Consider the following 57,671-nt stretch of genomic DNA (forward strand, 5'->3'; position numbering starts at 1 on the left):
CTCTGGGGCTGCTGAATCCGGGGGGCTTTGCCCTCCGCGGGGCGCTACAACTGCTGAAGCCGCAGTTGGCTAAGGCGGCCCGCAAAGAGGTACAGACCTACGTTGAGACCGGCTCGCTGGAGGCCGCGGCGGCGACGCAGCCGGAGCGGGCGGTGAAGGTGTCGATGCTGGGCATGGCCAGCAAAGTGGTGAGCGCCGACAGCAAATTCAAGGACGTGAAATACGTGAACGAGCAGGGAGACCAGGCGCTGGTCGGCATCGAATTCACGCAGCCCAAATATGACACTACCCTGGTGGTGGAGCTGAAGATGCGCGACCGGGGCGACCATTGGCAAGTAACGGAAATCACTAATACCGGGGAGTTGATAAAGCACGTGGCGCGCCTGGAGAAGAAGCGCCGGTTCGGCAATTAAAACTGATTCCGCGCTTACGCCCGGCTTGAAAACAGGAAGGCCCGTCGCTGTCCAGCGACGGGCCTTCCTGTTTTCAAGCCGGGAGCAGTCTAGACGCTGGCCTTGCCGCGACCGGCAAACAGGTAATAGATGATCAGACCGCCGAGGGGGAAGAAGAAAATGATGGCAGCCCAGAGGATTTTCTTACCAATAGTCCATTGCTGACGGAAGACATCGAACAGGGCCAGCACATCGAGTACAAGGATGATGATGCCCCACATGGAGGTGCTACCGTTGGCATTGTAGCGGCTGCACGAGGAAATGGCAGCGGTCAGGGTGAGCAGCAGGGCCGCGAGGGGCAGACGGTTGGTGAGGGAAGCTAGCTTAGTCATGGGAGTCGGTTGTTGGAGTGGAAAGGGAGTGTGCCGCTCTTTACGCATGACGTTGGAATATAGATATAATTGTTGATGTTTTTCATATATAATATATTGGTAATCAAGTCATTAAAATAGATAAGTCTGGATTTGCTGCCAGAAATATGTGGCGGCTTCCGGATAGAAGGCCAGGGTGAGAATAACGCCATAGAGGGCCCCGTAGAAGTGGGCATCGTGGTTGATGTTATCGCCGGAGCGGCGGCCCTGGTAGTAGGAATAGGCTAGATAGAGGAAGCCGAAGATGAAGGGCTGAATGGGGAAAGGTATCGGGAAGATGATAATACCCTGGCCCTTAGGCGCTACCGGATTGAACATAATGCCCGCGAAGATGACGGCCGCTACGCCACCCGAAGCGCCGAGGCTGCGGTAGTCGGGGTCGTTGCGGTGGCGGAAGTACGTGGGCAGGTCGGAAAAGACGATGCCGCCGAGATAGAGCGCTAGGAATTGCAGCAAACCCACCGTGACACCGCCCAGCTCCACAAAAATATTCTGCACGGCTTTGCCAAAGGAGTAGAAAGCCAGCATGTTGAAAATCAGGTGCATCCAGTTGGCGTGCAGGAAGCCGGACGTGAGCAGGCGATACCATTCGTTCTGTCGGCGCATCACGTAGGGCCGCATAATCCAGCTTTCCAGCAGCTCGTGGTTGGACCAGGCATAGATTGAGATGCCGGCGGTGAGGACCAGCAGAACTAGGGTGGCATCGAGGGTGAGCATAGGCAGAGGAAAGGAGAGTGAAATTTGGTGGCTTCTGGCGCTTTAAAGCACTGGAAAGCGGCGAGGACTCGCGAAAAAAATGATAAGCCGGCAGTGGGCCCGAAACGTGGTAAAAACGGGCGCTGCAGAACAAAAGCCTACGAGCTGCGGTAGAACGCGCCCCGCTCCTACTTCTGGCGTTCCAGCAGCTCCAGAGCCAGTTGACGTAGCGGCTCTCTACGGTCGGCGGGGGCCGCCACGCGCTCCAGGTGATGCAGGGCATCCTGGAAGTAGTCGTTGATGCGGGCTTCGGTCTGGGGGCGAATATTCAGCTCGTCGTAGATGGCGCGCACGGCCTGCACTTTGGCCTCGGCATCGGGCACGGGCTGACCAATGTGGCGGGCCAGCACAGCCTGCTGGGCAGGGCTGGCCTGGGCCTGGGCGGTGAGCAGCAGGAAGGTTTTCTTGTCGCTCACGATGTCGCCGCCGACGCGCTTGCCGAAGGTGGCCGCGTCGCCGAATACGTCGAGCAGGTCGTCGCGGAGCTGGAAGGCCAGGCCGATGTCGGTGCCGAACTGGCGCAGGTGGTCGGCATCCTGGGCGCTGGCGCCGCCGAGCAGCGCGCCCAGCTCTAGCGCGAAGCCTAGCAGCACGGCGGTTTTGAGCCGGATCATATCCAGGTATTGGGCAATGCTGACCTGGGTTTCGGTTTCAAAGTTCATGTCCCATTGCTGGCCCTCGCACACCTCGGCGGCGGTCTGGCTAAAGCGGCGCAGCACGGTGGGCAGCAGCGGGGCCGGCACGTCGAAAAACAGTTCGTAGGCCCGCACCAGCATCACGTCGCCGCTGAGAATGGCCACGTTGGCGTTCCACTTTTCGTGCACCGTGGGCTGGCCGCGCCGGAGCGGCGCCTGGTCCATGATGTCGTCGTGGAGCAGGGTGAAGTTGTGGAACACTTCCACGCCCAGCGCGGGCCGCAGCACGGGGTCCAGCTCGTCGGTGAAGACGTGGGCGCCGAGCAGCGTGAGCAGCGGCCGGATGCGCTTGCCGCCCAGGGCCATGATGTAGCGGATGGGCTCGTAGAGGGCCTGCGGCTGCTCGCCGTAGTTGAGCTGGGCCAGGCCGGCGGTGATTTTAGCGGAGAAGAAACTGAGGTCCACGGAGTAGATTGGAGTTGCGGCGGAAAGGTACGGCGGCGGCGGTTGTGGTGGTTGTGGCGGCTGTCATTGCGAGGACGAAAGACGAAGCAATCCGTCCTCTGAAATGTGCGAAGCTACTTTTCAGCAGAAAGCCCCGACGTAGTGCATACGTCAGGGCTTTGTGGGTTAACAGGGCTTTTTACATTTCAGAGGACGGATTGCTTCGTCGTGCCTCCTCGCAATGACAGCTTACCTGCGCCGACTTCCGCCGCCGCTGCTTTTGCCGCCTTTGCCGCCGGGGCGGCCGCCGCTGCGCTCGGGGCGATAGCCGCGGGGCGGGCGGTTTTCGCGGCGCTCCTGCTGCTCGCGCTGCTTCACGTGGTCGGGGCGGTTGTCTACCAGCTCGAAGTCGATAGTGCGGTCGAGCAGGTTGGCGGCTTTCACGATAACCTGCAGCTCGTCGCCGAACTGGATGATGCGCTTCGAGCCGCGGCCCACGATGCGGTAGTTGTCCTTGTCCAACTCGAACGTGTCGCCGGGAATGTCGCTCAGGCGCACCATGCCTTCGCACTTGTTCTCCTCGATTTCGACGTAGAGGCCGCGCTCCGTGAGGCCCGACACCACGCCGGTGAACGTCTGGCCAATGACCTCCGACATGAACTCGACCTGCTTGTATTTAATGCTGGCCCGCTCGGCCGAAGCCGCCACTTTCTCGCGGCCCGACGAGTGCTTGCACTCCTCCTCCACCGGGGCCACTTCCACGTTGCTGCCGCCTTCGAGGTAGTGCTCCAGCAGGCGGTGCGCCATCATATCGGGGTAGCGGCGGATGGGCGAGGTGAAGTGCGAATAATGCTCAAAAGCCAGACCGAAGTGGCCCAGCGGCTCGGTGGTATACACAGCCTTGCTCATGGTGCGCACAGCCAGCGTCTGAATCACGTTCTGCTCGGGCCTTCCAATTACCTGGGTCGAAAGGTCGTTCAGCTCGGTGCTGAGCTTTTTGGGGTTGGTCAGGTCCAGGCTGTGGCCGAACTTCTGGGCGAAGAGGGCGAAGTTCTGCAGGCGGTCCGGGTCGGGCGCTTCGTGCACGCGGTACACCATCGTCATGCGCGGCTTGCGGCTTTTGAGCTTGAACACGAACTCGGCCACCTTGCGGTTGGCCAGCAGCATAAACTCCTCAATCATCTTGTGCGCATCCTTGCGCTCCTTCACGTACACGCCCAGCGGCTTGCCATTCTCGTCGAGCTTGAACTTCACTTCCTGGGTTTCGAAGCTGATGGCGCCGCTCTTGAAGCGGGCCGTGCAGAGCTTTTTGGCAATGCTGTTCATCAGCACGATTTCGTCGGCGAAGTCGCCGAAGCCGGTTTCAATACGCTCCTGGGCTTCTTCGTAGGCAAAGCGGCGGTCGGAGTGAATGATGGTTTTGCCGAACCACGAATCATAGAGCTTGCCCTTCTCATCCAGCTCAAACACGGCCGAAAACGTGAGCTTGTCCTCGTTGGGCCGCAACGAGCACACGCCATTGGAGAGGCGTTCGGGCAGCATCGGAATCACGCGGTCCACGAGATACACGGAGGTGGCGCGGTGCTTGGCTTCGCGCTCCAGCTCGGTGCCGGGGCGCACGTAGTGGGTTACGTCGGCAATGTGCACCCCGATTTCCCAGTGGCCGTTTTCCAGCTTCTGAATGCTCAAGGCATCGTCGAAGTCCTTGGCATCGGCGGGGTCGATGGTGAAGGTAGTGACGGCGCGGAAGTCGCGGCGGCGCTTGATTTCGTCGGGCGAAATCCGGTCCGGAATTCCTTCCGACTCGGCCTCCACTTCGGGCGAAAACTCAAACGGCAGGTCGAACTCAGCCATGATGGCATTGATTTCGGCCTCGTTGCCGCCGGCCTGCCCGAAGCTGCGCAGCACCTCGCCGGTGGGCGAGCGTTGGGCATCCTCCGGAAACTCAGTGATGCGCACCAGCACTTTCTCGCCGTTGTTGGCCCCTTTCAGGTTCTCGTAGGGCACGAACACGTCGAAATACAGCTTGCGGTTGTCAGGCTTCACGAAGCCGATACCGCCCTGAATCTGGAGGCGGCCCACCACTTCGGGGCGCACTCGCTTGAGCACTTCCACCACGTCGCCCACCGGGCGGCCGTCGCGGGTGCCGCGCAGGCGCAGGCGCACCGTGTCGCCGTGCATGGCAAACTTGAGGCGGTCGGTAAACACGCGCACGTCGGTTTCGCTCTCCTCCGAGATGATGAAGGCGAAGTTGCTGGTGGCCAGCGAAACGGTGCCAATGATGGTGTCGGCGGTTTCGCGGGCGGCGGGGCGGCGGGCTACTTCGGGTTCATCAGTATCGGGAAAGTCGAAGCCGGCCCCGCGGCGGCGATGCACCACGGGGTCCTGACCAAACTCCGTTTCGATAGGCCGGCCGCCGCGGCGGGCGGGCACCGGAATATTGTCCGGATTGCGCGGCTGCCGGCTGCTGGCGGGCATGGTGGCCGAGAAGGCCGCCGATGGATCGGTGAGACGGTACTCGTCGTTCTGGAGCAGCGTGAGCTGGCCCAAATTCTTGAGCGCTTTCAAGTGGGCAAACACCTCTTCGCGCTGCTCCTTGGTGGTCACACCGAGGCGGCGGGAGAGCTGGCGGTAGGCGAATACTTTGCCGGGGTTGTCGCGGAAGATGCGAAACACGAGGTCTTTGGTGATGGGGGCCGCGGCCTGGTCGGCGCGGGCCGCCTTCGCGCGCGAGGCGCGGGGGGCAGCGGAATCGTCTTTTTCTTTCATCAGAAAATGAGGGCCGCCAGTGGTTGTCTTTTTCGCAGGCGGCTTGGGTTGAATGGAAGCAGGCCGGTTGGGTTCAGGCTTGCCTAAATGAATGTTTTGGAGCCCAAAAACGGGCCGCGCCGGCCAATTGCCGGGCTTCGGGAAGATAATACGGAATATATCGGCGAATAACTATTGGGGAGGGGGAAAGTGGGGGTATTCTACTGCAATGGTACTGTCATGCTGAGCTTGCGAAGGACCTTATGCCAGTTGAACGATAGGCATAACAACGACTTGTTTTTGCCTGATAATGTCCTTCGCAAGCTCAGGATGACAGGCCGTTTTTTCGTCTTCACTCCTGCTACGCTCTACTCGCTACCGCCGCCCGAATATCAGCAGGTTCGTCTTTGGGGATGGCGGCCAATAGCTGGCGGGTGTACTCGTGCTGCGGGTTGGCGTAGACTTCAGCCGCCGGGCCGCTTTCCACAATCTGGCCCTGGCGCATCACCAATAACCGGTCCGACATGAAGCGGGCCACCGACAGATCGTGGGTGATGAACAGGTAGGTGATACCGAAGTCGCGCTTGAGCTGGTTGAGCAGGTTGAGCACCTGCGCCTGCACCGACACGTCGAGGGCCGACACCGACTCGTCGCAGATGATGCACTTGGGCCGCAGGGCCAGGGCGCGGGCAATGCAGATGCGCTGGCGCTGCCCGCCCGAAAACTCGTGCGGATAGCGCAGGTAGTGCTCTTCCTTCAGGCCCACGGTGCGCAGCAGTTCCAGCACGCGGGCCTTCTGCTCAGCTTTGGTGCCACCCACGCTGTGCACGCGCATCGGCTCCAGAATGGCCTCGCCCACGGTCATCATGGGGTTCAGGGCCGCGTAGGGGTCCTGAAACACCATCTGGAAGTCCTTGCGCCGTTTGCGCAGGGCGCCGGCGGGCAGGGCGGCCAGATCGGTGCCTTCGAACAGGATGCGGCCGGCCGTTGGTTCCACCAGCCGCAGCAGGGCCCGGCCCAGCGTGGTTTTGCCGCAGCCCGACTCGCCCACCAGCCCCACGGTTTCGCCGGGGAATATGGTGAAGCTCACGCCATCCACGGCCCGCACGAACTCGGGGTGGCGGTTGAAGAAGCCCTTGCGAATGGGAAAATGCACGTTCAGGTTATCGACTTGGAGGAGGACCTCACCCCCCGGTCCCCTCTCCAAAAGAGAGGGGGAGCCTGACGGTTCAGCTTTTCCATTGGGCACTTCTGTGCTGGCTACTCCCCCACTTTCATCGGCCAAAACCGCCTCATTTTGTTCCACGGGGAACGTTTTGGTGGTTTCAAAGGAAATGTTATCGGAGGTAGCAATTACGGCCAGCGGTGAGCTTGCCGGCTCGGGATGGATGATTTTTTCTACCAGATTGCCGGCGGCGTCCTCGCTCATGAAATCGGCGACGACTGGCAGCCACTTTTTGCCCACCGAGAGCTTGGGGCGGCAGGCCAGCAGGCCCTTCGTGTAAGGGTGCTGGGGGTTGGTGAATATATCTAGGACGGGGCCTTGCTCCACTACCCGGCCGCGGTACATGACCAGGATGCGGTCGGCTATTTCGGCCACTACGCCTAGGTCGTGGGTGATAAAGAGTACGGCGGTGTTGTGCTGGCGGCGCAGCTCATCGATGAGCTGGAGCATGCGGGCCTGCACGGTCACGTCGAGGGCGGTGGTGGGCTCGTCGGCAATGAGGATGGCGGGGTTGCAGGCCATGGCCATGGCAATCATCACGCGCTGCTTCTGGCCCCCGCTGATTTCGTGGGGGTAGGCTTTAAGAATCTTCTCCGGGCGGGGCAGCTGGGCCATCGTGAACAGCTCCACGGTGCGGGCCTCGGCTTCCTTTTGGCTTAGATTGGTATGCAGGCGCAGGGCTTCCACCACCTGGCTGCCGCAGGTATACACGGGGTTCAGCGAGGTCATGGGCTCCTGAAAAATCATCCCAATGTCGTTGCCGCGCACTTTCTGCAGTTCCTTATCCGTCAGGCGCAGCAGATCCACTTCGCCCAGGGCTTCGGAGTGAAACCGGGCCTCCCCGCTCACCAGCTGGCCGGGCGGCATCGGAATCAGGCCCATCAAAGCCAGCGAGGTCACCGATTTGCCCGAGCCCGACTCGCCCACAATGGCCAGCGTTTCGCCGCGGTGCAGCTGAAACGAGACGTCATTTACAGCCCGCACGTCGCCGCGGTGGCTGCGGAAGTCGATGGTGAGGTTGTTGATGGTGAGAATAGGCTGAGGCACGGAGAATGGGTTGGAGTGGGCACTAAGGTAAAGATAGGCCTGTAGAGACGCATACTTGCGTCTGTCGGGCGTGACGTTCGGGCAGGTTATCGTTCAACGACGAGACGCAAGTATGCGTCTCTACATCGTTCAACTAAACGCAAACGGCCGGCTGAAATGCTTCAGCCGGCCGTCATTGCTTCAAAATAAGCTTTTAAGACGCTACTTCCGTCGTTTCGGCGTCGTGGCGGGCCTGGGCGGCGGCGCGGTCTTCGGCGGCTACGAGGTGGGCTGATTCCTGCTCGAAAAAGCGGTTCTGGTTGAATAGAATCAGCATTACGCCGATGAAGATGGCCGAATCGGCGATGTTGAAAATGGGCCAGAGCGAAACGTGCGCGCCGCCCACCAGCGGCCAAGTGGAGGGCAGAATGCCTTCGTAGAGGTCCAGATACAGCATGTCAATCACTTGGCCGTGGAACCAGGGCGTGGGGGCGCCAAAGGGGGCATTGTCGTAGATGATGCCGTAGAAAATGGAGTCAATCAGGTTGCCGACGGCTCCGCCCAGAATGAGGGCCACGCAGAAAATGAAGCCCGTGGCGGCCCGGCGCTGCCAGAGCTTGCGGATGTAGTAGATGCCGCCGAACATAGCCAGCAAGCGGAAGCTGGTGAGCAAAACCTTGCCGTAGGGCGGCGGCAGCTCTACCCCGAAGGCCATACCGGGATTCAGCGTGTAGTGCAGCTTGGCCCAGTCGCCGATGAGCGGGATTTCGCCGGGCATACCGGGCAGCATGTACGTGTGCGTAGCCCACTTCGAGAGCTGGTCAATGGCAATGACCAGCAGGGCGACCAGGTAGTATTTCCAGTACTTCATTTTCACAGAAAGGAGAGGTAAGCGGTGAGAAGTGAGGCGGCGGCCTGACGGGTTGTCAGCAGCGGAACCTCTCCCCTCTCTCAGCACAAAGGGACGCAGAATTTTAGACTTCCCCACGCCGGAGCCCAAATGAGGCTCCGGGCTGCCGGTATGTTTTTTTCGGGCGTTTTATGCCCTTTTGAGCCGGATTCGGGGCCCGGCGAAACGCTTTGTGCGCCGGTGTGCCAACCGACCCATTTGCAGAATCGGTTGGCACTTCAGCCTCAGCCGTTTGCGACTTCCAGCTGCACGGGCACCGAGTAGTCGTCGAATTCAAGCACAGAACCGCCGTTGACATCGGCCGCGAAATCCAGGGCCAGGGCCTGCACTTCCTCGCGGATGTAGCTGCCGAAGCTCTGCACGGCGGCCTGCAGCTCAGGCTGCTCGCCCAGAGTCACACGGATTTTGTCCTGCACTTCCAGGCCGCTGTCTTTGCGCAGGTTCTGCAGGCGGTTCACCAGCTCGCGGGCCACGCCTTCCTGGCGCAGCTCGTCGGTCAGGGTCACGTCGAGGGCCACGGTGAGGGGGCCGTCGGTGGCTACGAGCCAGCCGGGCAGGTCGTCGGTGCGGATTTCCACGTCGTCGGGGGCCAGGGTGTAGGCTTCACCGTCGATGTTCACGGCCAGCTGGCAGGTTTTTTCGAGGGTGCTAATTTCCTCGGCGCTCATCTGCTGGATGCGGGCGCCCACGGCCTTCAGCTTGGCACCGTACTGCTGGCCCAGGCGCTTGAAGTTGGGCTTCACCGACTTCACCAGCACGCCGCTGGTGTCGTCGAGAAACTCGACGTGCTTCACGTTCACCTCGGCGCAGATCAGGTCCTCTACCAGGCCGACCTGCTCGCGGGTGGTGTCATTCAGCACTGGCACCAGAATGCGCTGCAGCGGCTGGCGCACCTTCAGCACCGACTTTTTGCGCAGCGAGTGGGTGAGTGAGGAAATGCGCTGGGCCAGCTCCATCCGCTCCTCCAAGGCCTTGTCGATGCGAGTTTCATCGGCTTCTACGAGCAACGTGAGATGCACCGATTCGGCGGCGAGGGGCGTGCTGCGCTCGATGGCTTCGGCGCGCATGCCGCCGGTCATGTTCTGGTAGAGCCACTCGGCGAAGAAGGGCGCAATCGGGGCCATGAGCTGCGCAGTCACCACGAGGCACTCCTGTAGGGTTTCGTAGGCGGCCTTCTTGTCCGGGGTCAGCTCGCCCTTCCAGAAGCGGCGGCGCGAGAGGCGCACGTGCCAGTTGGAGAGCTGGTCGGTGACAAAATCCTGGATGGCGCGGGCCGCTTTGGTGGGGTCGTAGGAGTCGTAGTGGCCGCGCACTTCGAGGATCAGCGACTGGAGCTTGCTCAGAATCCAGCGGTCCAGCTCGCTCAGCTCGGCGTGCGGCACCCGGTCAAATTCGCGGGCCTGGAAGCCATCGAGGTTGGCGTAGAGGGCGTAAAACGAGTAGGTGTTGAACAGCGTGCCGAAGAAGCGGCGCTGCACCTCCGTGATGCCCGCCACGTCGAATTTGAGGTTGTCCCAGGGCTGGGCGTTGGCAATCATGTACCAGCGGGTGGCGTCGGGGCCGAACTGGCTGATTGTGGCAAACGGGTCCACGGCGTTGCCGAGGCGCTTGCTCATCTTGTTGCCGTTTTTGTCGAGCACCAAGCCGTTGGCCATCACGTTTTTGAAGGCCACGGAGTCTTCCAGCATCACGGCCAGCGCGTGCAGGGTGAAGAACCAACCGCGGGTCTGGTCCACGCCTTCGGCAATGAAATCGGCGGGGAAATTCTTCTGGAATTTCTCGCCGTTTTCAATCGGATAGTGCCACTGGGCGTAGGGCATGGCGCCGCTGTCGAACCACACGTCGATGAGGTCGGTTTCGCGGTACATGGGCTCCCCGCTGGGGCTCACCAGGAAAATATCGTCCACATACGGACGGTGGAGGTCAACCTTTTCGCCGTTAGCGTAGGGGTTGTGGGTCATGATTTCGGCGGCTACGGCCTTGTCAATCTCCTGCTTCATCTGCTCAATGGAGCCGATGCAGATTTCCTCGGTGCCGTCCTGGGTGCGCCAGATGGGCAGCGGCGTGCCCCAGTAGCGGGAGCGGCTCAGGTTCCAGTCCACCAGGTTTTCCAGCCAGTTGCCGAAGCGGCCGGTGCCGGTGCTTTCGGGCTTCCAGTTGATGGTTTTGTTCAACTCGATAAGCCGGTCCTTCACCGCCGTGGTTTTGATAAACCAAGAATCGAGCGGGTAGTAGAGCACGGGCTTATCGGTGCGCCAGCAGTGAGGGTAAGTGTGCTCGTACTTCTCCACTTTGAAGGCCGTACCGTCGCCCTTCATCTTGATGACGATGCTCTCGTCGAGGGTTTTGTAATCGGCTCCGGTTTCGTCGTGGCCGTCGTAGTTTTTCACCCAGCGGCCGCCAAATTCGCCCATCTGGGGCACGTAGCGGCCGGTGCGGTCTACGATGGGGCCGAGCTTGCCTTCCTCATCCGGCACCATCAGCGCCGGGATGTCGTTGAGCTGAGCTACGCGGAAGTCATCCGCACCAAAGGTGGGGGAAATGTGCACGATGCCGGTGCCGTCCTCGGTGGTCACGAAGTCGCCGGGAATGACGCGGAAGGCCCGGTCCTCCCCTTCAAACGGGGTGAAGTTGAACAGCCGCTCGTACTTGATGCCGACTAAGTCGGAGCCTTTGAAACTAGCTTCCACGTGCCAGGGCAGCACTTTGTCGCCGGGCTTGAAGTCCTCAAACGAAGCCTCTTTGCCTTTCTCCGAAAAATAGCGGCTCACCAATGCCTCGGCCAGCACCACCCGGATGGGGGCGTAGGTGTAGGGGTTGAAGGTGCGCACCAGCACGTAGGGAATCTTGGGGCCCACCGCCAGGGCCGTGTTGGCGGGCAGCGTCCAGGGCGTGGTCGTCCAGGCCAGAATGAACACCTCGGGCTGGGCGTTATCGTCGCCGTAGAGCGTGGCCAGCGGCACTTCGTCCAGGGTCATGTTGGCGAACAGCGGCTCCGACTTCTCGTCGCGCTTCACCTTGAACTGCGCCACCACGGTCGTGTCCTTCACGTCCCGATACGTGCCGGGCTGGTTTAGCTCGTGCGAAGACAAGCCGGTGCCGGCGGCCGGCGAGTAGGGCTGAATGGTGTAGCCCTTGTAAAGCAGGCCCTTGTCGTAGAGCTTTTTGAGCAGGGCCCAGCAGCTCTCGATATACTCGGGCTCGAAGGTGATGTAGGGGTCGTCGAGGTCCACCCAGTAGCCCATCTTCTCGGTGAGGTCGTCCCACTGGGCCTTGAAGCGCATCACGGTTTCGCGGCAGCGCTGGTTGTACTCCTCGATGCTGATTTTCTTGCCGATATCCTCCTTCGTGATGCCCAGCTCCTTTTCCACCTGCAGCTCGATGGGCAGGCCGTGGGTATCCCAGCCGCCTTTGCGGTGCACCTGCTTGCCCAGCAGCGTCTGGTAGCGGCAAAAAATGTCCTTCACGGTGCGCGCCATCACGTGGTGGATGCCGGGGGCGCCGTTGGCCGAAGGCGGACCTTCGTAAAACACGAACGTGGGCTGCCCTTCGCGGGTGCTCACGCTCTTCTCAAAGATGCCGTTCTGCTTCCACCACGCCAGGATATCGGTGCCAACCTGGCCGTAGTTGAGCGGCTGCTTGAATTCGGGGTAGTTCATTGTTGTGCTGGTGAAACCCCACCCCCTAGCCCCCTCCCCAAAGGGAGAGGGGGAACTAGTTTTTAGAACTAGTGCGCTAGGGCCGGTGGAGTTAGAATGTATAGGTAAAAGCTAGTTCTCCCTCTCCCTTTGGGGAGGGGGCTAGGGGGTGGGGTTACGCGGTAAGGCCTTTTTTCATCCGACTCAGGTTCAGCTCCAGGTCATCGTCTTCCTCGTGGTACTGCTCGTCGTAGTGCCGGATGCTGGTCTGGTTGATGTTTTCATCCTTGCCGTGCTCGAAGGTGACCAGCAGGGAAGGCAGCAGAATCAGGTTGGAGAAGTTGGTAATCAGCAGGCTGGCCGACATGAGCAGGCCCAAAGCCTTGGTGCCGCCGAACTCGGAGAAGGCAAACACCGAAAAGCCCAGAAACAGCACGATGCTGGTGTAAATCATGCTGGTGCCGGCCTCCGAAAGTGTGGTGCTGATGGCGGCCCGCACGCGCTGCCCGTTCACGACCATTTCCTGCCGGAACTTAGCCAGCAGATGGATGGAGTTGTCGCCATCGATGCCCAGCGCAATGCTGAAGATGAGTGCCGTGCTGGGCTTGAGCGGAATGCCGAAAAAGCCCATCAGCCCGCCGGTGAGCAGCAGCGTCACGAAGTTGGGCAGCAGGGTGAAAAACACGGCCCGGAAGCTGCGGAACAGAATCAGCACCACCAGCCCGACCAGCACGAAGGCGATAATCAGGCTTTCCTTGAGCGTGCCGATAAGGTATTCGTTGCCCTTGGTGAAGAGAATGGTGGTGCCGGTGAGCTTCACCGTCATGCCCGTGCCATTGAAGATTTCCTTGATCTGGGGCTGAATCTTGTAGTTGAGCAGCGTGTCGAGGTTGTGGCTGCCGATGTCGGCGATTTTCAGCGAGATGCGGGCCCGCTGGCCGGTGCTGTCGGTGAAGGAGCGCAGCAGCTTGTCCACCATCAGGCCGCCGGCGGCCGGTGCGCCGGCCGCAGCCTCGGCCGGGGCACTGGCCTTGCCCCGCGAGTGGCTCAGGTAGCTCAGAATGAAGTTTTTTTCCGAGTTGTCGGGCAGGCGGTAGTAGGCCGGGTCGTCGTTGTAGAAAGCCTGGGTGGAAGCTTTCAGGAATGTGACGATGCTGACCGGCGTGGTGAGCACCGGCTGGGTGCGCAGAAACTTCTCGAACCGGTCAATCCGCTCCAGGTTTTTCAGCTTCAGAATGCCCTGCTTCTTGCCCGTATCAATGACGATTTCCAGCGGCATCACGCCGTTGAAATGCTGCTCAAAGAACTTCAAATCACTGTTGACGGAGCTTTCCTTGGGCAAATCATCGACCATGTACGACACCGACTTGATCTGGCGGATGCCCAGCACCGACACGGCCGCCAGCGCCACCGCCACCACATACACGGTGCCGCGGCGCTCCAATACGAGGTGGTCGAAAAACTCCAGCAGCTTGGTCAGCGGCTTGGCCTCCAGGTGCTCCAGCTGCTTGGGCGTGGGCGGCGGCAGGTAGGTGAATACGGCCGGAATCAGGATAAACGAGATGATGAAGGCCACGAAGATATTGACCGTGGCCACCAGCCCGAACTGGTAGAGAATGGCAATATCGGTGAAGCAGAACACGAAAAAGCCGATGGCCGTGGTCGTGTTATTCATCAGCGTTACGAGCCCGATCTTGCGGATTACCCGCGTCATGGCCAGCATCTGGTTGCCGGATTTGCGGTAGTCGTAGTGGTAGCGCGAGAGTAGGTAGGTGCAGTTTGGAATGCCGATGACGATGAGAATGCTCGGAATCAGGCCCGTGAGCAGGTTGATCTTGTAGCCCAGCAGCACCATGCTGCCCACGCACCAAATCACGACCACCAGCACCACCAGAATGGGGAACACCACGGCGGCCCAGGTGCGGAAAAACATGAACAGCGTGACGGCCATCATCAGCACCGTGAGCATCACAAAGAGCTTCATTTCGGAAGCCACCTTCGAGGTCATGGTGGAGCGCACGTAGGGCAGGCCGGCGTAGTGCAGGCGGATGCCGGTTTTCTGGGTGAACTGGTCGGCGTGGGCCAGAATCTGGTTCATCACGGCCTGCCGCTTCGAGGAGTTCAGAAACTTGGGGTCCATGGTGAGGGCCAGCAGCGTGGCCCCGGTGCGTGGGCTAATGAGCTGACCCTTATAGAATTCCTGCTGGTTCACCACCCGCATCAGCGAGTCCAGCTCGCGCTGGGTCTGGGGGAAGTTGCGGAAGATGGGTGTGGCCCGGAAGCTCTGCGTGGCCGTGTCCTTGGCCAGCTTAGGCAGCTTTGTGACCGAGAGCACGCCGCTCACGCCGGGCACTTTGGCCAACGTATCGGTGAGGGTGCGCAGCTCGTTGAAGTTGCCGAACCGGTAGATGCTGCTGTCCTGCATGCCCAGTACCAACACGTTGCCATCTTCGCCAAAGGTTTTTTTGAACCGCTGGAAATAGACCATGTCCGGGTCGTCGGGACTCACTACCTGGGCAAAGTCGTAGGTCATTTCGACCTTGCGGGCTTCCCAGGCCATGAAAACCGTGATAACGGCCAGCAACCCGATGAGCAGTCGGCGGTTTTTAATAACGAAAAGCGCGAGTTTACTCCACATTAGGCCGCTAAAATGCAGCAAAGGTACGCAATGAACCGCTGGGAGAAACCCGCGTTCAAGTTGCCTTCGTCCCGGATTTAATTTGACTCTGCCTCGATTTGAATTTAAATCCCGTGGGTTTTATTAAATATATGAAACTCAAATCGTTAGTCCATCCGTACAGCCATACCCGGTCTACCCAGCCGGTTGTTCTACCCCGCGCCTTACAGTGCCCCGCGCACTTGCTTCATGACCCTCTACCAATCACCCGACGCATCCCTGACGTACCACCCCGACTCCGATACGCTGCACCTGAGCTACAATGCCACCCGCCTGGACGTTTCCTTTGGCCAGGCCTACCAGGTGGCCCTGCAGGAAATGCTGCACCAGAATGTGGGCAAGCTCCTGCTCGACCTCAAGCGCAACGCTCCGCCCGTAGACGACACCGACGAATGGGTGCTGGAGCCCCTGGCCCGCCACCTGCCCGCCGAGCTTACCCACCCGATTTTCATTGCCGCCGTGCTGTCCGAAGGCCAGTATCAGTACCAGATTGGCAGCTATCTGCCCAGCATCGGCTCCACGCTGGCCTCCGAGCAAATCGAGTTCAACTACTTCACCTCCCGCCGCGAAGCCTCCGCTTGGCTGCAGGCCAACTGATGGTTCACCAAATCGGCTGTCATCCTCCATCTGTCATCCTGAGCCACGCGAAGGACCTTCCTCTTTCAGCCCCGAAAAACGTCATTTAACTCACAAAGCCCTTTACCGCCGCAACGGTAAAGGGCTTTGCTCATTTTATAAGGCTTTCTGCTGACGAAGAGGAAGGTCCTTCGCGTGGCTCAGGATGACAGCCGATTTCCTTACAGCTTCTCAAAAATGCGCGAGAAGCTCACGGCCTCGCCGATGTAGCCGCGCAGCGCGGAAATCGGCATGCGAGTCTGCTCGCGGGAGTCGCGGTGGCGGACCGTTACGGTTTCGTCTTCCAGCGTCTGATGATCTACGGCAATGCAGAAGGGCGTGCCGATAAGGTCCTGGCGGGTGTAGCGCGTGCCGATGCTGTCCTTTTCCTCTACTACCAGGCGGAAGTCGTGGCGCAGGCTGTTGTAGATTTCATTGGCCTTCTCGGGCAGGCCGTCCTTTTTCACCAGCGGGAAAATGGCGGCTTTCACCGGCGCCACGGCCGGGTGCAGGCGCAGCAGCTTGCGGGTTTTGGTTTTCTGCTCCTCCCCTTCGCCTTCCACAATGGTTTCTTCCTGAAACGCCTGGCAGAGCGTGGCCAGAAACAGCCGGTCGGCCCCAACGGAGGTTTCCACCACGTAGGGCACGTAGTTGCCGTAAGGCTTGCCGGTTTCGGGGTTAATATCGTTGTCGAAGTAGTTCTGCTTTTTGCGGCTCAGCGTCTGGTGCTGGGTCAGGTCGAAGTCGGAGCGGGAATGGATGCCCTCGATTTCCTTGAAGCCGAAGGGGAATTCAAATTCAATATCCACGGCGGCTTTGGCGTAGTGGGCCAGCTTGTCGTGGTCGTGGAAGCGGAGCTTGTCGGCGGGCAGGCCCAGGGCCTCGTGCCAGCGGCGGCGGGTGGCTTTCCAGGTGTCGTACCACTCGCCCTCGGTGCCGGGCCGCACGAAAAACTGCATTTCCATCTGCTCAAATTCCCGCATCCGGAAGATGAACTGCCGGGCCACAATCTCGTTGCGGAAGGCCTTCCCGATCTGGGCAATGCCGAACGGCACCTTCTGCCGCGCCGACTTCTGCACGTTCAGGAAGTTGACGAAGATGCCCTGGGCCGTTTCGGGCCGCAGGTAAATCAGCGAGGAGCCCTCGGCCACCGCGCCTACCTGCGTCGAGAACATCAGGTTGAACTGGCGCACGTCGGTCCAGTTGCCGGTCTTGCTCACCGGGCAGAGGATTTTCTCGTCGATGATGAGTTGCTTCACGCCGGCCAGGTCTTCGGCGGTGAGCAGGCGGCCCATTTCGGCCAGCAGTGCATCGGCGCGGGGTTTGTCGCCGGCGTTTTCGTACTCGGCGGCTTTGTCTTCGAGCAGCACGTCGGCGCGGTAGCGCTTCTTGCTGTCGAGGTTGTCGATCATGGGGTCGGAGAAGCCGTCGACGTGGCCGGAAGCTTTCCAGGTGAGCGGGTGCATGAATATGGCCGCGTCGATGCCCACCACGTTCTGGTTGAGCTGGGTCATGGCCTTCCACCAGAGCTGCTTGAGGTTGTTTTTCAGCTCCACGCCGTTGGGGCCGTAGTCGTACACGGCGGCCAGGCCGTCGTAGATTTCCGACGACGGAAACACGAAGCCGTATTCCTTGGCGTGCGACACGATTTCGGCCAGCGTGCCTTCGGTGGTGGTAGCGGCAGCTTTCTGCGGGGCGTTGCTCATATAAAAGGGCGGAGTAGTTTGGAAGAAGCCGGCCGGCCCGAAGCCCTGCTACGGGCCCCGGCCGGGGTTGTCCGGCAAAAGTAGCAGAAGCTGTGAGGGTTTGGGACTTACAACCGCGCAAATCAACTTTTTAGCGTCGGCCCGCGCCCACCGCAGGCCTTTACCCTCAGCGTTTTAGCCCGGCCCTGAACCTCGCTTTCATTCCTGCGTTAAGCGCAAGCACGGGCGGCCGGCACCCGATTTGGCGTAACAATTTCATAATCTTGCCCCGCCTAAGGGCCACAGTACCTTTGACTGCTGAGTGCCCAAAACCTGATTTTGAATTAAACTTCCCCCTATGTTTGGCTTAGAGCCTCATGTGCTGCTGCTGCTGATTCTGTGTCTGGTAGCGGCCTGCGCGTTTGAATTTGTGAACGGCTTCCACGACACGGCCAACGCTGTGGCCACCGTTATTTACACCAACGCCCTGCGCCCCTGGGTGGCCGTGGTCTGGTCGGGCTTCTGGAATTTCATCGGGGTGCTCACGGGCGGCATTGCCGTGGCTATGGGCATCGTGTACCTGCTGCCGGTCGAGAGCCTGGTGGATCAGAACGTGTACCACGGTATTGCCATGGTGGGGGCGCTGCTGGTAGCGGCCATCATCTGGAACCTGGGCACCTGGTACTACGGCCTGCCCTCGTCGTCGTCGCACGCGCTTATCGGGTCCATTCTGGGCGTGGGCATTGCGTTTTCGCTGCTGCCCGAGTCGAGCGGCGCGGCCGTGAACTGGGGCAAAGCCGGCGAAACGATGGCCTCGCTGCTCATCAGCCCTATCTTCGGCTTCTCGCTCACCATCATCATGATGTTTTTGCTGAAGCGCTTCGTGGCCAACAAAAACATCTTTAAAGAGCCGCACAAGCGCAAGCCGCCGCCCATCTGGATTCGCCTGATCCTGATTGCGACCTGCACGCTGGTTAGCTTTTTCCACGGCTCCAACGACGGCCAGAAAGGAGTGGGCCTCATCATGTTGATTCTTATCGGCATCGTGCCCATTCACTTTGCCCTGAACCAGCAGTTGAACCCGCTGGATATGCGCGACTCGCTGGGCAAGGTGGAGCTGGTGATGAACAAGGTGAACCCCACCGGCCTCGGCGACACCGACCGCCAGCTGCTAACCGACATTCGCACCCAAACCTCCACGCTGGACCAGATCTTCGCCGGCAAAACCGATGTGAAGCAGCTGCCCGAGCAGTCGCGCTTTGAAATCCGGAAGGCCATTCTGCTGCTGCACAACCGCTCGAAAAAGCTCATCGGCAGCGACAAAGTGCCCCTGAGCACCATCGACCGCAAGACCCTAGAAGACGGTATCAAGGACATGCGCACCTTCACCGACTACGCCCCCTGGCAGGTGTCGCTGATGGTGGCCCTGTCGCTGGGCATCGGCACGATGGTGGGCTGGAAGCGCATCGTGAAAACCATCGGGGAGCGTATTGGCAAGGAGCACCTGACCTACGCGCAGGGCGCCAGCTCCGAACTGGTGGCCGCCGCCATGATTGGCGTGAACACCCAGTTCGGCCTGCCTGTTTCAACTACGCACGTGCTGTCGTCGGCCATTGCGGGCTCCATGGTGGCCAACCGCGGCATCAAGAACCTGAACCCGCAGATGGTGCGCAATATTGCCCTGGCCTGGGTACTCACCCTGCCCGTGACCATGACGCTGGCCGGCGGCCTGTTCCTGCTCTTCCGGGCCATTATGTAAGAATTCGTCTTCTTGGAATGACACAAAAAAGCCGACCCAGATAGGGTCGGCTTTTTTAGTAAGCACCGGTTGGTCAGCCGGTTACTGTTTGCCAAGTTTTTGAGTAATCGGCTACGAGTTATCCACCAAAACCGTGGATTACAAGCCTTTTACCCACTTATCCACAGCTAAAAAAGCTGTTTTTGTGGATAACTCACGTTTAGGCAGGCCACTGCACGTCGAGGTCGTCGTTGATGAAGACCCCAAAGTTGACGAACTGCAGCTCGTCCTCGTCAAAGTAAAGGTCAATCATTTCCTTCTCATAGGAAAGGCGCACGGCACCTTCTTCCATCTTCTCCATCTCGGTCGAGCTTAGGCCGTGGCGGCTCATCAGGTCCTGAATTTCCTTCACGCTCTTGCCATGAATCGGCTCGCCGAAGATGCGCAGGCCGGGGTGGTCGGTTTCAATGCAGCTCAGGCGGTAGTCGTCTTCGCGGTCGAAGTAGAGCGAGTAGCCTTCCTCCAGGTAGTTCCAGGCCTGGTGCTCAAACTCGTCGTCTTCCTCCGACTCTTCAATCTCTTCGGGCTCGCCCATCAGCGCCCGCACCTCGTCTTGGGTGGCCCCAAACTTCAGCGGGCCCATGCCCACGCCAAGGGTAATTTCGTTTTCTTCCGTACTGTTCGGTTGTGGTTGGGAGGTTTGCATAGCCGGGGGTTGAGGTTTCGGGTTTAAAGGTAGGGATTGGGGACTTAGGGGCTTGGTTGTTGGGGTCTTTGGGTCTTGGGGCTCACTGCTTTTTCGGACTCAATTCATAATTCAGAATTCCCTCTTTCATTTTCCGTATCGGGCTTTGAAGTCGGCCATCTGCTGCACGTAGTCGGGGTTGAGCTTGGCCTCGTCCCACTTGCGCTTGAAAATGGCGGCGGCGGCGGCTTTTTCGGGGTCTTCAGGCGAGCGGGGCAGCTCGGCGCGGCCGTGGGCTCCGCTCTGGCCCTTCTTGTCGTCGGGCACGGGGCCGTCGTACTTCTTGCCGCCGCGGTGGTTTGCGTAGCGCCTGGCCCGCGTAAAGCCCATCTGCAGGAACTTGCGGGCCATGTCGGCCCCCACAAAATCCTGGGCCTTCAGATAGGCCAGGAAAAGCCCGTAAATCTGCTCCGACGACTCGCGGGCCACTTCGGGGGTCCGGAACCGCCAGTGCGGCAGAATCTCGGACTTATAGGGCTCTACCAGCAGTACGCCCTGCTCGCCCTTGCCCACGCGGTACAGCTCGGGCTGCCGCCGGAAATCAACGTGGTGAAAATCGAGGGTGTAGTCGAACGGCATAAGCAGCAGAAACAGGCCTTATACGCCGCAAAGCCCATCCGTGGCCGGACTCTCCGGTTATCCACGGCCCAGGTTGTGGATAAGTGGATAAGTATGGCGAGCTATATATTGATAACCAGCCCCTTGAATGGTTATGGAGCGCTGGGGCGGAATAGTAGCCGCAGCGAGGCGGCAGGTTTGTAGAGAATTGCGCGCATAAAGCAACTCTAAGCCGCGTAGCGGTGGCAGAAACGCCCGAACGACTCTGTCACCGCTACGCGGCTTGGCTCTTCATTCCTGCTTATTGCTACAAACCTGCCGCCACGCTGCGGCTTTGTCCGTGTCGCCATTTTGGATACTACAAACCTCCGCCGCGTTGCGGCTATTGCTCCTTTGGGTTTAGAGCCGTTTCAGGTTGGTGTACCTAGCGCAGCTTCGGGGGACCTCACCCCCAGCCCCTCTCCTTGGGGAGAGGGGAGCCGGACGACCTGTACATCGACCGGAAAACCGCAGTATGTGCAATGATGGAATGTCGCTGCGTTGGGCAGCTGCCTGGCCCTGTCCGGCTGCGGCGAAACGACCGGCAACCGGAACCGCAAACCCAAGCCCGGCCTTTTTCTTTTTTTGGCGGCCGGCTCGTTTATCCACACGGTTAATAACTTTTTAAAAGATTTTATTTAAAAGAATTTTTTAAAACTCACTCGTTAGGGGTGTGCATAAGTGGATAAGAAACAGAGGTTATAAACAGGGCTGAAAACTTGTGTACAAGTCCGGGCTTATGCACCGTCTATCAACAGGGTGTGTTGATAGTAGAAATCAGTTTATCAGTGCTTTATATTGATTATTCACAATCCACAGCGTTATCCACGAATCCACAATCCACACGTTTCTACCGCTGTGGATTAGGTCTGTTTTGGGGGAAAGTTATCCACCCCTATCCACATTGGCGGGGTGGGTAAAGTAGGCTGCAAACCGATTGAAAGCGCCAAAAAAACTTATCCGCTATTTGTCCACGGGTTATGCCCAGGTTTCCCCAGTGTTATCCACAGATTAGCGCCCGCCGCCAAATGCAAGTGGACAAACCTGTGGAAAAGGTGGGGATACCGCGCTAGTGGGCTGAGTACGAAGGCCCCCCATGTGGACATCTTCCGGCCCCGGCTGCTCTATTGCCACCAATGACCCCGTGTGCCAAAAAAGCCCGGTTGCGGCATTCCCGACTCGGAATCTGGTCGGAGCGCTGAAAAGTGGCCCAAAAAAAGCGGCCTTCGGTAGCATTACCGAAGGCCGCAAGCCGGATGAATTAACTCAAAACGGGCCTAGAATACCAGTTTTACGTCGGCTACTTCCCAGTTGGCGCGGATCTGCACGGTCTGGGGGGCCACGTATACCGGCTCAGCGGGCAGCAGCAGCTTGGGGTCGCCGCCGCGCCAGGTGCCGTCGCCGTCGGCATCGATGAGTACGCGCAGGCGGTAGGTGCCGGGCGTAAGGTTGTTGAAGCGAAAAGTGCCTTTGGGGCTATCCAGCACCGCAATGGGCTGGTAGGTAGCATCCACGAGCTGCAGCTGATAGCGCTTGTAGCGGGTTTGCACGGTGCCGGCCAGGCTGCCAAAAGGCGACTCTTCCGTGACGGCCAGTCGCAACGGCTTCAGGCCCAGCCGCCGCCCGGTGCTGCCCACAATGGCCGTGCTATCAAGAATAATGGAAACGGTTTTGCGGGCTTTGGTAGCGAGGCTGACCACGAGTTGGGTGCGGTCGGGGCTGAGCGTGACCTGCTGGGGAGTTCGTAGCGGGCTGCGCCGGAGCGAGTCTTCGACCAGCGTGCCTACCGGCCGGCCGGCTACCAGTGGCCGCAGCGGCTCCGCAAACTGGAACGTGACCAACCCCTGCCGGTACACGGTCCGTGGGCTGCCTTCTACCGTGTAGGCGGCCGGGCGGCGGGTGGGCGCCAGGCCCTGAAAGCGTACGTTTATCGTGTCGCGGCCGGTGTTGCCCACGCTGTCGGTGGTGGCCAGCACGTAGCGGCCCGCCTGCAGCGCCGGCGTTTGCACAAGCTGCACGATGCGGCCTTTTTCTGTTATCACGAGGCCGTCGTTGAGGTTGGCCGCGGCGGCCTGAGCTGCACCCAACGGAGCCAGCACTGCCTGCCGCAGGCCCTCATTGAAGGTGATGCGGAACTGCGTGGGGCTGGGCTGCTGGCTGATGATGAGCGGGCGACGGGCATCGGGGCGCACCAGCGCCAGGCCCACCGAATCGAGGCCGGGGCGCACGCTAAGCAGCTCGGGCAGATAGCCGATTCGCTCGCCGTCGTCGTAGCGGCCGTTCTGGTTTTTGTCGGCCAGGGCGTAGATGCGGTAGCGGCCGGCCTTCAGATTCTGCAGCGCATATGCCCCGTCCTTTTCCGTTTTGGCCAGGTAATACGGCTTGCCGCGCCGCACATTCAGCGTGTCGGCTTCCGGATATAGCAGCACCGAAACACCATCGGCCGGCTGGCTGCTGAGCAGGTCGCTGACGCGGCCGCGCACCGAGCCCGAATCCAGCCGCGCCCCGGTGCTGAAGGCCAAGGCTACTTTAGCGGCCTTGTTGCTCTCCGTGATGTCCACCACCGCGTCGCGGAAGTTGAACGAGTACGTGGTGTTCGGGTCGAGCGGCTTCTCAAACCGCAGGGTGAAGGCCGTGCGCTCCTCCCTGATTTCGTACTTGTTATCGGCCATCACGGGGGCCACGAGCAGGTTTTTAGACAGCTCCTTCAATTGCACCGGCTCCGAAAACTCGAGCCGGATGAACTGCTGCTTCACGTTGCGGGCCCCGTTGGGCGGCGAGGTGCTGATGAGCTTGGGCGGCGTCAGGTCGCGGGGGCCACCCTGGGGCGAGCTGATGGTAGCGCACCCGCTCAGCCCGCTCAACCCGGCCCCGGCAGAAAGCAAAAACAGCAGATTAGCGCGAACGGACATTGTACAACAACAGAGTAGTAAGGGTAAGAACGGCTACGGAGGCCACAATAGTAAGCGCCGATCTGCGCGTCAGCTTCTCGTCGGCTTCGGCTTCGGCCGGGGCAGCATCGGGCACCAAGGGCACGGCCGCCGGCTGCACTCGGGCCGTATCGGGCCGGGCGGATCGGGGTTTGGCGGTATCAGGAGCCGAAACGCCGGGTCCGCCCGCCTGGTATGTGCCGGCCCGGCGGCCCGCCTCTAGGCGCGGCGCCTCAACCGCCGCCCGCCGCGGCCCGGCAAGCAGCTTCTCCCCTCCCCCACCGCCAGCTTTCGGAGCTGATAGCAGCGCCGGCAGCAGCAACCAGAGCGGGGCAGGCGCGGCCATGAGTGCTTAGCGTTGGGCCGCCACGTAAATCACGCTCGAATACAATCCGTCGTGTTCCTCGGCAAACTTATTCGACTTGTAGCCCGCCTTGAGCACGGTGAGCAGCCCGCCGCCCCGCTCGGCGCGATGCTTCTCGCTGAGCATACTCACGTAGTAGGCATCCAGCGGCAGGGGCAGCATTTCGCTCACCGTGAGCTTGTGCTTTTTGAGGAGCTGCGTCATGGTTTTGGGGCTGAAATGGTAGAGGTGGCGCGGCACGTCGTAGGCGGCCCAGTCCTGGCGGTAGTGCTGGGCATCGAGGCTTTCTACGTTGGGAACGGCGATGATGAGCACGCCGTCGGGCTTGAGCAGGCTCACGAGCTGCTGCAAAGTTTCATTGAGCGTATGCACGTGCTCCAGCACGTGCCAGAGCGTGATGGCGTCGAAGGAGCCCTGCTTGAAAGACACCAGACTTTCGGAGCCGATGGGCTGGCCTACACGCCGGGTGGCTTCCTCTCGGGCCCGGGGGCTGGGCTCGTAGCCGTATACCTGCCAGCCGTTGGTGCGGGCGGCGGCCAGAAAGTGGCCGGTGCCGCAGCCGTAGTCGAGCAATTTGCCCTTGCGCGGAGCCCGCTTATTGAGCAAAGCCACCTTGCGGCGCATCGTAAAAAACCGCGCCACGCGGTACGCCTGATTGATAACGCCCGTCGCCGCGCTGTTGTGCGACACGTAGTCCTCCGACTCGTAGTAGCGTCCGATGTCGGCCACACCCGGCCGAGGATTGGTAAACTGAAACGTGCAGCCTGCACATTGCACGATGGCAAAGCTTTCCTTGCTCACCGACTTATCCTCCACCACCAGCTTGTTGCGGAAGTCACTTTTGCCGCAGACCGGGCACTTCTCTACTCGTTCGTACACTCCTTATTCAATTAAGAATTAAAAATTAAGAATTAAAAATTGAAGTCTGGCTGACGAGGTCACCACCAATTCTTGATTTTTAATTCTCAATTTTTAATTGATTTACCGGCCAAGGTACACCATCAGCACCGAAATATCGGCGGGTGAAACGCCGCTGATGCGGGCGGCCTGACCGATGGTTTCGGGCTGCACCCGGAGCAGCTTTTCGCGGGCCTCGTGCGAGAGAGCCGGCATTTGCTGGTAGTCGAGGCGGCCCTGAATTACGAAGTTTTCCAGCTCGGCCACGCGCATGGCCTGCTGGTTTTCCTTCTCGATGTACGACTCGTACTTGATGAGAATGATGGCCTGCTCCAGGCTGTCGGGCTGAAACGGGGCCAGCGCCAGCGTGAGGCCGGGCAGCGTGCGGGTCAGGTGCTCCAGCTCCAGGTTGGGGCGGCGCAGCAGGTTGATGGCCCGGGTGCGCTCGTGCAACGTAGCCGAGCCCAGCTCCGTCAGCAAGCCGTTGATTTCGTGCGGCTCGATGGCGAAATTCTTCAGCAGCTCTACCACTTCGGTGGTTTCGCGCTGCTTCTGCTCCACGCGAAATAGGCGCTCATCCGAAGCCAAACCCAGGGCGTGGCCCAGCGGGGTGAGGCGCAAATCGGCGTTGTCCTGGCGCAGCAGGATGCGGTGCTCGGCGCGGCTCGTGAACATGCGGTAGGGCTCGTCGGTGCCCTTGTTTACCAGGTCGTCGATGAGCACGCCGATGTAGGCCTCGCTCCGCTTCAGGATGAATGGCTCGCGGCCATGCACCTTGTTGTGGGCGTTGATACCGGCCATCAGGCCCTGGCAGGCTGCTTCCTCGTAGCCCGTGGTGCCATTGATCTGGCCTGCGAAGTAGAGGTTTTTGACCCGCTTGGTTTCCAGCGTCAGACTGAGCTGGGTGGGCGGGAAAAAGTCGTACTCGATGGCGTAGCCGGGCCGGAACATCTTGGCATTCTCGAAGCCCGCAATCTTGCGCAGGGCGCGGTACTGCACGTCTTCGGGCAGGGAGCTGCTGAAGCCGTTGATGTACATTTCCACCGTGCTGCTGCCCTCGGGCTCCACAAAAATCTGGTGGCGGTCCTTGTCGGCGAAGCGGTTGATTTTGTCCTCCACGCTCGGGCAGTATCGCGGCCCCAGCCCCTTGATGCGGCCCTGGAACATCGGCGACTTCTCGAAGCCCTCCTTTAGGATTTCGTGCACCTCGGGGTTGGTGTAGGTGATGTAGCACGGGCGCTGCTTCACCAGCGCGGGCGTGTCAAGGTAGCTGAACTTGCTGGGCACGTCGTCGCCGGCCTGCTCTTCCATCTTGGAGTAGTCGAGGCTGCGGCCATCCACGCGGGGCGGGGTGCCAGTTTTCATGCGGCCGGTTTCGAAGCCCAGTTCAATAAGCTGCTCCGTAATGCCGGTGCTTTTCTTCTCCGCCGCCCGGCCGCCGCCGAAGTTCTTCTCGCCGATGTGGATCAGGCCGTTCAGGAAGGTGCCATTCGTCAGCACCACCGACTTGCCCCGAAACTCGATGCCAAGCTGGGTTTTCACGCCCACCACGGTGTCGTTTTCCACTACAATACCCGTGACGGACTCCTGCCAGAAGTCCACGTTCGGGGTTTGCTCCAGGGTGTGGCGCCATTCCTCGGCGAAGCGCATCCGGTCCGATTGGGCCCGGGGGCTCCACATGGCGGGGCCTTTCGAGCGATTCAGCATCCGGAACTGAATCATGGTTTTGTCGGTGATGATGCCCGACTGGCCGCCCAGCGCATCCACCTCGCGCACGATCTGGCCCTTGGCCACCCCGCCCATCGCCGGGTTGCACGACATCTGGGCGATGGTGTTCATGTTCATCGTTACGAGCAGCACCTTCGAGCCCAGGTTGGCGGCGGCGGCGGCGGCCTCACACCCGGCGTGGCCGGCTCCTACTACGATGATGTCGTATTCTTCTTGCTGAAACATGGACCGTGGGGCTGTAAAGTGGTAATCAACTTCCCTGCTTTTGCAGGCAGGGGTGCGCAAAGGGCAGAGTGGTAAAGTGGTTGAGGAAGGTAAACGACAAGCGCGGATTACTAATTCCAGGCCTGCGCTCAACCAAACAACGACGGAACCACCCCCACCCCCTCCTTGAAAAAAGGAGGGGAGCTTTGTTCTGAGCCATCCGAAAGCAGAAAACGCCCGCGGTCAGGCAGGCGCTTTTTCAGCAGATCAATGACAGAAAGCCGCCCGCAACACGCTCAAAACGTGTGCAAAGATACGTACCCAGCAGCTTTTATGCGCGGTGGGTAAGTTTAATCATCCTCGCCTTCCTCCAACGCCTCGGCCGGCCAATCGGCCAGCAGCTCAGCCGATTGCCGGGCCACTACCGCCGCCGAATACGGCACCCAGCGGCCGCTGAGGCAGTCGTAGACCTGGGTGGCGGCGGGACAGGCAAACAGCTTGTAGTCAAATTTGGGATACTGATGCACCACGTAGCCGGGGTAATAGTAGAGGCACTGCCGCTGCTGGGCCACATCCAGCTTGAGCAGCATCAGCAGCTTGCCCAGGCTGAATTTGCGGTAGTCGGGGTGGTAAAAGTTCATGATGCCGGCCAGGCTGTGGGCTCCGCTATCAAAAATGCCGGCCGCAATGAGCCGCGCCCCGTCGCGCACTTCTATAGTACTGGTATCGAAGACGTTGTGCGTGGCTCCGGCCAGCAGAAATGCCTCCACCGTAGACGGCGCGTCGAAGGTGATGGCGGCGCGGTAGGCGGCATAAAGCTCCTCCAGCTCCGCCGTGAGCCGGAACGGACGGAGCGTAACCGCGAACCGCTCGCTGAGCCGGCGCAGGCGGCGCTGCGTGGGGCCCTCCTGCACATCGGCCAGCACCAGGCGCAGCCAGTGCGCAGTATACAGGTCGCCCTCAATGGGCAAAAACCGGCAGGTAAACAGGTCCTGGTGCATCCGGTAGTAACCCTGCGCCAGGTAGTAATCCAGCATTTCGCCGGGAAGACGGAGAATATGAGGGGGCTGAACGGCCATGCTAACAGATATAAGAAAGCAGTAGTATTATAAATCAGCCTGAGCCGGACTGCCCGCTAACGGCTCTGCTTAGCGGGCAATTATACCGGAACAAAAAACGCCCGCCAGGAAGGCGGGCGTTTTTTGTTTGGTAGAGTTGCGCCGCGCTAAAACGTGCGCAACGAAAGGCAGTCGTCCTCTTTTTTGCGCATGGCCGTCTGGCTGAGCAGGTCCTTATCAGCGTAGCCGAGCAGGTGCAGCACGCCATGAATCATCACGCGGTGCAGCTCGTCGCGGAAGCTTACGCCCAGCTGCTGGGCATTTTCGCGCACCCGCTCCACGCTGATAAAGATGTCACCCTCAATGATATCGGCATCGTCGGCATTGTCGAAAGTGATGACGTCGGTGTACGTGTCGTGGTCGAGGTACTCCACGTTCACGCGGTGCAGATACTCATCGGAGCAGAAGATGTAGGTGAGCTGCACGATTTCGTGCTCGTGTACTTCGGCCACGCGCTCAATCCAGGAGGTAAGGGCCTCGGCATCGCCAAGCTCAAACTCCACTTCTTCTACCAGAAACTCAATGCCGTGCGACTCCCGCTCGTCGTCGGGCAGGTCGTTGGGCAGGGCATCACCGGAACCGGGCGGGGGCTGGGTCATGCCGCGTTTTCGGTAGAAATGGTATCGGAGGAAGCCTGGTCGGCGGTGGCGGGCAGCAGGAAAAAGGTGAGCTGCACGTTGCGACCATCCTTGCTGAACTCCACCTCATCGGCTAGGTGGCGGATCAGAAAGATACCGCGGCCACCGGGGTTTTCGAGGTTTTCGGGGGCGGTAGGGTCAATCAGGTTGTCGAAGTCGAAGCCTTCGCCCTCATCTTCCACCTCAAATTTCACCCGGTCTTTGTTCACGTACAGCGACAGATAGACATTCTTGTCCTTGTCGAACTTATTGCCGTGACGAATGGCATTATTCACGGCTTCCGTAACGGCGACCATAATATTGCCATAGATGTCGTCTTCAATGTGGAAGGTTTCCTTCGAGTTATCGATAAAACTCTCCACCACGCGGATGTTCTCAACAAGGGAAGGAACCTGAATCTTGACCTGTTTCATAGGTATGCTTAAAGGGGCGGGCGGTAAAATTAGCGGAACGCTATTTCATTTTCTGAAAATATTCACTCACCTCGCGCTGATAGTACGGCGTGAGGGCAGGCGGCACCGTGCGGAGCAGCTCCGTTTGCCGGTTTTTCTGCTGCTTATACTTGTTGAAAGCGGGCGGAAATACCGGTGGGCGGGTCTGCGCGGTCTGGGCCTCGCGCTTCTCATCCTGGTCCCGCTCTCTGGCTGATTTCTCGACTTCCAGCAAACGGGTCAGGATTTGACGCTGCCGGAGCACGGTTTGCTCCGTTAGCCGCTTGTTTACGAGGTCGGTTTCGGTTTGTTCCATCAATTTCTTCACGTCGCCGGTGCCGCCGACCCCGTCCTCGCCCTTGCCGTCCTTGGTGCCTTTGCCGCCTTTTTGCTGCAGCTTATCCAGCTCCTTGAGGGCCTGGCGCAGCATCTGCTGCTGGGCGGCCAGCTTGGCCAGCTCCTCGCTCATGGCGCGGCCAGTCTTGCCGCTCTGCTGCAGCTGCTGAATCTGCTGGTTGAGCTGCTGCTGCATGCGGCCCATCTGGCCGTCGCCAGCGGAGCTGCCTTTCTTCTTCTTTTTGCCGGGCTTGCCACCGCCCTGCTGCTGGCTCTGCTGGCCCTCGCGCTGCTCCTGCTGCATCTGCTGCAGGGCATCGTTCAGCATCAGGGCCAGGTTGTTCATGCTGGTCATGGCCAGCTGCTGGCTGCCGGTGGCGCGGGGCACGCTGCGCTGGCGCATATGTTCCAGGGCCTCGTCCATGCGGCCGTTCATTTCGCCCACCTCGCGCGTCACAAAGCTCTGCAGCTGGGGCACGCGTTTGGCCAGGGCGTAGAGCGAGTCCTGAATGATGGCTGCGTCGTCGCGGAGCTTGCGCTGCTGCTGGCCCAACTGCACGAAGCGCGGATCGGTCTGGTCGACCTGCCGCAGCTGCTTCATCAGGCTTTCCTCGTCGAAGGAGAGCTTGAGCAGGTTTTCGAGGATGTCGCGCAGGTCGTCGATGTTCTGCTGCTGCTGGTCCTGCTCGTCTTGCTGCTGCTGCTGGCGCATTTTCTGGGCCATCTGCTTCATCTGCTGAGCGGCTTTCTGCTGGCTTTGGCTGGCTTTCTTGTTCTGATTTTTGCTCAGCTGCTCCTCGCTTTCCTGCTGCTGCTCATCCACCTGCTGCTGCTGGTCCTTCATCTCGTCGGCGCCGTTTTCGTTGCCGAGCTGCTCGTCCATCTTCTTCAGGTCCTGAAGGTCTTTTTTCAGCTCCTCAAACTGCTGGCTTTTCTCGGCCTGCTGCTTTTTCAGGTCTTCCTGCTTTTGCTGCTGCTGCTTTTTATCGTCGCCTTTCGGCTGGTTGTCCTTGTCATTTTTCTCGGTCTGCTCGGCCAGCTTTTCCTGCTCCTGGGCCAGCTGCTCCAGCTTTTCGGTGGCCTGCTCCTGCTTCTGCTCAAACTGCAGCTGCTTGAACATCTCCAAGGCCCGCTCCAGCTCTTTTTGCAGGGTGTTTTCCTTGTTTTCGAGCTTCTGCATCAGCTTCTGCAGGTCCACATCGGGGGCTTTCTGCTCCTGCAGCAGCTTCTGCAGCTGCTCATACAGCTTCTTGGTTTCGGGGTCCAATAACGATTCCATCAGCTTCTGCAGCTCCTGGGCCTTTTCGGCCAGCTTCTGGCTCTGCGGGTCGAGCTGGTCCTGCTTCTGGTTCAGCTCCTCAAACAGCTTTTTCATGTCCGCAATCTGCTCGTCCATCTGCTGCTTCTGCTGCAGCATGTCCTGCAATTGCTTGCGGTCCTGGAAGTTCAACTCGCGCTTGGTTTTGATTTTGTCCGACGCCTTGGCCAGCTCGCGCTCCAGCTTCTTGCTCTGCTCCTTTGACTTGCTCAGCTGGCTCTGCACCGAAGCCGACTGCGAAGCCAGCTGCTGCCGCAGCTCCTTTTTGGAAGGCAGCCGAAATTCCGCCGCCCGCGTGCGGGCCGCTTTCGGGCCGTGCACGCCGTCGTTGTCCCACACCTGCACGAAGTATTCGAGCCGGTCGCCGGGCTTCATGTTCAGCGGGGCCAAGTCCCACTGGTAGGTGTAGCTCTGGCTGGGGCCGCTCTGCAAAGCCAGCGCCCGCGCCCGAAACTCCGCATTAGGCCGCGCCTTGGAGGTGACGCGGTAGTGCAATTGCAGGCGCGAAAGGCCGTAGTCGTCGCGCACGGTGCCGCCCAGCGCGAGGTAGCGCAGCGAGGTCGTGTCGGCGAAGCTCTCCACCGTTATTTCCGGGTTCTGGTCCGGAATGGCCGTGATTTGGTACTGAATCGGGTCCCGGTTCAGGCTGGCGGCGTTCTGCAGGCGTACGGCGTATTCCTGGCTGCGCAGGATGCGGCGCGTAGCCGCAAACCGGCCGTCGGCAGCGGTGGCCGTCACGGTTTCCCGGGGGTTCTGAAACAGCAATTGGAGCTGGTCGGTGGCCTCGGTGGCAAAGTCCCAGCGCACGGTGCTGCCTTCGGGCACGGTCAGGTTGCCAGCGTTGCGCAGGGTTTCGGTGGGCTTATTCAGGTAGGCGGGGTAAGTTATCTGCACGGCAAAGTCGCGCAGGTTGGGGCGGGCCCGCACGGTCAGGTCGTAGGCATCGGAGGTGAAGCCGGCGCCGCTGAGCTGAAACTCCACGTCGCGCTGCAGCTGCCGGAACTCGTAGCTGAACGTGTTACCGGCCTGCTTCACCAGCCGCCGCTCCCGGCCCCCGTACGTAATGCTGATTTCGTTAGGCAGCACCTTGCCCTCAATGGCTACTTCGAGCTTGAAATCCTCGTTTTTGAAGGCCCGCAGGTCTTTGTTTTTGATAACGAACTGAAACGGCGCGGGCGGCGAGTAGGCGCGGCGGTAGTGCAGCAGCCGGTCGGTGCCCTGCACAAACAGGCTGGGCCACACCAGCAGCAGCAGCGCCACCGTGCCCGCCGGCACCGCCAGATACTTCCACAGCGGCCGGGTCTGGGCCTTGATATTGATGCCCTCAGCGAACTCGAGGCCGGTGAGCTGGCTGGCCCGCTGCTCCAGGCTGGCCGCAATCAGGGCATTTTCGCGGGCCTGGCCCTGCAACTGCAGCGCGTTCAGCAGCTTGTCCTGCACCTGCGGAAACAGCTCGCCCACGCGGGCGGCAGCCTGCTCGTCGCTCAGTAGGCGGCGCAGGTTGGTGAGGGCCGCCAGCGGCTGCCAGATCCAGTGCACGAAGGCATACACCACCAGCCCCAGGAAGCCGAACAGCAGCCCGCCGCGCACCCAGGTGGGCAGGTAGAGGAAGTATTCGAGCAGGTTCAGCACCACAAACAGCGTGAGCAGCAGCCCGCCCGCCACCAGCGCCCCGCGCACCAGCAGGTTCAGATAGAACTTGCGCTTAAAGGCATCCAGCTGCGCCAGAACCTGCTCCAGGGCCGGCGCATTCGTAGTCGTTACAGGCACGGATTATTTCTCCAATTCACGAAAATGGCCCATGGCAGGCCCGGGAAAGATACGCATTAAAGCCGCGAAGGCTGCACCCTGGCCCGCTCTCCAAACGACAACAGGCCGGGGGTAAATTGTTCCGCCTGGGGCAAGTTGCCCAGCCGCTCGGCCTGACCAAGCGGCTGGGCATGCACGGCACAAAAAAGCCCGGCTCCTGCGCGGAACCGGGCTTTCACTGAAATGCAAGGCACGAAAACCTACTCGGCTTTCTCCTTCACCTTGCGGCTGTTGTCGTCCTTTTTCTCCTTGCGCTTCTGCTTGCGGCCGTCGGCATCCTCGGTTTTCGATTTGGCTTTCACCACCTCGCCGGCCGGCAGGGCGGTGGCGGCCGGGGCTACGGAGCCCTGCATCACCTGCGAGCTAAGGCGGTTGCCGTCCACGTCCAGCTCCACGATTTCGTGGCCCAGCTCCGTGATGCCGGGGAATACCTTGGCTCGGTCGCCGACCACCACGATGTACATTTTATCGAGGGGCAGCACTTTCTGGGCCGTGGCCTGCACGTCCTCCTTCTTGAGGTTGCGCAGAATGGCGCTCTGCTGCTGCACGTAGTCAGGCTGCAGGTCGTATTCGAGCAGGCGGGCCAGGAAAGCGGCTTTCTGCTGGCCGGTTTCATACTTCAGCGCGTCGCTCTGGCCGATGGAGGTCTGCAGGGTTTTCAGGTCCTCGTCGCTGATTCCGCTTTCGCGGTAGCCTTTCATTTCCTTCTCAAATTCGATCAGCGAAGCGGTGGTGGCATCGGCCCGCACGCCGGCCTGGGCGGTGAACGGACCCGCGTAGCGCGTGCCACGGAAGCCGGAGTAAGCGCCGTAGGTGTAGCCTTTCTGCTCGCGCAGGTTGTGGTTGATGCGGCTGGTGAACGAGCCGCCCAGCAGGTAGTTGCTCAGGTAGGCGCGGTAGTAGTCGCCGGTGGCATCATAGGGCAGGGCCAGGTAGCCAATGCGGATTTCCGACTGGGCCGCTTCAGGCTTGTTCACGAAGTAGATGCGGGTTTTGTCGGGCTGGGGGGCGGGACTGCCGGCGGGCAGCGTGGCACCGGTGCGGGCCCAGCTTTTCAGGAAGCCCAACTTGGGCAGCAAGTCCTTCTGCTCCACGTCGCCTACCACCACTAGGTGCGCCAGGTTGGGGGCGTAGTAGGTCTGATAAAACTGCTTCACATCGGCCAGCGTGATGTTCTGCACCGTATTGCGGGCGCCGATGGCGGGCGTGCTCATGATGTCGCCGGGGCCGTAGAGCAGGCGGGCGTAGGTGTTGTTGGCGATGGTGACGGGCTGGGTGGCCTGGTTGGCAATGTACTCTAGGTTCTGCTTCTTGAGACGGTCGAAATCAGCCTGGGCGAAGCGCGGGTGCAGCAGGCGCTCTTCGAGCAAAGCCAGTGTGGCGGGCAGGTTCTTGGCCAGCGTCTGCACTTCCACGGTCGTGTTGTCGTCGCCGGAGCGCACCCGGATGGTGCTGCCCAGCCGGTCGAGGGCGGCGCTGAACTGCTCGGTGGTGTACTTCTGGGTGCCCTCGTTCATCATATCGGTGGTCAGCCAGGCCAGGCCGGCCTTGCTCGGGTCGAGCTGCTCTATGCGGTGGCCGCCGCGGATGGTGAGCAGCATATTCACCATGGGCACTTCCGTGTTGCGGGTACCCATCACGCGCAGGCCGTTGCCGAAAATATCCTGCCATAGCGCGGGCACCGTCACTACGGGGTTGGGGCCGGCGGCGGGCACCACGCCGCGGTCAAATTTGTCCTGGCCCTTCACGTAGGTCAGGCCCTTGTACTCGTCGGCGGGGGCCTGGTAGCCGGCTTTCGAGATGGTGAAGTTGTCGGGGCGGGCGGCTTTGGCGTTGCCGGTTTTGGGCAGCACACTCAGCACCACGGCCTTTTTGCCTTTCAGGTACTGATTGTAGACCCGCTGCACGTCGGCCTTGGTGAGGCCGCGCAGGCGCTTGAGCTGCACCGTAATATAGTTGGGGTTGCCGGTGTAGGTCTGATTTTCGGCCAGCGTAGTCACCTTGCCGCTCACGCTGCCCAGGCTGCTCACCAGCTGCGACTCGCGGCTGGCCCGGAAGCGCGTGATGTCTTCGTCGGTCACGCCGCGGCGCTCAAACTCCTGCAGACTCTGGCGCACCCGGTATTCGAGGCTGTCGAGCCCTTTGCCGGGGTAGGCCAGCGCCGTGATGCTGAACTCGCCCGCCAGCTCGGCCGTGGGGTGGCCGGCGCGGGCCTGCACCGCCCGTTGAGCCTTGGTGAGGTTTTTATACAGCAAGGAATTCTCGCCGCCCCCGATGATTTCGGCCAGCGCGTCGAGCGGCGTTTCGTCCACGTGGTTCTGCGGCACCGTCGGGAACACCATCTGCAGCATCGGGAAGCGCACGTTGTCCTGGTAGCTCACGTAGCGGTCCTGGGTCAGCTTGGGGGCGGGCAGCGTCATGTTCTGCACCGCCGGCCCGCGCTTGATGGAGCCGAAATACTTCTCGACCATCGCCACTACTTCGGCCGGCTTCACGTCGCCGCCCACCGTGAGCGTGGCGTTGTTGGGGCCATACCAGCGCAGGAAAAAGTTCTTCAGGTCCTGCACGTCGGAGCGGTCCAGGTCCTGGAGGTAGCCGATGGTGAGCCAGCTATACGGGTGGCCATACGGATACAGATTTTTGGCCACATACTCGCTGGCCAGGCCGTAGGGGCGGTTGTCGAAGTTCTGGCCGCGCTCGTTTTTCACCGTGGCCCGCTGCACCTCAAAGCGCGGCTGGGTCACGGCATCGAGCAGGTAGCCCATGCGGTCGGCTTCCAGCCACAGGGCCCGCTCCAGCTGGTTGTTCGGAATGGTTTCGTAGTAGTTGGTCCGGTCGCGGGTGGTGCTGCCGTTCAGCGTGCCGCCCGCGCTGGTGATGATTTTATCGAACGTGCCCTGCGGGGCGTGGTCGGAGCCCTCAAACATCATGTGCTCGAAGAAGTGCGCGAAGCCCGACTTGCCGATCTGCTCCCGCGCCGAGCCCACGTGGTAGGTCACGTCGACGTGCGTGAGCGGGTCGGAGTGGTCTTCGGTCACGATGAGGGTGAGGCCGTTGGCCAGCACGTACTTCTCGTACGGAATCACCAGTTCGCCGGGCTGGCGGGTCACTTTTTCCACCAGGCGGGTGCCGGCGGCGGTGGCCGGGCCGGCGGGTTTGGCGGCCGTAGGGGCCGTCTTTTTCTGCTGGGCCACGGCTGGGCTCAGCGTGAGCGCCGTGCCCAGGGAGAGCAGCAACAGGGAGTTTTTGAACATAGAACAAGAATAGGGAAGGAAGTTGGGCCTGAAGGTAAGCGGGGAAAAGGACACACCGGCAGTCGGACGGCTGCCTGCCGGGCTCTGTATGCGGGTAGAGACGCATACTTGCGTCTCGTCGTTGCTGACGTTGTTGGTCCAGCGTGGTATCTATCGTTCAACGACGAGACGCAAGTATGCGTCTCTACATGTACACAGTGCCAGGCGAGGCTCGCTTCAGCGCCCCAGCCCCGCCAACGTCCCCATCTCCCGTTTTAGTGCCATTTCGAGCCTTTTTATCCTGGAAAAGTCCGGTTTAAGCCCCCGGATTGCTCGCGCTGACGTTCCGGAAGCTCGCGCCGGCGTGTAGAAAGTCCGCGCTGACGCGTAGGAAACGCGCGCTGCCCTGTGGAAAGTCCGCGCTGACGTGCGGGAGGCCCGCGCTGCTATTCAGGACGCCCGCGCGCCCGTGCACAAGACCCGCGCCGGGCCATATGCCGTTTTTTCGGCACCTTGGAGCCGCATTCTTATCCTTTCTCCCCTCCTGCTTTATGCGCTTCTCCCCTTCTCCCCTGCTGGCCGCCGGCGCGGTGCTGCTCACGCTGCTGGCCGGCTGCCAGAGCCGCACTTCCGACACCGCCACCACCGCTGCCGCTCCCGAAACAGCCCCCACCGATACCATCCTGCCGCCCGCGCCCAACGACGGCATCACGGCCACCGGCATTGGCAGCTACATCAAGGTGCTGGCTTCCGATGCGTACCAGGGCCGCAAGCCCTTCACCATTGGCGAGCAGAAAACCACCACGTTTCTGGCCAATGAGTTCAAGAAGCTGGGGCTGAAGCCGGGACCTGACGGCACGTATTTCCAGGCGGTGCCGCTGGTCGAAATTACCGGGATGCCCGCGCCCACCATGCAGATCGGGGGCGGCAAGCAGCCGCTCACGCTGAATTACAAAACCGACTACATGGCCTTTACCGAGCAGGAAAAGGAGCAGGTAGCCCTCACCAATTCGCCGCTGGTGTTTGCTGGCTACGGCGTAGTAGCCCCCGAATACGGCTGGAACGACTACGCCGGCCTCGACGTGAAAGGCAAAACGGTAGTGGTGCTGGTGAATGACCCCGGCAACGCCGAAAACGACACTACTATGTTCAAGGGCCACGCCATGACTTACTATGGCCGCTGGATGTACAAATACGAGGAGGCCGCCCGCCAGGGCGCGGCCGGCCTGCTCATCATTCACGATACCAAGCCGGCCGCCTACCCCTGGAGCGTGGTGCAGAGCAGCTACTCGGGGGCCAAGCTGCGCCCTCAAACCGCCGACCGCGGGGCCAGCAAGTGCGCGCTGGAAGGCTGGCTGACGCTGGACGCGGCCAAAAAGATCTTCCAGGCCGCCGGCCAGAGCTACGACGAAGCCTACGCCGCCGCCAACAAAAAAGGCTTCCGAGCCCGCCCGCTGAACCTGACGCTCAGCACCAGCATACGGAACAAGCTGCGCCGCCAGACCTCCAAAAACGTGGTAGCCGTGCTGCCCGGCACTACCCGCCCCGACGAATACATCATCTACTCCGCCCACTGGGACCACCTCGGCATCGGGGCCCCGGTGAATGGGGACTCGATTTATAACGGGGCGGCCGACAACGCCAGCGGCTGCGCGGCCCTGCTCAGCATCGCCAAAGCCTTTCAGCAGGCCAAAGAAAAGCCGGCGCGCAGCATCGTGTTTCTGGCCGTGACGGGCGAAGAGCAGGGCCTGCTGGGCTCGATGTACTACGCCAGCCATCCGCTGTTCCCGGTGCACAAAACCGTGGCCGACCTGAACATGGACGACCTGCCCAACATGGGCCCCATGCGCGACCTGACCGTGATTGGCTACGGCCAGTCGGAGCTGGACGACTACGCCCGCACGGCCGCGCAGGAGCAGCGGCGCTACATCCAGCCCGACCAGAATGCCGACAAGGGCTATTTCTTCCGCTCCGACCATTTCAGCCTGGCTCACGTCGGCATTCCGTCGCTCTACGCCAGCGGCCAGTCCGACAACTGGTTCAAAGGCAAGGCTTTCGCCCAAAAAGCGGCCGAGGCCTTCGAGGCCAACACTTACCACCAGCCTTCCGACGAATACAGCCCCACCGCCGACTACCGCGGCATGGAGCAGGATGCCCGCCTGCTGTTCCGCGTAGGCCAGCGCCTGGCCAGCGAAACCACTTTCCCGCAGTGGAAAGCAGGGTCGGAGTTTAAAGCCATTCGGGAAAAGAGTATGGCCGGGAAATAGGCTGGCTGCCCGTAGGAAGGAAAAAGAACGTCATGCTGAGCTTGCCGAAGCATCTCTACCGCTTCGTTTGGTTAGTAATCAAACGGCGTGGCAGAGATGCATCGGCAAGCTCAGCATGACAATAGCATTGCACGCATCAGCACGCGAGATTCCTCGGCTGCGCTCGGAATGACGTGCTGGTTGGCGCTCTTTTTACTCGTCGTCGTCCTCGTCTTCTTCCTCGTCGGGCAGGCGGCGGCCGTCTTTGTCGCGCAGGCGCTTCTGCTCGTAGTGGTAGAAGCGGTGGGTGGTGGCAGACGAGCCGTTGGCGGCGGAGCGGGCCGGGGTTTCGAGGCGGATGGGCAAAGGCAGAAGGAGCGCGCCAGCGGAGTTTTGGGCGCGGCGGGCAAGCCAAGCTCCGGTGCGCGCGTCGAGGCCGTTGCCGGGCTGGGGGCGGCCATCGGCGAGCAGCAGGCCGTCGTCGCGGCGGGGCGCGGGGGCCGTTGTCTGGGCCGGGGCTATGAGTGGCCACAGGCTGAGCAGCAGGCCGAAAAGGAGTCGTTTCATGGGAAGCAATATCCGCCAACGGAATAAGCCAGCGGAGCAGGTTTTGCAAAGTAACGGCCTTTTTCCTCGCGGCCTTCACCCCACAAAAAAGGCCGCTTCCGGGAAGAAAGCGGCCTTTGGCAAGGAAAGCAAGTCGGGTCAGACGCGCGGGTTGGGCGAGGCTTCCGCGTTGTAAGCCGGATCTACGGGCTGGTCCTCAATGAGCGGCAGCCGGATCTTGTCGTCGTCGGCGACGCGCAGCGTGAGCAGGCCCGAAATGATCATGGAGCAGCCGCCCAATACCAGTGTATACACCGATTCGCCGTGGAACACATTCTTGGTAAAGAAGCCCAGAATCAGGCCCGCCACCACCTGCGGAATCACAATGAAGAAGTTGAAGACACCCATGTAGTAGCCCATTTTGTTGGCCGGCAGCGCCCCGGCCAGCATGGCGTAGGGCACGCTCAAGATGGAAGCCCAGGCAATGCCCACGCCCACCATCGAGAGCAGCAGCATGTTGGGGTTGCTGATGAAGTAAATCGAAATCAGGCCCAGGCCGCCGGCCGTGAGGCAGATCAGGTGGGTGAAGCGGCGGCTGGTGGCGCGGGCAATGGCGGGCAGCAGCAGCGCCGCAATGGCCGAAACGCCATTATATACAGCAAAGCACACGCCCACCCAGTCGGCTCCTTCGTTGTAGAGCTTGGAGGTGGCATCAGTGGTGTGGTAGATGTGGCTGGTGACGGCGGGCGTGGTGTAAATCCACATCGAAAACAGCGCCAGCCACGAGAAAAACTGCACGATGGCCAGCTGGGCCATCGTTTTGGGCATGTGGAAAATGCCGGCAAACGACTCCCGAACGCCGTTTATAAACCCGGCCGTGCGGCGCTTCTCTTCTTCAAACTCCTGCAGGTTTTCCGGCGGATACTCGCGGGTGCGCAGCACCGTCCAGAGCACGGCCAGGAAGAACACGATGCCGCCGATGTAGAAGGCGTACTTCACCGAAGGCGGAATCTGGCCCGCCGGGGCTGTATTGGGCACGTCGAACCAGTTGGTGAACATCCAGGGCAAGGACGAAGCGACCACGGCTCCTACCCCGATGAAGAACGTCTGGGCCGCGAAGCCCGTGGTGCGCTGCGAGGCCGGCAGCAAGTCGCCGACCAGTGCCCGGAACGGCTCCATGCTGATGTTGATGCTCGAATCCATGATCCAGAGCATGCCCACGGCCATCCACAAGGCCGTCACGTTGGGCATCACCAGCAGGGCGAAAGAGGCCAGGATGGCCCCCACCAGGAAAAACGGCCGCCGCCGCCCCCATTTCGGGCTCCAGGTGCGGTCAGACATGTACCCGATGATGGGCTGCACCAACATGCCGGTAAGTGGTGCGGCCAGCCAGTACAGGGCTATTTCGGTGCCGCCCAGCGTTTCAAAAATGCGGCTCACGTTGGCGTTCTGCAACGCAAAGCCAAACTGGATACCCAAAAAGCCGAAGCTCATGTTCCAGATTTGCCAGAAGCTCAGGCGGGGTTTTTCGCGGGTGCTGGCCGGAGCCACTACGCTGGTTGCCATTGGGGGGATTTTTTTAGAGGAGTTAGGAGTCGGGAGCTAGGAGTTAGAAGCAGGGTTTAGAAGTAAATCTGATTCGCGGCTCCTAACTTCCAGCTCCTAACTTCTTGCTCCTATTTTTTCGGATTGATTTCCAGTACGTAGGCGCTCAGCGGGGGCAACGTGATGGTCAGGCTTTCGGTGGCCGGCGAGCCGTTCAGCAGGTCGGTGTAGGTGTAGAACTTGCTGGCATCGAGGCCCATAGCGGTGTAGGCCGACTTGGGGATGGTGATGGTGGGCTTCAGGGTTTTGTCCTTGCTGAAGTTGGTCACGATGAGTAGCTTCTGCTTATCGGTGTAGCGCAGGTAGCTGTACACCACTTTCTGGTCGTATTCCTTGCCCAGGTTATTGGCGTCCTGCAGCTCATAGAACTTGCCCTTCCGAATAGCGTCGCTGGTGCTGGTGAGGTTGAGCAGGCGCGAGTAGAATTCGCGCAGCTGCTTCTGGCCGCCGTCGAGCTTGCCGCCGTCAAACTTGCCGCCGTTCATCCATTTCTGGTGCTGGGGCACGCCCCAGTAGTCGAAAATGGTGGTGCGGCCGTCGCCGGTGTTGAAGCCGGCCGCGCCGCGGGCGGGCTCGCCCACTTCCTGCCCAAAATACAGCATCACCGGCCCCGTGGCCAGCGTGGCCGATACCGTCATGGCCGGAATGGCCGTGCGGGGGTCGCCGGCAAACTCCTTGGAGGCAATGCGCTGCTCGTCGTGGTTTTCCAGAAAGCGCAGCATGTGCGAGCCGAAGCCGCGGCTTTCCTGGCTCCATACTTTGGTGATGTCCTCGGTGGTGCCGGTGCCGGTCATGAGGCGGCGCAGGCCGTCGTAGAGCCCTACTTTGTCGTAGAGGTAGTCGAATTTGCCCTTCTCCAAGTAGGTTTTATACTCCTTCGGATTGTAGGCTTCGCCGATGAAGATGATGCCGGGCTTCACCTTTTTTACTTCCGGAATCACCCAGGCCCAAAACTCGACGGGCACCATCTCGGCCACGTCACAGCGGAAGCCGTCCACGTCTTTCTGGGCCCAATACACCAGAATGTCGCGCATTTTGATCCAGGTATCGGGGATGGGCTCGAAGTAGGTTTTGCGGCCGTTCTGGTAGTCCACGCCGTAGTTCAGCTTCACGGTTTCGTACCAGTCGTCCACCTTCGGAGCTTCCGAGAAGACGTCGTTGCCGGTAGCCTTGGCGGGCGTTTCGTTGAACTTGCCGTCTTCCTTTGGGGCCAGCGCAGCCCCCAGCGGGTTGCCGGCTTTGGGCACTATCAGGGTTTTGCCGGGCAGATAGTAGAAGTTGTTGTTGGGCGCGAAGGCCTTGGTCTTGTCGTCTTTGCCGCCCAGGTCCACCACGCCTGCGGGCTTGGCATTCGAGACGTAGGTGCGGGCTACGTGGTTGGGAATGAAGTCGATAATGACTTTCATGCCATTGGCGTGGGTGCGCTTCACGAGGGCCTCAAACTCCTGCTTGCGGTTTTTCACGTCCACGGCCAGGTCGGGGTCAATGTCGTAGTAGTCGCGAATGGCGTAGGGCGAGCCGGCGCGGCCTTTCACCACGTCGGCATCGTCGGGGCCGGGGCCGCCGGCTTTGGTGTAGTCGGTCATGGTGGCGTGCTCCAGCACCCCGGTAAACCAGATATGCGACACGCCCAGCTTGCGGATGGCCTGCAAAGCCGTGTCGTTGATGTCGTTGAATTTGCCTACGCCGTTTTCGGTCACGGTGCCGTAGGGCTTGTTCAGGGCGGTTTTGTTGCCAAACAGGCGCGTCATCATCTGGTAAATCACCAGCTTATGATCCTGCGGCACTTCGTCGGTCGTATTGGGGTCCGCGAGGGAAAGGGGTTCGGTCACGGGAGTGAGTTTAGGCGAAAACGGGTAAGCAAAAGAGGCCAGGGCCAGGGAGGCAGCGGCAGCAGGCAGCAGAAGTTTCTTCATATCGGTGGGTAAGATAGGGAGTAGTGGGGTGGTGATTTAGCGACTTAGTGAGTTTGATGTTCAATCTGAGCAGATGACTCTAGTCGAACGGCAAACGCACTAAATCACTAAATCACCACTTCACCACTCCTGCGTGAGCGGGTGAATCATGAGCTCATCGACGACGACGTGGGCGGGGGCTTCGAGCACGTAGCGCACAGCCTGGGCAATGTCGGCGGGCTTGAGGTGGGTTTTTTCGGCGTCGGGGCTGCCGGGCTTGGAGTCGTTGAAATACGTATCGACCAGGCCGGGGTAAATGGTGCTCACCTTCACGCCAAACGAGCGAACTTCCTTGCGCAAGGTGCTCAGCACGGCATCCTGGGCGTATTTGCTGGCGCCGTAGGCTGCCCCGTGCTGAAACGTGCGCCGCGCCACGTCGGAAGCAATGCCGATGATGTGGCCGCCGTGCTGGGCTTTGAGGTGGGGCAGAATGGCTTTGCAGAGCAGAAACGTACCCTTCACGTTCACGGCAAACATCTGGTCCCATTCGGCGGCGCTGAAGTGCTCCAGCAGGTTGAACGAGCCCACGCCGGCATTGCAGACCAGAATATCGACGCGGCCGAACTGGCGCAGGGCTTCGTTGATGACGTGCTGGGCATCGGCTTCGTCCGAAACGTCGGCGGGCACGGCCAGGCCGGCGGTTTTGAGGGCTACTTCGGTCAGCTCGTCGGCCGAGCGGGCCACGCAGACTATTTTGGCGCCCTGCATGGCCAGCAGCAGCGCAATGGCCCGCCCAATGCCCCGGCTGGCCCCGGTGACGATGGCTACTTTATCGGTTAGGTCGGTCATGGTATGATTGTTCTGGTGTTTTTAGCCCGCAGAGGGCGCGGTGATTTCGCAGAGGACGCAGTGTTCTTACAACCCGTTTACTTTTCGAAAAATGCCGGTTTTGATGGCTGGTACGTTGAAATTGATGAGTAGTCCCAATTTATGGCCGGAGAGTTTGAGGTACGTCAGCAGTTGCATGTGGTGCACTTCCAGAAGAACTTCCACTGATTTTAACTCGACTACAACTTTGTTTTCAATAAGCAAGTCCATGCGAAAACCGTTTTCTAGGCGCAAGCCATCATAGAGAACCGGCAGCGCTACTTGAGTCTTTACTTCCAGGCCTGCCCTTCGCAGCTCGTGCCCCAACAGCGTTTCATACACCGACTCCAGCAGCCCCGGCCCCAAAGCAGTATGAATGGCAAAAGACGCCTTTCGAATCAGAAAGGATATATCGTTTTCGTGCACCTCTGCGTCCTCTGCGTAAACACTGCGCCCTCTGCGGGCTAAAAATCTCGGACAGAAATATACCTATTTCCGCAGCTCCACCACCCAAGCCATCCGCCCCGGAATCCTCACCGATTTCAAATCCGCAACCGCCGCGCCCGAGGTAATTTCCACCCCCGAGTTGAACCCGCTGAGCCGCTCCGCGAACCGCGCCATATCCACCGTCTTCTCGTCCTTCCCGGAGTTCATCATCACCATCACCGTCTCGCCCTGGTCGTTGTAGCGGAAATACGTGTACACGCCCTGATCGGGGATGAACTGCATGAGCTTGCCTGACTGCAGCACGGGGTGCGTCTTGCGGTAGTTGGCCAGCCGGCTCACGTAGTCGAAAGCCTCCGCTTCCGGCCCCGTGCGGGTCGTAAACAGGTTTTTCTTGTCGCCGGGGAAGCCGCCGGGGAAATCCTCGCGCACCTTGCCGTCGGGGTTGCTGTAGTTCTTCATCAGCACCTCGGTGCCGTAGTAGAGCTGCGGAATGCCGCGGCAGGTGAGCAGCCACGCCAGCCCCATCTTATACTTGGCAAAGTCCTCGCCGATGACTGAATAGAACCGGCTCAAGTCGTGGTTATCCAGAAACAGCACGTTGCGCTGCGGGTTCTGGTACATCCAGTCGGCCTGCAGCGTGTAGTAGAGTTTGTTGATGCCCTCGGTCCAGCCCGCGTCGCGGGTCAGCGCCTCGTTGATGGCGTATTGCAATTGGAAGTCCGTCACGCCGGGCAGGTTGGCCTTGAAGCCGTCCACCATCGGGAAGATGTTCTGGGCGAAATAAGCCTGCTGGGCCGTGCCCTGCACCCAAGTTTCGCCAAAAAGGCCAATGTTGGGGTACTCTTCGAGAATGGCATTGCCCCAGTCCATCAGAAACTTACGGTCCGAATAGCTGTACGTGTCCACGCGGTAGCCGTCGAGGCCGGTATTTTCCACCCACCACAGGAAATTCTGGATGATGTAGGTGCTCACCAGTGGGTTGCTCTGGTTCAGGTCGGCCATGTGCTTATCAAACCAGCCCTCGCCGAACTGCTTGCGGTCGTACTGCGACACGTACGGGTCGTTGAAGGCCGCGTCGCGGAAGTTGCTGCGCGTGAAGGTGGGCCACTGATGAAACCAGTCCCTGGCGGGCGCGTCCTGCACCAGGTAGCCCGAGGTGCCCATGTGGTTCAATACCACGTCATGAATCACTTTTAGGCCGCTTTTGTGGGCGTTGCGCACAAACTGCACATACTCCTCATTGGTGCCGTAGCGGCGGTCCACGTTGTAGAAATCGGTGAGGGCGTAGCCGTGGTAGCTGGCCTTGGGCTCGTCGTTTTCCACAATGGGCGTGGGCCAGATGGCCGTCACGCCCAGCTGCTTGAGGTAGTCGAAATGGTTCTCAATGCCTTTTAGGTCGCCGCCGTGGCGGCTGTACATCGAGTCGCGGGCCACGGCCGGGGCGCGCATACCCTTGATGTTGTCGTTTTTCGGGTCGCCGTTGGCGAAGCGGTCGGGCATGAGCAGGTACACAAAATCGGCGCTGGTGATACCCTGCACGCGGCCGGCCTCGGTGCTACGCGCCCGCAGCTCATACTGGTAGGTCAGCTTTTTCGTGCCCCGAAACTCCAGCGCCACCTTCCCCGGCTTCGCCGACGGCGCAATGGTCAGGTTAACAATCAGGTAGTTCGGATTTTCCAGCTTCTGCAGGCCGTCCAGCGTCACGCCGGGGTAGCTCAGGGCCACCGTGCTGCTCCCGATGCCCGGCCCGTGCACCAGCAGCTGCAGCTTCGGGTTTTTCATGCCCACCCACCAGAACGTAGGGTCGATGCGCTGAATGCCGGCGGGCTTGGCAACGGCCGTGGTGGTCAGGGGCGCGGCCGGGCGGGCCGCCCCGGCCTGCGCGGGCAGCGAAAGCAGCGCTCCGGCCGCGAGCAAAGACAAAATACGGAGTGGGTTCATGGGCAAAATCAGGTCAGCGGAGAAAGAGAGCAGGCAAGGTAGCCTGAGCAGCCGGCGCTTGCAATAAAAAGCCCGGTGCCCTACCCTAAAAGTGCCATTTGGGCTTGATTTGGCCTATAAAAGAATGTTTGAACAGGAGAAAATGCCTCTTTTTGTTGCGTAGTTTATTGTTTGTTTTGGGGTGCTCCGCACTCCGCTATGGCCGGACAGCTTGCTTAACTCTATCCGCAGATCTGCGTTTGCCAGATAGCGGCGGCTGTTTTCGCACTCCGGCACGGGAACCGGGGTGATGAAAACTTGGAAAGTACAATAGCCCGTGCAAACGATTGCCCTTCACTTTCTGGAATGGGTGCTTTTTTTTAGGCCGGATTGTGCTGACCTTCGGCCCCCGCAACGCCCCGCTATGCCCGGCCGTAGCGGTTCACTTCCTTCTAAATCTCCATGTCCTTCCAGTTCAAACCATACGCTCCCGCCGCCCGCTTCAAGTCGCAGGCCGCCTATTTTTCCATGGAATTCGCGCTGGATCAGGCCCTCAAAACCTACTCCGGTGGTCTGGGCTTCCTGGCGGGCTCGCACATGCGCTCGGCGTATGAGCTGAAGCAGAACCTGATCGGAATCGGGATGCTGTGGACGTATGGCTACTACGACCAGGGCCGCAACGAAGACCAGACCATGCGGGCCGATTTCCGGCACAAGTCCTATTCCTTTCTCGAGGATACCGGCCTGATCTTCCCCGTCACCATTCACGGCGCGGAAGTGCAGGTGAAAGCCCTGTACCTGGCCACCGACACGTTCGGCACGGCCCCCATGTTCTTCCTGACGACCGACATTCCCGAAAACGACTACATCTCGCGCACCATCACCCACCATCTCTACGATGCCGACACGGCGGCGCGGGTGGCGCAGTCCATCGTGCTGGGCACGGGTGGCGGCAAGCTGCTCGACCTGCTCGACGTGCAGGTAGACACGTATCATCTCAACGAGGGCCACGGCCTGCCGCTGGCGTTCTATCTCTACGAAAAGCACGGCCGCAAGCTGGAAGAAGTGCAGAAGCGCCTGGTTTTCACCACCCATACGCCTGAGCTGGCCGGCAACGAGGAGCACCCCATGAAGCTGCTCACCGACATGACCTTCTTCGGCACCGTGCCCGCCGACGAAATCCGGCGCGTGGCCCGCGTGGAGCCCAACGACATGCTGAGCTACACGCTCACGGCCCTGCGCTTCTCGCGCAAAGCCAACGCCGTATCGAAAGTACACGGCGTCGTGTCGAATGAAATGTGGGGCCACAACGAGGGCATCTGCCCCATCATCCCGATTACGAACGCCCAGAACGGCACCTACTGGCGCGACAAGGCCTTGCACAAAGCCCTGAAGGCCGACAACGACAAGGCCCTGAAGGCCCGCAAGCGGGAGCTGAAAAAGGACCTGTTTGATCTGGTGGCCGATCAGACCGGCACCCTGCTCGACCCCGACGCGCTGACCGTGGTGTGGGCCCGCCGCTTCGCCGGCTACAAGCGCGCCGACCTGATTCTGCGTCATTTCGAACGGTTCGTGCAGCTGGTAACTAACCAAGACCGGCCCGTGCAGGTGATCTGGGCCGGCAAGCCGTATCCGAAGGATTACGGCGCTATCGGCATGTTCAACGACATCATTCAGAAGACCAAGCACCTGAAAACCTGCGCCGTGCTCACCGGCTACGAGCTGGGCCTCTCGGCGGCGCTGAAAAAGGGTTCGGATATCTGGCTGAACACCCCGCGCTTCCCCCGCGAGGCCTCCGGCACCAGCGGCATGACGGCCGCCATGAACGCCAGCGTGAATCTGAGCATCCCCGACGGCTGGATTCCGGAGTTCGTGCGCCACGGCGAAAACGGCTTCCTGCTCCCGCTGGCCGAGCTGAACGAGGCTGAGCACACAAAGGACGACCTGGAAGCTACCGGCGTGCTGGACGTGCTGGAAAACGAAATAGTGCCGCTGTACTACGGTCAGCCCGCGCAGTTCCTGAGCATCGCCAAAACCGCCATGCGCGAAGTAGAGCCCGAGTTTGAGTCACACCGCATGGCCACGGAGTATTACGAGAAGATGTACACGGTTTAGAGAGTTAGAGGCTAAGAAGCTAAAAAGCTCCCCTCCTTTTTTCAAGGAGGGGTTGGGGGTGGTTCCGTCGTTGAACGACAGCTAGTACTAGATAATCGTCTGACGACTTTTAGCTCTAGCTGAACCACCCCCAACCCCTCCTTGAAAAAAGGAGGGGAGCTTAGTTTTTAGCCGCCTAGCCTCTAGTTTCCCAGCACTCCGCTCAGCACGGCCCACACATTATTCGCCAATATCTTCTGGCCCTCAGCATTCGGGTGCACGCCGTCGGGCAGGTTCAGTTCGCGGCGGCCCAGCACGCCCTGCAGCAGGAAGGGCACGAAATCGAGGCTGTTCTTGTCGGCCAGTTCGCGGAACAGGGCTTTGAACTCGGCGGCGTAGTGGCCGTACTTGTGGCCGCCGAAGGCACTTAGGTCGAAGGGAAACTCCAGACCCACCAGCACGATGCGGGCCCGTGGGTATTTCAGGCGCACCTGGTCGATGATGGCCTGCAGGTTCTGAGTGGTTTCGCGGACGGGGATGCCGCGCAGGCCGTCGTTGGCCCCCAGCTCCAGCACAAATACATCGACGGGCTGGCGGGCCAATACGCTGGCTACGCGCTGCCGGCCGCCGGCGGTGGTTTCGCCACTCACGCCGTAGTTCAGGGCTTTGTAGGGCAGCTGCAGCGAGTCGATGCGGGCTTGGAGCAGGCTGGGAAAGGCGGCACTGGCCGGCAGCTGATAGCCGGCAGTGAGGCTGTTGCCGAAGAAAATGATGTTTTGCATACGAACGGGAGAAGCCAGGGCGGGCGAAGCAGCGCGGGCCGGCGCTGCCCCGGAAGAGCCGCCGGACTGGCAGCCGACCAGCACGCCCAGACTGAGAAAAAAGAAGGCTAACCGCATGGCGCGAAAAAAGCGGGCAGGTGACAAAGGCTCCGCCGTATACTGCCCCGGCCGGGCGCGGGTTAGCCACGCTGGCCAGCCGGCTCCTGGCGGGGCGCGGACACGAAGCGGAAAGCCGATGCCCGGCGAAATCCTGGGCGCCCCTAAACTTTTTTGCCGGCCTCAGGCTTTATCTTTACGGGCCAGATAAGAATCATTCTTAGCTGCTGACCTTAGTTCATCTACCAACCAACCCGTTTCCATGTCCGTCACGAAAGCAACCGACGCTGATTTTCAAGAACTTATTGCTGCCAACGAGAAAGTGGTAGTGAAATATTACGCCGATTGGTGCGGCAATTGCCGCCTGTTCTCGCCCAAGTTCAAGCGCATGGCCGAGGCGGAGCAAAACCAGGCAGTAGCCTTTCTGGATGTGAATGCCGAAACCAGCCCCGAAGCCCGCAAGCTCGCCAACGTAACCACGCTGCCCTTCTTCGCCATTTTTCAGAATGGCCAGCTGCTCGATACCGTTTCGGCCAGCAAGGAAGAAGCCGTGGCTGAGCTGATTGGCAAGCTCCACCTCAACTAAGCCCCGCCCGGTCATGAAAATACCTGCCATCAAACGCCTGGTCGAGTCGCAGACGCTGCCGAGCCTGCTGGAGGCCGAAGAAGCCCTGCTCGACGAGCGCCAGCCCGACTTTGAGGTGGAAGGCGAGGATGAAGGCGAGCAATTGACCCACATTTTCGCCGCCATCTTCATTCTGAATCATCAGAAGGACCACGGCTCCGAGTTCAAGGATGCTCTGCGCGAATACACCAAAAAAGTACGCGTATCGATTAGCTAATCAGATAGTTGTCAAAAAAAGAGGAGCCCCGTGGGGCTCCTCTTTTTTTGTGCTATCAGGTGGCCTCGGCTACATGCGGGCAAAGTGCGTGGAAGCGGTTTTCAGACCTTCCTCAGTACACAGCCCGCGCATGTAGTACAGGTACACGCTGCGGAAAACCTCGGCCACATCGTAGCGGCTGGGCGGAAAAATCTGCTCATTGAGCACCATATACAGCTGTTCGATGATGATTTTGCTCACCAGCGCGATGTTGATGTCGCCGCGCAGGGTTTTCTGCAGGATGCCCTCGTTCAGCAGGCTATGAATCTGCGGGTACGAATACTCGGCCAAGTGCTGCTGGCCCATTTCCCAGGCCCGCGGATAGTGGTGGATCAGGTCGGCGAAATAGTCGGGCGAGGTGACTTTGCGCAGGTCGCGGATGCCCATTTCGAGTAGGCTCAGCAGCCGGGCCACGGCATTATCGACGCGCTGGAATAGCTGCGCGTGCTCGGCTTTTTGCCGGCTAATATCGTGCTGCGTGACTTGCAGCACCAAGTCCTCTTTGTCCTGAAACATTTCGTGGAAAGTGGCCGGCGACACATCCAGCGCGCTCATTATCTGCTCCAGCGAAATGTTGGTGATGCCTTTGGTTTGAAAAATTCGGAGAGCTTCTTCCAGCAGCGTATCGCGTAAAGTTGAGGTCATAGCAAAAGTGGGTGGGAAAGCGGGGCGATAAAACTAGCGAATTAGCCAGCCCAATCCGAAGAAAAACAGCAGCTGTAACAGGTACACAAACGGGGCCAGCGGGTTGCGCTTCACAAAGTCGGTGCGGTTGAAATATACCTGTAGGATCAGGGCAATGGCAAACCAGCCCTTGAAGTTCTGCAGCGGAATACGGTTGAACTGCCAGCTCCAGAAATCAAAGTGCACGGCCACGGGCTCAATGCACAGGTCCATACCCACCATAAGCACAGCGGCCGCTAGGGCCCGCACAAAGCCGGGCGCGGGCAGGTAGCGGGCCAGAATGCCGGTCATGTACGTCAGCAGCAGCCAGTTGAGGCCAATGATAAGCGGCACGCCCAGCCACTTCACGCCCAGCGTAGCGCCGTACTCATACACCCCAAACAGCCGCCCGGTCCGAATGCCCACCACCTCCACGAAGAAGCCCACGGCCATCACCACCACGCAGAATGTGACGAACATGCCCCGCCGGTCGGGCTGGAAAGCCAGCAGCAGCGCGGCCGTCAGCAGCAGGTTCAGGGGCACAAACTGCAGGTAGAAGCCCGGATTCTGCGAAAAAGTCAGCCCCAGAAAGCCCGTACCGTGAAACAGCAGCAGAATGCCCTGCGCCACGCGCAGCCGGCGCTGCTGATTGGCCTCGGCCACCGGCGGCACGGGCAGGTCTTGGGTCGGGTCGGAAAAAGGCATTGTTGAAATGCTGAATTTTTAATGTTGAAGGGTAAATGGCCTGGGCGGTTCTGCCTTCACTCTGAAAAAATAGGGCACTGCAAGCAGCTGCCGCCAACGGATGTAAATCGGCAAACTACTTCATTACTCAGCATTTACCCCTTAACACTCACAATTTCAGATCAGCTCGGCCACGATTTTGGCGGAGAGCAGGCACAGCGGGATTCCGCCGCCGGGATGCACGCTGCCACCGCAAAAGTACAGCCCCTGCAGCTTTCCCGAAAAGTTGGGGTGCCGCAGAAAAGCGGCCAGCGCGTTGTTGGAGCTACTGCCATACAGTGCCCCCCCAAACGACGACGTGCGCTGCTCAATGCCGCGCGGGTCCCAGACGTGCTCGGCCTGCAGCAGCGGCTCCACGGCCACGCCCAGCGTGCGGCTCACCTTGTCCAGTACGGCGCGGCGGGTGGTTTGGATGAGCTTGTCCCAGTCCTGGCCCTCGTTGTGAGGCACATTCACCATTACAAACCAGTTTTCGTGGCCGGCCGGGGCGTCGGTGGACGTTAGTTTGGAGGTGATGTTCACGTACACCGTGGGGTCGGGGCTCACGGTTTTCTGCCCGAAAATGGCCGCGAATTCCTGCCGGTAATCCTCAGAAAAAAAGATGTTGTGCAGGCCCAGCTCCGCAAATTCGCGGGCCACGCCCCAGTAGAAAATCAGCGCCGAAGACGAGCGGGGCTGGCGGAGGGTGCGCTCGGGCGCGGGCTGCGTGGGCAGCAAGCGGCGGTAGGTGGGCACCACATCCATGTTGCTCACCACCAGCCCAAAGTCGTACACATCCTGCTCCGTCCGCACGCCCGTTACTTGCTTGTCGGCCGTCAGAATCTCCAGCACCGGCTCGCTGTAGCGGAATTTTACGCCCAGCTCCTCGGCCAGCCCTACCAGGCTTTGGGCAATGCTGTAGATGCCGCCTTCGGGATAAAACGCCCCGATGCCGTGCTCCAGGTGCGGAATCAGGCTGAGCGTGGCGGGGGCCTGGTAGGGGTCGGAGCCGTTGTAAGTGGCAAACCGGTCGAAGAGCTGCACCAGCCGCGCATCGCGGAAGGCGCTGGCGTGGCGCTGGTGCATGGTGCCCGTGAGGCCCAGGCCCGGCAGCGCCGCCACGGCCTTCAGCACATCGGCGCTGAAGTAAGTGCCCGCCTTGTGCAGCGACTTGTGCAGAAACGTGCTTTCGGTAGCCGCGTAGGCCCGGCCGCTGCGGCGCAGAAACCCGAGCACATCAGCAGCCGGCGTGCCCAGCTTTTCTTCCACTTCCCGCGCAAACTTTTCTTTATCGGCCCAGGCCGTGAGGCGGGTGCCATCGGCGAAGAAGTACTGCGTAATCGGGTCGAGGCGCTGGTAGCGGAAGTGGTCCTGGGGCTCACGCCCGGCCAGCCGGAACAGCTCATCCACCAGCGCGGGCAGCGTGAAGAGCGAGGGGCCGGCATCGAACCGGTAGCCGCCGGGCAGCGAAAACTGGTGCATCTTGCCGCCAAACGTATCCTGAGTCTCAAAAACCGTGACGGCGTGGCCCTTCAGGGCCAGCCGCACGGCCGTGGCAATGCCGGCAATACCGGCCCCAATGATGGCGGCGGGCTGTTTGGGCGCGGGGCTTCGTTTTTTGGTCACGAGGTACTAACAGCGGCGAAGGGAAGCAGTTTACTCCACCGCCAGCACCAACCCCTTCAGATACGCACCCTCGGGGTGAAACAGGCTCACCGGATGGTCGGCGGGCTGGGTGAGGCGGTGTAGGATGCGGGCGGGGCGGCCGGCCTCGATGGCGGCGGCCAGCACCGCACCCTCAAACAGCTCGGCCGACACCACCTGCGAGCAGCTGAACGTGAACAGCAGTCCGCCCGGCGCAATCTGGCGGATGCCGGCCGCGTTCAGGCGCTTGTAGCCCATCAGCGCGTTGTGGCGGGCCGAAAGGTGCTTGGCAAACGCCGGTGGGTCGAGCACGATGAGGTCGTATTGCTCCTGGCTGCCTTTCATGAAGGTGAAAACGTCCTGGGCGAAGGCCTCGTGGCGGCCGGCGGGGGCACCGGCTTCCTCGGCCAGCGTGGCGTTGCGGTCCGTCAGCTCGATGGCACGCTTGGAGCTATCCACTGAATGCACCAGCGCGGCCCCAGCCTGCAGAGCGTAGGCGCTGAAGCCGCCGGTGTAGCAGAACGTATTGAGCACCCGCCGGCCGGGGGCGTAACGGGCCAGCAGCTGGCGGTTGTCGCGCTGATCGATGAAAAAACCGGTTTTCTGGCCCGTTTCCCAATCTACGGCGAAGGGCTGGCCGTTTTCGTGTACAATGTGCTCGGAGCCGGTGCTTTCGCCGAAGAGGTAGCCATTCTGAGCGTCGGGGGCGGCTTTCTGGGGCACGGTTTCGGCGCTCTTGTCATAAATGGCGCGGAGCTTATCGCCGAATACGGCCCGCAGCGCGGCGGCAATCTGGGGGCGGGCGTGGTACATGCCGGCGCTGTGGGCCTGCACCACGGCCACGTCGCCATACACGTCAATGATGAGGCCGGGCACGCCGTCGCCCTCGGCGTGAGCCAGGCGGAACACGTCGGTGTTGCCGTCGCCGGTAAGGCCTAAGTTCTGGCGCAGTTGGTAGGCATTGCGGATTTTGGCTTCCCAGAATGCGGCATCGGGCGCGGCGGCCTCCGGCCCGAAAGCCAGCATGCGCACCGCAATGGAGCCGGGCGCGTAGTGGCCCATGCCCAGCACTTCGCCGTTGGAAGCCTGCACGATGACGATTTCGCCCTCCTGCGGCTGCCCCTGCATCCGCCCGATGGCCCCCGAAAACACCCACGGGTGCAAACGACGCAGGGAATGATCTTTACCGGGTTTGAGCGTGACGATGGCAGCCATGAGCGAGGGAAAAAGTAAAAGCGGACGGCAAAGGTAACCCCCGGATTTTTCGGATTCGCCGGCGCGGGCTGATTTTGTGGTCGTCCGCCTACTGAAACGGGTCAAGATAAGCCACCAGAATAGCCAGCGCCGCCAGGCCCGCCAGCACCGCCCACACCGGCCCGCCCCAGATCAATAGGCCCAGCAGGGAAATCGGCAGCACAATCAGCCCCAGCACGCCCAGCACAGTGGTACCCAGTCCTACTTCAGTGCGGTGCCAGGGCGAAACCGCCGCCTGCTTCGCTGCCGGCTGCTTAAGCAACGCGGCTGGTTGTATTGAGCGGGCGGTATGGCTCTGAGTGGCAGTGGAAACCACCAGCCGCCGCACCGGCAACCCATGCAGCTGGGGTATCCGCGCGGCGCGGCGCAACGGTGCAATTGGTGTAGGGATATACTCAACAATCGGCTGTTGACGGGTTGCCGCTACCAATAGAGCTACCGAATCCGAGGGCGCTGCCGGACGGTGAGCGGCTGCTGTGGGAGCGGGCCGGAATTGGTAGGCTACCCGGCTGGTGCCGCAGCCACCCAGCAGCAACAAGGCCAGCAAAGCGGGGAGTAAGCGCGAAAAAGGCCGCACGCGGCGGGCAGGAGTAGCAGCAGGAAGCATAGGCAAAGCCAGAGAAGCAGTACGAAGCCCGAAGGCAATGAGCCCGTATACGGCAATGCGCATCTTCGCGCTGCCACCGCCGATATCAGCCCGCATCAGCCCGCCCGAATACGCGCCGGTAAATCGGCTTGCGCCAGGCAAACTGCGCCCACATAGCCGGGTACAGTAGCGCATTCAGCATAGGCGAGGCCGTGCGAAACTCAATGGCATCCACAATGACGCTGCTGCCCTGCGGGCCCGGCTCAATAAGATGGCGGTGTCGCCAAAAGCGCAGCGGCGCGGGCAGCTGCTGGCCTTCATCCACAAAATAGAGCGTACCGTCGGGCCGCTGGCCGTGGTCGGTAATCAGGCTAGTCCAGCGCTGAGTAAGCGGGCCGATGAACAGCTCGATTTCGACCTGGTCGCCGCGGCGGCAGCCATCGAAGCGGTGCAGCTTGAACTTGGGGAAGGGCGGAGCCAGGGCCAGAAACAGTTCCCGCGTGAAGCCAGCCATAACTTGAGCGGGCGGCTGCGCCACGGGCGTGCGGAGGGTGAGGTACATGACGGCCTAACCGCCCGAAGCCGGCCAGGGTTATCAGATGGCCCATAAAGCTCGCCTACGCCTCCTCGCTCTGCAATTGCCGCTCATACAGCGCCCGATACAACCCATCTTCCTGCTGCATCAGGGCCTCGTGGGTGCCGTGCTGCACGATCTGGCCATCGTCGAGCACCAAAATTTCGTCGGCGAGCTTCACCGACGACACGCGGTGGCTGATAATCAGGCTGGTGCGATTGTGCATGATGCGCTGCAGGCTGTTCAGGATGGCGTTTTCGGTGTTGGTATCCACCGCCGACAGCGAGTCGTCCAGGATCAGAATTTTGGGCTCCTTCACCAGGGCCCGCGCGATGCTCACGCGTTGCTTCTGCCCGCCGCTGAGCGTGATGCCCCGCTCGCCGAGCTTGGTATCGAAGCCCTCAGGAAAGCGGATAATGTTGTCGTACACGTTGGCATCGTGGGCGGCCTGCTGCATGCGCTCTTCGGTGGGGTGGTCGAGGCCGAAGTTGATGTTGTTGCGGATGCTGTCGGAAAACAGAAACACATCCTGGGGCACGTAGCCGATCTGCTCGCGCAGGGAGTTCAGCGAGAAGTCGCGCACGTCCACGCTGTCCACTTTTATTCCGCCGGCGGTAACGTCGTAGAGGCGGCAGAGCAGGGCGGCAATGGTGCTTTTGCCCGAGCCGGTGTTGCCGATAACGGCCAGCGTCTGGCCCGGCCGGATGCGGAACGATACGTCGCGCAGGGCCTGAATGCCGGTGTCGGGGTAGGTGAAGGAAACGTGGTCGAACACGATGTCGCCCTGAATTTCCTGGCTGATGTTCTGCCGGCTCACAATGTCCGTCTTCTGATTCATAAACTCGTTGATGCGGGCCTGCGAAGCCTCGGCCCGCTGCACCAGGGAGCTGGTCCAGCCCAGCGCCGTGACGGGCCAGGTGAGCAGGTTCACATAAATCAGGAACTCGGCGATGCTGCCCGTGGTGATGGTGCCGCGAATGACTTCCTGCCCGCCCACCCACACCGTGACGATGGTGCTGATACCAATCAGAAACAGAATCAGGGGAAAAAACAGGGAGTTGACGAAGTTCAGGCTCAGCGTTTTCTCCCGGTAGTTGTCGCTGGCCCGGATGAACTGCTGATGCGAGTCGTCTTCGCGCACAAACGACTTGAGCACCCGGATACCCGAAAAGGCTTCCTGCACAAAGGTGGTCATGGCGGCCAGCGAGCGTTGAATCTCATCGGACTTGCGCTCAATCAGGTTGTTCACGTAAAAAATGCTCACGCTCAATACCGGCAGCGGCAGCAGCGTGTAGAGGGTCAGCTTCACGTTCACCATCAGCATGAGCGGCACGATGAGCAGAAACAGCAGCACCAGCTGCAGAAAGTACATGATGGCCGGCCCCATATACATGCGCACCCGGCCCACGTCCTCCGAAATGCGCGACATCAAATCGCCGGTATTGTGGCGGCGGTAGAAGCTGAGCGGCAGCGACTGGTAGTGCTGGAAAATCTCGTTTTTCTGGTCGTTTTCGATGAGCCGGGACATGACGATGAGCGTCTGGCGCATGAAGAACAGAAAGATGCCGCGCAGCAGCGCCATCGTCACGATGAGCAGGCCGTAGAACAGTACGCTGCGCCCGAACAGCGAGTACACGCCCTCCTGGGCGCGGGTGCCGGCGAAGAGGTGATACAGGTCGATGCCCTCGCCCACCAGGTCGAAGGAATAGCGCACGATCTGGGCCGGAAAAATGGCCAGCAGCGTGCTCAGGGCCACGAATAGCACCCCGCCGAGGAAATGCCACTTATAGCGAAAAATATAGGGGTCGGTAGCAGCTAAAGCACGCACAGAGTCGGAGTTGGAGCAGATTGGGAGGCCGGGATTATTCCCCCGGATACGGGCCTGGCCAATGGCCGGCTAGGAAAAATTGGGTACTTTTGCACCCGGATTGGGCAGGCCATGCAGCCTGCCTGCCAAAGATACAACAACCTGTCCTCCCCAAATTCCCACCCTTTTCCTAATTCTTCTCCCGAATGGTTGAAATCAAAGCGCTGACCGATACGTCGGTCTTCGGTCAGATTGCCGAGCATCAGCACGAGCAAGTGGTATTCTGCCACGACCACGAAACCGGGCTGCGGGCCATCATTGGCATCCACAACACGGTGCTGGGGCCGGCGCTGGGCGGCACCCGCATGTGGCACTACGCCTCCGATGCCGAGGCCCTGAACGACGTGCTGCGCCTCTCGCGCGGCATGACCTACAAGGCCGCCATTTCGGGCCTGAATCTGGGCGGGGGCAAAGCCGTGATTATCGGCGATGCCAAAACCCTGAAGACCGAGGCGCTGCTGCGCAAGTTCGGCCGCTTCGTGAAAAACCTGAACGGCAAATACATCACGGCCGAAGATGTGAACATGACCACCAAGGACATGGAGTACATCCGGATGGAAACCAAGCACGTAGCCGGCCTGCCCGAAAGCATGGGCGGCAGCGGCGACCCGTCGCCGGTAACGGCTTTCGGCACTTATATGGGCATGAAAGCCGCCGCCAAAAAGGCGTTCGGTTCCGATAGCCTGGCCGGCAAGCGCATTGCCGTGCAGGGCGTGGGCCACGTGGGCACCTACCTGCTCGAATATCTGCAGAAGGAAGGCGCCAAGCTGGTGTTGACCGACTACTACGAAGACCGCGCCTTGGAAGCAGCCACCCGCTTCGGGGCTAAAATGGTGGGCCTCGACGAAATCTACGACCAGGACGTGGACATTTACTCGCCCTGCGCCCTGGGGGCCACCATCAACGACGACACCATCGGCCGCCTGAAGTGCCAGGTGATTGCCGGCTGCGCCAACAACCAACTGCAGAACGAGAACGTGCACGGCCCGGCGCTCGTGGAGCGCGGCATCGTGTATGCCCCTGATTTCCTGATCAACGCCGGCGGCCTGATCAATGTGTACTCGGAAGTGGTGGGCAGCAGCCGGCAGGGCGCGCTCAACCAGACTGAGAAGATTTTCGACATCACCACCCAGGTACTCAACAAGGCCGAGCAGGAGGGAAGCCACCCGCAGGCCGCCGCCACCAAACAAGCCGAGGAGCGCATCGCGTCCCTGGGCAAAGTCAAGTCCACTTACTAAATGGTGATTTAGTGATTTAGTGACTTAGTGAGTTTGATGTTCGGTTTGCTTCAATAGCGCAAACTGAACATCAAACTCACTAAGTCACTAAGTCACTAAATCACTAAATCAAAGAAAGAATGCTCAACCGTCGCACGCTCCGCATTAAGGTTATGCAGGCCCTGTACGCCTATCATCAGGCTGTCGGGTCCGATTTTATGCTGGCCAATGACCTCATTGCGGAGGCTTTTGCTCCCGACCTGAACCTGCCCGAAGCCCAGGACCGCAAGCTGCTGAAAGGCCAGCAGAAGCTGGCTGAGGCCGTGTTTAAGGAGTGGCACAAGGCCGGCAGCGCCGCCGAGGTGGAAAAGCAGGACGACCGGGAAGTGAACGAGGCGGTGGCTGAGGCCATCAAGTATTACCAGAAGCAGAAAGCCAAGGATGCCACCTTCTACGGCGGGCAGATGGTGCACGGCGCGGAAAGCATTCATAACCA

The 57,671-nt window shown here is 60.6% G+C and carries 43 protein-coding genes (2 of these 43 running past the window's edge); 9 read left to right on the forward strand and 34 right to left on the reverse strand.

Annotated features, from left to right (window positions below; all coding sequences use genetic code 11):
* Window positions 1-413 carry the 3' portion of a DUF2939 domain-containing protein gene (locus BUB62_RS02740; RefSeq protein ID WP_073105782.1) on the forward strand. The gene continues 208 nt to the left of window position 1, outside the view, so only the last 413 of its 621 coding nucleotides appear in the window; its start codon lies off the left edge, out of view; the stop codon is at window positions 411-413.
* An 89-nt stretch (window positions 414-502) separates the two neighbouring features.
* Here BUB62_RS02740 and BUB62_RS18700 read toward each other — a convergent pair whose 3' ends face one another.
* From BUB62_RS18700 to BUB62_RS02780, 8 genes are all read right to left on the reverse strand, one after another.
* Window positions 503-784, reverse strand: a complete 282-nt coding sequence (locus BUB62_RS18700) for a PLD nuclease N-terminal domain-containing protein (RefSeq protein WP_159437393.1) — start codon at window positions 782-784, stop codon at window positions 503-505.
* 111 nt (window positions 785-895) lie between these two features.
* Entirely contained in the window at window positions 896-1,540 is a 645-nt protein-coding gene (locus BUB62_RS02750) for a rhomboid family intramembrane serine protease (RefSeq protein WP_073105784.1), read from the reverse strand.
* Between the two features lie 167 nt (window positions 1,541-1,707).
* Window positions 1,708-2,679: a polyprenyl synthetase family protein gene (locus BUB62_RS02755; RefSeq protein WP_073105787.1), complete on the reverse strand. Its 972-nt coding sequence runs from the start codon at window positions 2,677-2,679 to the stop codon at window positions 1,708-1,710.
* Window positions 2,680-2,907: 228 nt separating this feature from the next.
* Window positions 2,908-5,427, reverse strand: a complete 2,520-nt coding sequence (gene rnr / locus BUB62_RS02760; RefSeq protein ID WP_073105788.1) for a ribonuclease R — start codon at window positions 5,425-5,427, stop codon at window positions 2,908-2,910.
* A 340-nt stretch (window positions 5,428-5,767) separates the two neighbouring features.
* Entirely contained in the window at window positions 5,768-7,678 is a 1,911-nt protein-coding gene (locus BUB62_RS02765; protein ID WP_073105790.1) for an ABC transporter ATP-binding protein, read from the reverse strand.
* A gap of 193 nt (window positions 7,679-7,871) precedes the next feature.
* Window positions 7,872-8,528 (reverse strand): lipoprotein signal peptidase, encoded by a 657-nt coding sequence (locus tag BUB62_RS02770; protein WP_073105793.1) that lies wholly within the window; start codon window positions 8,526-8,528, stop codon window positions 7,872-7,874.
* 263 nt (window positions 8,529-8,791) lie between these two features.
* A complete protein-coding gene (gene ileS / locus BUB62_RS02775; RefSeq protein WP_073105795.1) occupies window positions 8,792-12,226 on the reverse strand; it encodes an isoleucine--tRNA ligase in 3,435 nt (1,144 codons plus the stop codon).
* Window positions 12,227-12,380: 154 nt separating this feature from the next.
* On the reverse strand, window positions 12,381-14,843 hold the full coding sequence (locus tag BUB62_RS02780) for an efflux RND transporter permease subunit (protein WP_073105798.1): 2,463 nt from the start codon (window positions 14,841-14,843) through the stop codon (window positions 12,381-12,383).
* A 228-nt stretch (window positions 14,844-15,071) separates the two neighbouring features.
* On the opposite strand from BUB62_RS02780, the gene BUB62_RS02785 reads away from it, so the two are divergent.
* Window positions 15,072-15,479, forward strand: a complete 408-nt coding sequence (locus tag BUB62_RS02785) for a hypothetical protein (protein ID WP_073105800.1) — start codon at window positions 15,072-15,074, stop codon at window positions 15,477-15,479.
* 200 nt (window positions 15,480-15,679) lie between these two features.
* Here BUB62_RS02785 and BUB62_RS02790 read toward each other — a convergent pair whose 3' ends face one another.
* Window positions 15,680-17,203 (reverse strand): glycine--tRNA ligase, encoded by a 1,524-nt coding sequence (locus BUB62_RS02790; RefSeq protein ID WP_073105803.1) that lies wholly within the window; start codon window positions 17,201-17,203, stop codon window positions 15,680-15,682.
* Window positions 17,204-17,540: 337 nt separating this feature from the next.
* Here BUB62_RS02790 and BUB62_RS02795 point away from each other — a divergent pair, with 337 nt between their 5' ends.
* Entirely contained in the window at window positions 17,541-18,941 is a 1,401-nt protein-coding gene (locus BUB62_RS02795; protein ID WP_073105805.1) for an inorganic phosphate transporter, read from the forward strand.
* A 199-nt stretch (window positions 18,942-19,140) separates the two neighbouring features.
* Here the strand turns inward: BUB62_RS02795 and BUB62_RS02800 are convergent, their stop codons facing one another.
* The 11 genes from BUB62_RS02800 to BUB62_RS02850 form a co-directional block, all read right to left on the reverse strand.
* Entirely contained in the window at window positions 19,141-19,626 is a 486-nt protein-coding gene (locus BUB62_RS02800; RefSeq protein ID WP_073105807.1) for a hypothetical protein, read from the reverse strand.
* Between the two features lie 126 nt (window positions 19,627-19,752).
* Window positions 19,753-20,244, reverse strand: a complete 492-nt coding sequence (locus BUB62_RS02805; protein WP_073105809.1) for a DUF4385 domain-containing protein — start codon at window positions 20,242-20,244, stop codon at window positions 19,753-19,755.
* A 1,295-nt stretch (window positions 20,245-21,539) separates the two neighbouring features.
* The gene (locus BUB62_RS02810) at window positions 21,540-23,174 is read right to left on the reverse strand and encodes an Ig-like domain-containing domain (protein ID WP_084538769.1); all 1,635 of its coding nucleotides are present in this window, start codon (window positions 23,172-23,174) and stop codon (window positions 21,540-21,542) included.
* Entirely contained in the window at window positions 23,158-23,538 is a 381-nt protein-coding gene (locus BUB62_RS02815) for a hypothetical protein (RefSeq protein WP_073105814.1), read from the reverse strand. Before BUB62_RS02815 ends, BUB62_RS02810 begins: the two co-directional genes overlap by 17 nt.
* A 6-nt stretch (window positions 23,539-23,544) precedes the next feature.
* Window positions 23,545-24,435 (reverse strand): class I SAM-dependent methyltransferase, encoded by an 891-nt coding sequence (locus tag BUB62_RS02820; RefSeq protein ID WP_073105817.1) that lies wholly within the window; start codon window positions 24,433-24,435, stop codon window positions 23,545-23,547.
* Window positions 24,436-24,537: 102 nt separating this feature from the next.
* On the reverse strand, window positions 24,538-26,406 hold the full coding sequence (gene mnmG, locus BUB62_RS02825) for a tRNA uridine-5-carboxymethylaminomethyl(34) synthesis enzyme MnmG (protein WP_073105819.1): 1,869 nt from the start codon (window positions 26,404-26,406) through the stop codon (window positions 24,538-24,540).
* 329 nt (window positions 26,407-26,735) lie between these two features.
* Window positions 26,736-27,422 (reverse strand): GNAT family N-acetyltransferase, encoded by a 687-nt coding sequence (locus tag BUB62_RS02830; protein WP_234988545.1) that lies wholly within the window; start codon window positions 27,420-27,422, stop codon window positions 26,736-26,738.
* Between the two features lie 188 nt (window positions 27,423-27,610).
* A complete protein-coding gene (ybeY, locus tag BUB62_RS02835) occupies window positions 27,611-28,102 on the reverse strand; it encodes an rRNA maturation RNase YbeY (protein WP_234988612.1) in 492 nt (163 codons plus the stop codon).
* Window positions 28,099-28,554, reverse strand: a complete 456-nt coding sequence (locus tag BUB62_RS02840; protein ID WP_073105835.1) for an ATP-binding protein — start codon at window positions 28,552-28,554, stop codon at window positions 28,099-28,101. Before BUB62_RS02840 ends, ybeY begins: the two co-directional genes overlap by 4 nt.
* Window positions 28,555-28,594: 40 nt before the next feature.
* A complete protein-coding gene (locus tag BUB62_RS02845) occupies window positions 28,595-31,996 on the reverse strand; it encodes a DUF4175 family protein (RefSeq protein ID WP_084538770.1) in 3,402 nt (1,133 codons plus the stop codon).
* 239 nt (window positions 31,997-32,235) lie between these two features.
* Window positions 32,236-35,289: a M16 family metallopeptidase gene (locus tag BUB62_RS02850; RefSeq protein ID WP_073105837.1), complete on the reverse strand. Its 3,054-nt coding sequence runs from the start codon at window positions 35,287-35,289 to the stop codon at window positions 32,236-32,238.
* Window positions 35,290-35,819: 530 nt separating this feature from the next.
* Here BUB62_RS02850 and BUB62_RS02855 point away from each other — a divergent pair.
* Complete coding sequence (locus BUB62_RS02855) at window positions 35,820-37,535, forward strand: M28 family metallopeptidase (RefSeq protein ID WP_084538771.1); 1,716 nt, start codon at window positions 35,820-35,822, stop codon at window positions 37,533-37,535.
* A 192-nt stretch (window positions 37,536-37,727) separates the two neighbouring features.
* On the opposite strand, the gene BUB62_RS02860 is transcribed toward BUB62_RS02855, so the two are convergent.
* The 6 genes from BUB62_RS02860 to BUB62_RS02885 form a co-directional block, all read right to left on the reverse strand.
* Window positions 37,728-38,081 (reverse strand): hypothetical protein, encoded by a 354-nt coding sequence (locus tag BUB62_RS02860; RefSeq protein WP_073105839.1) that lies wholly within the window; start codon window positions 38,079-38,081, stop codon window positions 37,728-37,730.
* 138 nt (window positions 38,082-38,219) lie between these two features.
* Complete coding sequence (locus tag BUB62_RS02865; RefSeq protein WP_073105841.1) at window positions 38,220-39,626, reverse strand: MFS transporter; 1,407 nt, start codon at window positions 39,624-39,626, stop codon at window positions 38,220-38,222.
* Between the two features lie 110 nt (window positions 39,627-39,736).
* The gene (locus tag BUB62_RS02870) at window positions 39,737-41,581 is read right to left on the reverse strand and encodes an alpha-amylase family glycosyl hydrolase (RefSeq protein WP_073105843.1); all 1,845 of its coding nucleotides are present in this window, start codon (window positions 41,579-41,581) and stop codon (window positions 39,737-39,739) included.
* Window positions 41,582-41,701: 120 nt separating this feature from the next.
* Window positions 41,702-42,409 carry an SDR family oxidoreductase gene (locus BUB62_RS02875; protein ID WP_073105845.1) on the reverse strand — a complete coding sequence of 236 codons (708 nt, stop codon included), beginning with the start codon at window positions 42,407-42,409 and terminating at the stop codon, window positions 41,702-41,704.
* A gap of 66 nt (window positions 42,410-42,475) precedes the next feature.
* Complete coding sequence (locus BUB62_RS02880; protein ID WP_073105848.1) at window positions 42,476-42,853, reverse strand: GxxExxY protein; 378 nt, start codon at window positions 42,851-42,853, stop codon at window positions 42,476-42,478.
* Window positions 42,854-42,916: 63 nt separating this feature from the next.
* Window positions 42,917-44,815, reverse strand: a complete 1,899-nt coding sequence (locus BUB62_RS02885; protein ID WP_084538772.1) for a glycoside hydrolase family 13 protein — start codon at window positions 44,813-44,815, stop codon at window positions 42,917-42,919.
* 441 nt (window positions 44,816-45,256) lie between these two features.
* Here BUB62_RS02885 and glgP point away from each other — a divergent pair, with 441 nt between their 5' ends.
* The gene (glgP, locus tag BUB62_RS02890; protein ID WP_073105851.1) at window positions 45,257-46,909 is read left to right on the forward strand and encodes an alpha-glucan family phosphorylase; all 1,653 of its coding nucleotides are present in this window, start codon (window positions 45,257-45,259) and stop codon (window positions 46,907-46,909) included.
* A gap of 182 nt (window positions 46,910-47,091) precedes the next feature.
* Here glgP and BUB62_RS02895 read toward each other — a convergent pair whose 3' ends face one another.
* Window positions 47,092-47,787 carry an arylesterase gene (locus BUB62_RS02895; protein WP_317041371.1) on the reverse strand — a complete coding sequence of 232 codons (696 nt, stop codon included), beginning with the start codon at window positions 47,785-47,787 and terminating at the stop codon, window positions 47,092-47,094.
* 241 nt (window positions 47,788-48,028) lie between these two features.
* Here BUB62_RS02895 and BUB62_RS02900 point away from each other — a divergent pair, with 241 nt between their 5' ends.
* Both BUB62_RS02900 and BUB62_RS02905 read left to right on the forward strand, forming a co-directional pair.
* Window positions 48,029-48,352, forward strand: a complete 324-nt coding sequence (locus BUB62_RS02900) for a thioredoxin family protein (protein ID WP_073105853.1) — start codon at window positions 48,029-48,031, stop codon at window positions 48,350-48,352.
* Between the two features lie 13 nt (window positions 48,353-48,365).
* The gene (locus BUB62_RS02905) at window positions 48,366-48,608 is read left to right on the forward strand and encodes a DUF6952 family protein (RefSeq protein WP_073105855.1); all 243 of its coding nucleotides are present in this window, start codon (window positions 48,366-48,368) and stop codon (window positions 48,606-48,608) included.
* 69 nt (window positions 48,609-48,677) lie between these two features.
* On the opposite strand, the gene BUB62_RS02910 is transcribed toward BUB62_RS02905, so the two are convergent.
* The 7 genes from BUB62_RS02910 to BUB62_RS02940 all read right to left on the reverse strand — a co-directional run bounded on the left by BUB62_RS02910 (window position 48,678) and on the right by BUB62_RS02940 (window position 55,919).
* A complete protein-coding gene (locus tag BUB62_RS02910) occupies window positions 48,678-49,292 on the reverse strand; it encodes a TetR/AcrR family transcriptional regulator (RefSeq protein ID WP_073105858.1) in 615 nt (204 codons plus the stop codon).
* A gap of 33 nt (window positions 49,293-49,325) precedes the next feature.
* Window positions 49,326-50,015, reverse strand: a complete 690-nt coding sequence (locus BUB62_RS02915) for a carotenoid biosynthesis protein (RefSeq protein ID WP_073105860.1) — start codon at window positions 50,013-50,015, stop codon at window positions 49,326-49,328.
* 156 nt (window positions 50,016-50,171) lie between these two features.
* A complete protein-coding gene (crtD, locus tag BUB62_RS02920; protein WP_073105862.1) occupies window positions 50,172-51,659 on the reverse strand; it encodes a 1-hydroxycarotenoid 3,4-desaturase CrtD in 1,488 nt (495 codons plus the stop codon).
* Between the two features lie 30 nt (window positions 51,660-51,689).
* Window positions 51,690-52,892 carry a class I SAM-dependent rRNA methyltransferase gene (locus BUB62_RS02925; RefSeq protein ID WP_073105865.1) on the reverse strand — a complete coding sequence of 401 codons (1,203 nt, stop codon included), beginning with the start codon at window positions 52,890-52,892 and terminating at the stop codon, window positions 51,690-51,692.
* Window positions 52,893-52,980: 88 nt separating this feature from the next.
* Window positions 52,981-53,538 (reverse strand): hypothetical protein, encoded by a 558-nt coding sequence (locus BUB62_RS18895; RefSeq protein ID WP_143163995.1) that lies wholly within the window; start codon window positions 53,536-53,538, stop codon window positions 52,981-52,983.
* Between the two features lie 85 nt (window positions 53,539-53,623).
* Window positions 53,624-54,079, reverse strand: coding sequence for an SRPBCC family protein (locus BUB62_RS02935; RefSeq protein ID WP_073105870.1), 456 nt, complete (start codon window positions 54,077-54,079; stop codon window positions 53,624-53,626).
* A 55-nt stretch (window positions 54,080-54,134) separates the two neighbouring features.
* Window positions 54,135-55,919 carry an ABC transporter ATP-binding protein gene (locus tag BUB62_RS02940; protein WP_073105872.1) on the reverse strand — a complete coding sequence of 595 codons (1,785 nt, stop codon included), beginning with the start codon at window positions 55,917-55,919 and terminating at the stop codon, window positions 54,135-54,137.
* Between the two features lie 185 nt (window positions 55,920-56,104).
* Between BUB62_RS02940 and BUB62_RS02945 the strand changes: the two genes are divergently transcribed.
* Window positions 56,105-57,196 (forward strand): Glu/Leu/Phe/Val dehydrogenase dimerization domain-containing protein, encoded by a 1,092-nt coding sequence (locus BUB62_RS02945; protein WP_073105874.1) that lies wholly within the window; start codon window positions 56,105-56,107, stop codon window positions 57,194-57,196.
* A gap of 119 nt (window positions 57,197-57,315) precedes the next feature.
* A protein-coding gene (gene nusB / locus BUB62_RS02950) for a transcription antitermination factor NusB (RefSeq protein ID WP_073105876.1) crosses the window boundary here: on the forward strand, window positions 57,316-57,671 show its start. 835 nt of this gene lie beyond the right edge of the window; only the first 356 of its 1,191 coding nucleotides appear in the window; its start codon is at window positions 57,316-57,318; its stop codon lies beyond the right edge, outside the window.

Source organism: Hymenobacter daecheongensis DSM 21074 (assembly GCF_900141805.1).
Lineage (GTDB): Bacteria > Bacteroidota > Bacteroidia > Cytophagales > Hymenobacteraceae > Hymenobacter > Hymenobacter daecheongensis.

Bases quoted from the DNA above. Each gene is read 5' to 3' on its own strand.
- BUB62_RS18700 (WP_159437393.1), bottom strand. From the start codon at position 784: ATGACTAAGCTAGCTTCCCTCACCAACCGTCTGCCCCTCGCGGCCCTG.
- BUB62_RS02750 (WP_073105784.1), bottom strand. From the start codon at position 1,540: ATGCTCACCCTCGATGCCACCCTAGTTCTGCTGGTCCTCACCGCCGGC.
- rnr (WP_073105788.1), bottom strand. From the start codon at position 5,427: ATGAAAGAAAAAGACGATTCCGCTGCCCCCCGCGCCTCGCGCGCGAAG.
- BUB62_RS02770 (WP_073105793.1), bottom strand. From the start codon at position 8,528: ATGAAGTACTGGAAATACTACCTGGTCGCCCTGCTGGTCATTGCCATT.
- ileS (WP_073105795.1), bottom strand. From the start codon at position 12,226: ATGAACTACCCCGAATTCAAGCAGCCGCTCAACTACGGCCAGGTTGGC.
- BUB62_RS02780 (WP_073105798.1), bottom strand. From the start codon at position 14,843: ATGTGGAGTAAACTCGCGCTTTTCGTTATTAAAAACCGCCGACTGCTC.
- BUB62_RS02785 (WP_073105800.1), top strand. From the start codon at position 15,072: ATGACCCTCTACCAATCACCCGACGCATCCCTGACGTACCACCCCGAC.
- BUB62_RS02790 (WP_073105803.1), bottom strand. From the start codon at position 17,203: ATGAGCAACGCCCCGCAGAAAGCTGCCGCTACCACCACCGAAGGCACG.
- BUB62_RS02795 (WP_073105805.1), top strand. From the start codon at position 17,541: ATGTTTGGCTTAGAGCCTCATGTGCTGCTGCTGCTGATTCTGTGTCTG.
- BUB62_RS02800 (WP_073105807.1), bottom strand. From the start codon at position 19,626: ATGCAAACCTCCCAACCACAACCGAACAGTACGGAAGAAAACGAAATT.
- BUB62_RS02805 (WP_073105809.1), bottom strand. From the start codon at position 20,244: ATGCCGTTCGACTACACCCTCGATTTTCACCACGTTGATTTCCGGCGG.
- BUB62_RS02810 (WP_084538769.1), bottom strand. From the start codon at position 23,174: ATGTCCGTTCGCGCTAATCTGCTGTTTTTGCTTTCTGCCGGGGCCGGG.
- BUB62_RS02815 (WP_073105814.1), bottom strand. From the start codon at position 23,538: ATGGCCGCGCCTGCCCCGCTCTGGTTGCTGCTGCCGGCGCTGCTATCA.
- mnmG (WP_073105819.1), bottom strand. From the start codon at position 26,406: ATGTTTCAGCAAGAAGAATACGACATCATCGTAGTAGGAGCCGGCCAC.
- BUB62_RS02830 (WP_234988545.1), bottom strand. From the start codon at position 27,422: ATGCTGGATTACTACCTGGCGCAGGGTTACTACCGGATGCACCAGGAC.
- ybeY (WP_234988612.1), bottom strand. From the start codon at position 28,102: ATGACCCAGCCCCCGCCCGGTTCCGGTGATGCCCTGCCCAACGACCTG.
- BUB62_RS02840 (WP_073105835.1), bottom strand. From the start codon at position 28,554: ATGAAACAGGTCAAGATTCAGGTTCCTTCCCTTGTTGAGAACATCCGC.
- BUB62_RS02850 (WP_073105837.1), bottom strand. From the start codon at position 35,289: ATGTTCAAAAACTCCCTGTTGCTGCTCTCCCTGGGCACGGCGCTCACG.
- BUB62_RS02855 (WP_084538771.1), top strand. From the start codon at position 35,820: ATGCGCTTCTCCCCTTCTCCCCTGCTGGCCGCCGGCGCGGTGCTGCTC.
- BUB62_RS02860 (WP_073105839.1), bottom strand. From the start codon at position 38,081: ATGAAACGACTCCTTTTCGGCCTGCTGCTCAGCCTGTGGCCACTCATA.
- BUB62_RS02865 (WP_073105841.1), bottom strand. From the start codon at position 39,626: ATGGCAACCAGCGTAGTGGCTCCGGCCAGCACCCGCGAAAAACCCCGC.
- BUB62_RS02870 (WP_073105843.1), bottom strand. From the start codon at position 41,581: ATGAAGAAACTTCTGCTGCCTGCTGCCGCTGCCTCCCTGGCCCTGGCC.
- BUB62_RS02875 (WP_073105845.1), bottom strand. From the start codon at position 42,409: ATGACCGACCTAACCGATAAAGTAGCCATCGTCACCGGGGCCAGCCGG.
- BUB62_RS02885 (WP_084538772.1), bottom strand. From the start codon at position 44,815: ATGAACCCACTCCGTATTTTGTCTTTGCTCGCGGCCGGAGCGCTGCTT.
- glgP (WP_073105851.1), top strand. From the start codon at position 45,257: ATGTCCTTCCAGTTCAAACCATACGCTCCCGCCGCCCGCTTCAAGTCG.
- BUB62_RS02895 (WP_317041371.1), bottom strand. From the start codon at position 47,787: ATGCGGTTAGCCTTCTTTTTTCTCAGTCTGGGCGTGCTGGTCGGCTGC.
- BUB62_RS02900 (WP_073105853.1), top strand. From the start codon at position 48,029: ATGTCCGTCACGAAAGCAACCGACGCTGATTTTCAAGAACTTATTGCT.
- BUB62_RS02905 (WP_073105855.1), top strand. From the start codon at position 48,366: ATGAAAATACCTGCCATCAAACGCCTGGTCGAGTCGCAGACGCTGCCG.
- BUB62_RS02910 (WP_073105858.1), bottom strand. From the start codon at position 49,292: ATGACCTCAACTTTACGCGATACGCTGCTGGAAGAAGCTCTCCGAATT.
- BUB62_RS02915 (WP_073105860.1), bottom strand. From the start codon at position 50,015: ATGCCTTTTTCCGACCCGACCCAAGACCTGCCCGTGCCGCCGGTGGCC.
- BUB62_RS02925 (WP_073105865.1), bottom strand. From the start codon at position 52,892: ATGGCTGCCATCGTCACGCTCAAACCCGGTAAAGATCATTCCCTGCGT.
- BUB62_RS18895 (WP_143163995.1), bottom strand. From the start codon at position 53,538: ATGCTTCCTGCTGCTACTCCTGCCCGCCGCGTGCGGCCTTTTTCGCGC.
- BUB62_RS02935 (WP_073105870.1), bottom strand. From the start codon at position 54,079: ATGTACCTCACCCTCCGCACGCCCGTGGCGCAGCCGCCCGCTCAAGTT.
- BUB62_RS02945 (WP_073105874.1), top strand. From the start codon at position 56,105: ATGGTTGAAATCAAAGCGCTGACCGATACGTCGGTCTTCGGTCAGATT.